This is a genomic window from Methylobacterium sp. J-072 (genome assembly GCF_022829425.1).
GTDB lineage: Bacteria > Pseudomonadota > Alphaproteobacteria > Rhizobiales > Beijerinckiaceae > Methylobacterium.
Genome location: NZ_JAKSYK010000038.1, coordinates 1 through 55,523 on the forward strand (window position 1 = coordinate 1; position 55,523 = coordinate 55,523).

Here is a 55,523-nt window from a genome sequence, read left to right on the forward strand (position 1 = left end):
CCACGCCTGGTTCAACCGCTTCCGCCGCCTGCCCGTCCGCTACGAGCGACGCGCCGACATCTACGAGGCCTTCACAAGCCTCGCGGCAAGCCTCATCACCCTCAACCAGATCAAACGGTTCTGTTAGGCGCTCTTAGACGCCCATCGCGGTCTTCAGGTTCTGATCGACCTTGTCGAGGAAGCCCGTGGTCGAGAGCCACTTCTGCTCGGGGCCGACGAGCAGCGCGAGGTCCTTGGTCATGTGCCCAGCCTCGACGGTGTCGACGCAGACCTTTTCGAGGGTGGCGGAGAACTTCGCCAGCTCGTCGTTGCCGTCGAGCTTGGCCCGGTGCGACAGGCCGCGGGTCCAGGCGAAGATCGAGGCGATCGAGTTGGTCGAGGTCTCGCGGCCCTTCTGGTGCTCGCGGTAGTGGCGGGTGACGGTGCCGTGGGCGGCCTCGGCCTCGACGGTCTGGCCGTCCGGGGTCATCAGCACCGAGGTCATCAGGCCGAGCGAGCCAAAACCCTGCGCGGCGGTGTCCGACTGCACGTCGCCGTCGTAGTTCTTGCAGGCCCAGACGTAGCCGCCCGACCATTTCAGGCAGGAGGCGACCATGTCGTCGATCAGGCGGTGCTCGTAGGTGATCCCGAGCGGCTTGAACTTGGCCTCGAACTCCTCCTCGTAGACCTTCTGGAACAGGTCCTTGAACCGGCCGTCATAGGCCTTGAGGATGGTGTTCTTGGTCGACAGGTAGACCGGGTACTTGCGCGCCAGGCCGTAGTTCAGCGAGGCGCGGGCGAAGTCGATGATCGACTGATCGAGATTGTACATCGACATCGCGACGCCGGCGTCCGGGAACTTGAACACCTCCTTCTCGATCACCGTGCCGTCGTCGCCCTCGAACTTGATGGTCAGGCGCCCCTTGCCGGGCACCTTGAAGTCGGTGGCGCGGTACTGGTCGCCGTAGGCGTGGCGGCCGATCACGAAGGGCTGGGTCCAGCCTGGCACGAGCCGCGGCACGTTCTTGCAGATGATCGGCTCGCGAAAGATGACGCCGCCCAGGATGTTGCGGATCGTGCCGTTGGGCGAGCGCCACATCTCCTTGAGGTTGAACTCCTGCACCCGCTGCTCGTCCGGGGTGATGGTGGCGCATTTCACGCCGACGCCGTGGCGCTTGATCGCCTCGGCGGCGTCCACTGTGACCTTGTCGCTGGTGGCGTCGCGGTGCTCGACGCCGAGGTCGTAATACTCGAGGTCGACGTCGAGATAGGGGTGGATGAGCTTGTTCTTGATCTCGGCCCAGATGATCCGGGTCATCTCGTCGCCGTCGAGTTCAACGACGGGGTTCGCTACCTTGATCTTCGCCATGGACCGATGCCTTCTCCCGTTGTCCCCGCGCACGGCATGCAAGGGCCGTGCGGTCGCCCGCCCGAATATCGACCGGGTCCGTATCGCCCCGGCGACATAGCGCGGCCTTTTCGGCAGCGGAAGGCGCGGGCTGTCATCCGGGCGGCTTCGTCACCCGGGCCTCGACGGGCGGTCGCCCCCTGTGCCAGAGGGCCGGCATGACGACGCCAGAGCAACAGAGCGAGAAACCGTCGACGATCACCGAGGTGCCGCCGGGGATCGCCCCGGTGGTGATCCTGGTGGAGCCGCAGCTCGCCGAGAATATCGGCATGACGGCCCGGGCCATGGCGAATTTCGGCCTGTCGGAGCTGCGCCTGGTCAACCCCAAGAACGGCTGGCCCAAGAAGGGCGTGCGCGAGGCGGCCTCGGGTGCCACCCATGTCCTCGACCGGGCGACGATCCACAGCAGCGTCGCCGAGGCGATCGGCGACCTGCACTACGTGCTCGCCACCACGGCGCGCGAGCGCGGGCAAATGAAGCGCGTCTTCGCCCCCGAGGCCGCCATGGGCGAGGTGGTCGCCCGGGAGGGGCAGCGCATTGGGGTGATGTTCGGCCGGGAGCGGGTCGGGCTGACGAACGAAGAAGTTTCGCTCGCCGATGCGATCATCACCTTCCCGGTCTCCCCGGATTTCCCGTCTCTGAACCTCGCGCAAGCGGTGCTGCTGGTGGGCTATGCCTGGCGCCAGGCCAGCGGGCGGGCGGTTCTGCCGTTCTCGGGGGAGCTGCTATCGCCGCCGGCCAGACGCGAGGCGCTGATGTCGCTGTTCGGCAGCCTGGAGACGGCCCTCGACGGCGCCGGCTTCTACCCGCCGGAGAAGCGGGAGATCATCGCCCGCAACATGCGCGACATGCTCCACCGCATGAGCCTGACCGAGCAGGATGTCCGCACCTTCCGCGGCGCGCTGCGGGCGCTGACGCGAAAGGGGACCTAATTAGTCGACAGTCTGCATGTCGGGTGGCTTGCCGCCGCCGAAGCAGCGTCCCACCGCCTCCCAGAACGCCGCCTGTTCCTCGGGCGTGCAGAGCGCTATTCGCGCCTCGACCAGCGCCCGGCCGGCCATCGCATCCGCCGTCGCGGCGGTTTCGGCTTCAGTCGGGTTGTGTGCCTCGTTCATCGGAGCCTCCGTAATCGGTGAAAAAGACGGAGCGTAGCGGCACGGTTCCGTTGCGAGCCGCAATCGGGCATGGAGGCGCCGCGCGTCGGCGGGAGAGGGCGGGGTATCGGGTGCGGCTCAGCGTGGACAATCTCGCCTGCCGCCGCTCTGGGCGCCGCATTTTTTCTGGCCTGGCCTTTGCCCTCGGGCCGCGGGATGCCCTGGCGGTGACCGGGCGAAACGGCGCCGGGAAGTCGAGCCTACTCGCCATCCTGTCGGGTCGCCTGCGGCCCGATGCCGGGCGCGTCGAGGTGGCCGAGGTCGGCGAGGCGAGCCTGCCGGAATGCCTCCACGTCGTCGGCCATCGCGACGGGCTCAAGAGTTCGCTGACCGCCGGCGAGAACCTGCTGTTCGCGCAAAAACTCCTCGGCGCGCCGCGGCTGTCGCCCCGGGATGCGCTGGAGCAGCTCGGCCTCGGCCATGCCCACGACCTGCCGGTGGGCTACCTGTCGGCCGGCCAGAGGCGGCGGGTGGCGTTGGCGCGGCTGCTGGTCTGCGAACGCCCGCTCTGGCTCCTCGACGAGCCGACCGCGGCCCTCGACACCGCCTCGCAGGCCTTGCTCGCCGGCTTGATGGCGGCGCATCGGGCCGGCGGCGGCCTCGTGATCGCCGCCACCCACCAGGCGCTCGGCCTCGACGGGGCGGCGGAGCTGCGCATCGAGGCGTCGATCGCTCCGGAGCCCGAGTCCATGGAGGATTGGGCGTGACCCGCGCGATCCTGGCCCTGATCGCCCGCGACCTGCGCCTGGCCGGCCGGGTCGGCGGCTCTGGCGCCCTGTCGCTGATGTTCTTCCTGATGATCGTCGCCCTGGTGCCGTTCGCGCTCGGGCCTGACCTCAACCTGCTGTCGCGGATCGGCCCTGCGATCCTCTGGCTCGCGGCGGTGCTCTCGACCCTGATCGGCCTCGACCGGCTGTTTCAGGCCGACGAGGAGGACGGCTCCCTCGACCTGATGACCGCCGCCCCGGTGCCCCTCGAAGGCGTCGTGCTCGCCAAGGTCACGGCGCATTGGCTGACCACCGGCCTTCCCCTGGCGCTCGCCTCGCCGCTCTTTGGCCTGCTCGTCGCCCTGGACGGCACCGCCATGGGCGCCACGGCGCTGACCCTGCTCGCCGGAACCCCGGCACTCAGCTTCATCGGCGCGGTCGGAGCGGCGCTGACGGCCTCGATTCGCCGGGGCGGCCTGATTCTCGCCGTGCTGGTCCTGCCGCTGATGATCCCGAGCCTGATCTTCGGCGTCTCGGCCGCCCAGGCGGCGACGGGGGGCACGGTGCCGTTCCTCGTGCCGCTGGCCGTGCTGGCCGCTCTGACCTTGATCGCCGCCGTGGTCGGGACGCTGGCGGCGGCGGCGGCTTTGCGCTGGCCGGAGTGACACGTGATCACCTGCCGCCATGCCTCAAATCATCATATCGAATTGTCTCGATCTAATCCATTGAGTTTTCGGACAAGATCTTCAGTAGGTAATCGTATTCTCCGTCGATATCTTCCGTGCCTCGGAATGTTGAAATTTCTATATGATTGTCATCGAAGCACTCTATTTCGAGTCGCAGACCATATAATGTCGCATCAACCCTAATTGTGTCTGGACGGTCACGGGCGAGACGAAATTTCACTTTCGATTTTTCGAGAAGATTCAAAATTCTAAAAATAGATACAGGTTCCATTCTTATGCCTCCTACTTTTTGAAGCGATTATCAAATAATAGTTTATGTGCTTTCTTGGCTCCGGGTTCATTAGCTCGCGCGGCAGCCTTCAAATCTGAGATATCCATTCCGAGGAATTGTCGAGGGAATTCGCGATAAATTTTTCCTACGCAGTTGGCCTCGATATACTCCTGGCATGTTTCGGCAATTTGCTGATAATTCGATCCAGGGCGCAAGTTTTCCGCTTCACGCGCCCACTGTCCGGCATTGGGTTGGCCGGCGGGTACACGAGGCTGTTCTGGCGAATACGCTCGTTGAAGAGCAAGTCGCAGCTTTAAAAGCTTAAATTCGAATGTGAGGCCAGCCACAAGGCTGCGTAGCAACGCCACTTCGAATGACGGATTTGAGCGTAACGCCATTCACGGACGGCCCTCTCTCCCGTATGGACTGAGAGACCTGGATCTGAATTAAAGCCTATTTACAAGGAAAAAATGACCACCCGAGAACCTGTGATGGCTTCGCCGAAGCTCGCCGTGTCGCTGGGCTTGCTCCGACCGATGCGTTGACGCGACATCGGACCGTGTCTATAGAGCGCGCTTCGCCGAGAGGCCGCGCTTTCGCGCGCGCTGCGTCTCGGCCATCGCCTGACAACCTGATGCGACGACCGATTCCCGGCTGAGCCGGCCCGTCGGCATCGCCCGACGAAGAGAACGAGGACTCCATGGCCAACACCGCTTCGGCCAAGAAAATGACCCGCAAGATCGAGAAGCGCACAGCGGTCAACCGCTCGCGCCGCTCGCGCATGCGCACCTTCGTCCGCAAGGTCGAGGAGGCGATCGCCGCCGGCAACCAGCAGGACGCGCTGACCGCCCTGCGGGCCGCCGAGCCCGAGATGATGCGCGCTGCCCAGCACGGCATCGTCCATAAGAACAACGCCTCGCGGAAGGTCTCGCGCCTGGCCGCCCGGGTGAAGGCGCTGGCCGCCTAAGCCGCCACCGCACCACTGGACGAGACAAAGCCCGGCCTTCGCGCCGGGCTTTTTCGTGTCCGCTGTCCGGATGCGCTTGGCTGCTCCGTGTCCCGGGCCGTCGCGAAGCGTTAACCCTAGACCAGAATTTGGCACGTTGCAGAGTCTAGGGGCGGCGTGTAGCTTAACAGAAACTGACTGCGTTCAAGCAAAAACTGCCGATATCGGGACGAGAGCGAATCAATCCGATTCGCCAAGACTCTAGCAAGCGGCTTGGTTGGGTCAGGAAACACTTGCGGTTGGGAATCTGGGCCATCCCCACAAGTCCCACTGTTAAAGGAACTGTAGGTAATTGTTGATAGGCTCTTCCAATCGGCAAAAGTTCCTTGGTGGGGAGTTGACTCCACCCAAGGAGTCTGTCCCGCCCGGTCATGCGGGACGCTGAGGGCGTAAATCGTGCGTACGCGCAGCCTGCGGGTTTCCGCCGGCGGCGTCGGGAGAGCCAGTGATGCGTGTCGACGGAACGGTGGCGAGCGACGACGAGGGTGGCCGCAGCGGCGGCACTACGGATTTCGGACCCGCCTGGGCGCGGGTGAAGCGGCGGCTGCGCGCCGAGCTGGGCGAGGACGTGTTCGCCAGCTGGTTCGCCCGTCTGGAACTCGAAGGCGTATCGGCCGGCACGGCACGGCTGACGGTGCCGACGCGCTTCCTCAAGAGCTGGATCGAATCGCACTACCTCGACCGGGTGCTCGGCACCTTCAAGGCCGAGGCCGAGGAGATCGCCCGGATCGAGGTCGGCGTGCGCGGCACCGGCGCCCCGGCGCGTCCCGCCGTCGTCGGCGCGCCTAAGGCCGGCCCGGCCAGCGGCCCGCTCGCCCGGCTCCACGCCACCAACACGCCGGCCCCCGTGGCTGCCACTGTCGCGACCGCCTCCGAGCAGCGCAACGCCGATGCCGGGGGCGACCTCAGCGGCACGCCGCTCGATGCGCGGCTGACCTTCTCCAGCTTCGTCATCGGCCGCTCGAACGCGCTCGCCCATGCCGCCGCCGAGCGGGTCGCCCGGCACCAGGGCGAGGGCGCGCTGTACAACCCGCTCTATCTCCATGCCGGCGTCGGCCTGGGCAAGACGCATCTGCTGCACGGGATCGGCCACGCCGCCCGCGAGGCCGGGCGCCGGGTGATCTACCTGACCGCCGACCGGTTCATGTACGGCTTCGTCAACGCCCTGAAGACCCAGTCGGCGCTCGCCTACAAGGAGCGCCTGCGCGGCATCGACCTGCTGATCCTGGACGACGTCCAGTTCATCCAAGGCAAGTCGATCCAGGCCGAGTTCGGCCACACGATCAACGCGCTGATCGACGCCGGCCGTCAGGTCGTGGTCGCGTCGGACCGGCCCCCGACCGAGCTGGAGGCTCTGGACGAGCGCGTCCGCTCGCGCCTGGGCGGCGGCCTGGTGGTCGAGATCACCGCCCTCGACGAGGCCCTGCGGGTCTCGATCCTGTCGGCGCGGCTCGCCGCCGTGCGGGCGGCGCATCCCGGCTTCGACGTGTCGCCGCAGGTCGCGACCTACGTGGCCCGGGCGATCACGGCCAATGGCCGCGACCTCGAAGGCGCGGTCAACCGCCTGCTCGCTCACGCCACGCTCACCGGCACCGCCGTCACGATGGAGACCGCCGAGAGCGCGATCCGCGACCTCGTAAAGAACCGCGAGCCGAAGCGGATCAAGATCGAGGACATCCAGAAGCTGGTCGCCTCGCGCTACAACGTCTCGCGCTCGGATATCCTGTCGGAGCGGCGCACCGCCGCCGTGGTCAAGCCGCGCCAGATTGCGATGTACCTGTCGAAGGTGCTGACCCTGCGCTCGCTGCCCGAGATCGGCCGTCGGTTCGGTGGACGCGACCATACGACCGTGCTGCACGCGGTGCGCAAGATCGAGAAGCTGATCGGCGAGGATACGATCCTCGGCGACGAGGTCGAACTCCTGAAGCGCATGCTCCAGGACTAGGATCCCGGACGGGATACAGGCCGCCACCGGCCATCGAGATCGCGAGCCGCGCCCGATCGAACCTCGATCGGGCGCGGCTCTGTTTCGAGCCCCCTTCGAAGCTCTACGTTTCACCGCGGCCCGGGATGGTGCGAGGCGCATGCGCCGTGGCAGACTGGCGTCCAGCGACTCGGCCCGGTATGGCCGCGTCGCCAACAGGCAAGAACACGCTGGGGAACGCCGATGCCCGAAGCCTTCATCTACGATCACGTCCGCACGCCGCGCGGCCGTGGCAAGGCGGATGGCGCGCTGCACGAGGTGACGGCCCTGCGCCTCGCCGAGACGACCCTGCGGGCGCTCAAGGACCGCACCGGCCTCGACACGGCTTTGGTCGACGACGTGATCCTCGGCTGTGTCGACCCGGTGGGCGAGGCGGGGGGCGACATCGCCCGCGCCGCGGCCCTGGTCTCCGATTACGGCGACCATGTCCCGGGCATCCAGATCAACCGCTTCTGCGCGTCGGGCCTCGATGCCGTGAATTTCGCTGCCGCGCAGGTGATGTGCGGCCAGCACGCGATGGCGGTGGGCGGCGGCGTCGAATCGATGAGCCGCATCGGCATCGGCGCCTCGGGGGGCGCGTGGCCGGTCGATCCGGCGATCGCCATCAAGTCGTATTTCATGCCGCAGGGCGTCTCGGCCGACCTGATCGCCACCAAGTACGGCTTCTCGCGGGACGATTGCGACGCCTACGCGGTCCGCTCGCAGGCGCGCTCGGCCAAGTCCTGGGCGGACGGGCTGTTCGGCGGCTCGGTGGTGCCGGTGCGCGACGTGAACGGCATCACGCTGCTCGACCGCGACGAGCATATGCGGCCGGGCACCGACATGCAGTCGCTGGCCGCGCTGAAGGCCTCCTTCGTCCAGATGGGACAGATGGGCGGGTTCGACGCGGTGGCGACGGATGCGCATCCAGATGTCGAGACGGTCAACCACGTCCACCATGCCGGCAACTCGTCGGGCATCGTTGACGGCGCCGCTGCCGTGCTGATCGGCTCGAAGGCGGCCGGCGACGCCGCCGGGCTGCGCCCGCGGGCGCGGATCCGGGCGTTCGCCAATATCGGCTCGGACCCGGCCCTGATGCTCACCGGTCCGGTCGACGTCACCCGGAAGGTCCTGGCCCGCTCCGGTCTGAGCCTGTCCGATATCGACCTGTTCGAGGTGAACGAGGCCTTCGCGGCGGTGGTGCTGCGCTTCTGCCAGGCGTTCGATCTCGATCCCGAGATCGTCAACGTCACCGGCGGCGCGATCGCGCTCGGCCATCCGCTGGGCGCCACCGGCGCGATGATCCTCGGAACGGCGCTCGACGAGCTGGAGCGCACCGGCAAGGAGCGCGCGCTGGTCACCCTCTGCATCGGCGCCGGCATGGGCACCGCCACGATCATCGAGCGGGTCTGAGCGGTCCTGCGGCGCGGGAGCCGGCGGGGGCCGCTCCCCAAAGCCCGGGAACGCTGATAGAGGCGCGGATGACGTGCGGCGCGAATCCGGGCCGAACGATAACAAATTGGGAGTCGAGCCCTTGAACCGCCTGATCGCGACGCTCTGCCTGGGCGTCTCCATGAGCCTGCCGCTTGCTGCACGCGCCGACGAAGCGTCGGACCGCGTCGCCGAGGCGACCTCGCTCGTGAACAAGACCCTGATCAAGAACCTCCAGACCGGCTTCAACGTCGCCCTGGAGAAGACCGTGGCGGCGATGCCGGAATCGCGCGCCGAGGCCGTGCGCAAGGAACTCACCGACGAGTTCGAGAAGCAGCGCGGCATCATGATCGAGGGGCTGTCGAAGGAATACGCCCAGAAGTTCACGCTCGCCGAGCTGAAGCATCTCGACGAGATCTATGCCGACCCGACCTATCTCAAGTTCCAGACGATGAACGCCGATCCCAACTCCGCGGTGACGGCGATCTCGCAGAATTCGGTGACCAAGCTCCTCAACATGCTGGCGGTGGCCGCCGCCACCGACAACACGCCCAAGGCCGGCGCGCCGCCGGTCCCGCCGCCGGCGGCGCCCCCCGCCCCGGCGCCGAAGTAGCCGATGCCGTCCCCCGCGCGCGATCGGCTGGCCTCAGGCCGCGCGCGCGGCCGCCCGGTGGGCGAAGCCGTCCACCCGGGGCAGGGCCTCGAGCGCGGGCTTGGCGAAGTGATAGCCCTGCACCAGCGTGATCCCGAGACCGCGCAGGGCGTCGAGTTCCCCCGCGGTCTCGACGCCCTCGGCCAGAACCGTGACCCCGAGCGCGCGGGCGATGGCGATGATGCCGGACACGATGGCGTGGCGGCCGGAATCGGTGTCGATGCCGCGCACGAGCTCCATGTCGATCTTGATCAGGTCGGGGCGGAAATTCGCCAGCAGGTTCAGCCCCGCGAAGCCGGCGCCGAAATCGTCGAGCGCCGTCAGGAAGCCCTGCTTGCGGTAGGCGGCCACGATGCGCTTCACGTGCTCGATGTCTTGGAACCGCTCCTGTTCGGTGAATTCGAACATGATCCGCCGATACGAGAAGTCGACGCGCCGCGCGGCCTCGAGCGAGGCACGGATGCAGGCGTTCGGTTCGTAGACCGCGTTCGGCATGAAGTTGATCGACAATCGGGTGTCGCTGTCCCGCGGGAACAGGCGCCCGGCCAGTTCGATCGCCTTGACGCGCGCGGCCTGGTCGAACTGGTAGCGCGTCGTATCGGTCACCCGGTCGAGGATCGTGCCGGCCGGTTCGCCGTTGGGCCCGCGCACCAGGGCCTCGTAGGCCCAGACGTGTCCGGATCCGAGGTCGAGGATCGGCTGGAAGGCCATCGTGAAGTCGAAATCGAGGGCGGCCCCGTCGCGGCATGCGCGGCAGCCAATGTCCTTCGTCATGTGCCGAATCCGTCGGTACCCCCCGACCGGCGGATCATGCGCTCCAGCACTCAATGCAACCTTAACGTACAACCACCGGCTTTTAGACGGCGTGACTTTGGGAGGACGGCACCATGACGCTGACCGATTTCCGTTTTGAGACCGATTTAGATGGCGTTGCGGTGGCGACCTGGGACATGCCGGGCCGGTCGATGAACGTGATCACCGAAGCGGTGATGGATCAGTTGGAGCAGATCATCGAGACGGTCGCCTCGGACGCTGCGATCAAGGGTTGCGTGATCGCCACCGGCAAGGACAATTTTTCCGCGGGCGCCGACCTCACGATGCTGCAAGCTCACCGCCGGGACTACGAGCAGTTGAAGGCCGAGCAGGGCGAGGAGGTGGCGATGCGCTATTTCTTCGAGGCGTCGCGCCGCCTGTCGCTGCTGTTCCGCCGGTTGGAGACCAGCGGCAAGCCGTTCGCCGCGGCGATCCAGGGCCTGTGCCTGGGCGGCGCCTTCGAGCTGGCCTTGTCGTGCCACCACCGCGTCGCCTCGGATGACGCGAAGACGCGGGTCGGGCTGCCGGAGATCAAGGTCGGGCTGTTCCCGGGCGGCGGCGGCACCCAGCGGGTCGCCCGGCTGATGCAGACCGGCGACGCGCTCCAGATGCTGTTCAAGGGCGAGCAGATCCGCGCGCCCATGGCCAAGGGCATGGGCCTGATCCACGCGGTGGCGCCGCAGGCCGAGATCGTCGAGCGCGCCAAGGCCTGGATCCGCGAGGGCGGCTCCGCGGTGGCGCCCTGGGACGTGCCAAAATTCAAGGCGCCCTCCGGCAAGGTCTATTCGCCCGCCGGCATGATGATCTGGCCGCCGGCCAACGCGATCTACCGCCGCGAGACCCACGACAATTACCCGGCCGCCAAGGCGATCCTGGCCTCGGTCTACGAGGGCCTCCAGCTGCCCATGGACCTCGCCCTGCGGGTCGAGAGCCGGTACTTCGCCCATATCCTGCGCTCGAAGGAGGCGGCGGCGATGATCCGCACGCTGTTCATCTCCATGGGCGAGTTGAACAAGGGCGCCCGCCGGCCGAAGGACGTGCCGGCCACCAACTTGCGGCGGGTCGGGGTGATCGGCGCCGGCTTCATGGGCGCCGGCGTCGCCTACGTCACCGCGCAAGCCGGCCTCGAAGTCGTGCTGGTCGACCAGTCGATCGAGGCCGCCGAGAAGGGCAAGGCCTACGCCCACACGCTGATCACCGGCCAGATCAACAAGGGCCGCGCCAAGACCGCCGATCGCGACGCGCTGCTCGGCCGGATCACCACCACGGCCGATTACGCCACGCTCAGCGGCTGCGACCTCGTGATCGAGGCGGTGTTCGAGGATCCCAAGGTTAAGGCCGAGGTGATCCAGAAGGTCGAGGCGGTGATCGGCCCCGACACGATCTTCGCCTCCAACACCTCGACGCTGCCGATCACCGGCCTGGCGAAGAATTCGCAGCGGCCGGACCGGTTCGTGGGCATCCATTTCTTCTCGCCCGTCGAGAAGATGATGCTGGTTGAGATCATCAAGGGCGAGGCCACCGGCGACGCGGCGCTCGCGACCGCCCTCGATTACGTGCGGCTAATCAAGAAGACGCCGATCGTCGTGAACGACGCCCGCGGGTTCTTCGCCAACCGCTGCGTCGGCGCCTACATCCTGGAAGGGCACAAGATGCTCTCCGAGGGCGTGCCGCCCGCCATGATCGAGAGCGCAGGGCGCCAGGCCGGCATGCCGGTGGGTCCGCTCTCGCTCAACGACGAGGTCGCCCTCGACCTCGTGCTCAAGATCGCCAAGGCCACCGAGGCGCAGGTGGGCGAGGGGGCGGTCGACCCGGCCCAGAAGTCGATCCTCACCGCTATGGTCGAAGGCCAGGGCCGGCTCGGGCGCAAGAACCGCAAGGGCTTCTACGATTACCCCGAGGGCGCGCCCAAGCGTCTCTGGCCGGGCCTGGCGGAGCTGCAGCCCAACCGGCTCGACCCGGAGGCGGTGGACTTCAACGAGCTGAAGCAGCGGCTCCTGGTGGTGCAGGCGCTGGAAGCCGCCCGTACCGTCGGCGAGGGCGTGGTCACCGATCCCCGGGAGGCCGATGTCGGCTCGATCCTCGGCTTCGGCTTCGCGCCCTTCACGGGCGGCACCCTGTCCTACATCGACTTCATGGGCGCGGCGTCCTTCGTGGCGCTCGCCCGCGGCCTGGAGGCCAAGCACGGCCCCCGCTTCCGGGTGCCCGACACCCTGGCGGCCATGGCCGAGCAGGGCAGGACTTTTTATGGGGAGCAGAAGCGCGCCGCCTGATTTTGGCGGAAGCCTGTCAGACTAGGGCCAGAGAGCCGTTCCCGATCGCCTCGGGAACGGCTCGGCTCGCGGCGTCGACGGCTGATCACGCACCGGTATATTGGCGCGATCAATATCGAGCGCGTCGCCGTGTTACGAACGCCTTCAGCCAGGAAAACCGCCGTCAGGCGACGCGGGCCTTCGCGCCGAGCATGCGGGCGAGCAGTTCGACATCGTTGGCGTTGTCGGAGAGGAGGTCGGTGATGTCTCCGACTTCCAGCGCCTTCACGTGGCGGCAGCGCATCCCGTAGCGGCCGGCCGTGCAGGTGCACCGCAGCTGCGGGCCGCCGGCCCGCTCTTCCAGCACGACGCTGTATTGGTTGCCGGTCGAGCCCCGGATCGTGAAGCTCAGCGCCGAAGGGGCCATTGGAAAGGCGGCCATCGCGCGGTTGCTGATCGCCCCCGGAGCCCGGCGGGGGAGGGAGGGGCCGCCCGTCACCCGGGTGACCGGCACGCCGATCGCCGCGGCGAGGCCGTGCACGTCCGGCGTCTCGGTCTCGCGCATGGCAGCCAGTGCGATCGCCGCGCAGGCATAGGCATCCTCGCCGGCATCGTGGTGCTCGAAGCGGATGCCGAGGCGCCGGGCAACCTTGCCGAGGCCGCATCCCTCCGGCGCGGGAAACACCCGTCGGGAAATCTGGACGGTGCAGAGATAGGACAGGGCCGGCACCGGCAGGCCGGCGCGGGCCAAGCCGGCCCGCAGCACGCCGATATCGAAGCTCGCATTGTGGGCGAGGATCAGACCGCTGGTCAGGTCGCCCAGATAAGGCGCCATCACCCCGGCGAAGTCCGGCTGATCGGCGACGTTGGCCGGCAAGATGCCGTGGACCCGGATGTTGCCCGGCGAGAACCGCATCTCCGGCGGCCGGATCAGGTGGCTTTCCCGCCGCACGATCCGCCCGTCCGCGATCCAGGCGAGCCCCACCGCGCAGGCGCTGTCGCGCCGCTCGTTGGCCGTCTCGAAGTCGAGGGCCAGGACCGTCATCGCGGGTGGACCATGCCGGGGAACGTTCTCGGGGTGTTCCCAAGCGGTCTAAAGCCCCACGACTCGCGCTTCAACCCTCGGCCACCATCCCCAGCCAATCGTCCTCCGACACGACCCGGACGCCGTGCTTCTCGGCATCCTTGAGCTTCGAGCCGGCTCCCGGGCCCGCGACCACGAGATCGGTCTTGGCCGAGACCGATCCGGAGACCTTCGCGCCCAGCCGCTCGGCCACCGCCTTGGCCTCGTTGCGGGTCATTTTTTCCAGAGTGCCGGTGAAGACCACGGTCTTGCCGGCAAACGTTGAAGCGGCGGTCGGCCGCTCCATCGGCTCGACCGTCACCTGTTCGAGCAGGGCCGCGACCGCGTCGGCATTGTGCGGCTCGGAGAAGAACAGGATCAGCGCGTCGGTCGCCACCGGGCCGATCTCGCCGTCGTCGGCGAACAGCCGGTAGGCATCGCCGGGCTTCTGCGCGGCGGCCCGGGCGAGGGCGGCTCGCACGCTATCGGCATCGCCGTAATGCTGCAGGAGGTTTTCCCGCTGGGGCGCGCTGAGGCGGGCGCGCGGCGCATCGGAGGGCGCGTCCTCCGGGAAGCCGAGATCGAGCAGCCGGTCGCGGGTCGTGTCGCCGATTCTGTCCACGGACCGCAGCTCGACCCAGTCCGGGCCCGGCTGCACGGCGGCCGCCTCCCGGATCGCCGCGATCAGCGACGGCATCTCAGAAAAACGTTTGGCCAGGGCCTTGGCGGTGGCCTCGCCGATCTGCGGAATGCCGAGGGCGAAGAGCAGGCGGTTCATCGGAACCTGGCGGCGCGCCTCGACGCCGGCGAGCAGGTTCTTGATCGCCTTGTCTTCGTCCTCGCCCTTCTTCTTGGCGGCTTTCTTGGGCGGCTCGGTCGCCCCGGCCTCGGCGCGCCGCTCGGCCGAGAGCGCCTCGCGCCGCGCCACGACGGCGGCCTTCAGGGTCTCGAAATCGAGCCGGAACAGGTCGGCCGGCTGGCGCACCAACCCGGCCTCGAACAGCACCTCGATATAGGTCTCGCCGAAGCCCTCGATGTCGAAGCCGTTGCGCGACACGAAATGCTTCAGCCGCTCAACGCCCTGCGCCGGGCAGATCAGGCCGCCGGTGCAGCGCCGGATCGCGTCGGGGCGGCCGGTGCGCGGGTTGATCGCCCGCACGGCGCGGCTGCCGCAGGCCGGGCAGGTCTCCGGGAAGGCGAAGGGCTGCGAATCCGGCGGGCGCTTGGTGAGGTCGACATCCATCACCTTGGGGATCACGTCGCCGGCCCGCACCACCGTGACGGTGTCGCCGACGCGGATGTCCCGGCCATCGCGGATCGGCTCGCCGTCGCCGCCGACGCCCTTCACGTAACCCTCGTTGTGCAGCGTCGCGTTGGAGACGACCACGCCGCCCACCGTCACGGGCCGCAGCTTCGCCAGGGGGTTGAGCGAGCCGGTGCGGCCGACATTGATGACGATGTCCTCCACCACCGTCGTCGCCTCCTGGGCGGCGAACTTGTGGGCCAGCGCCCAGCGGGGCGAGCGCGAGACGAAGCCGAGCCGCTTCTGCAGCGCGAGATCGTCGACCTTGTAGACGACGCCGTCGATGTCGTAGCCGAGCCCGGACCGGTCCGCCTCGATCCAGCGATAATGGCCGAGCATCGACTCGATATCGGTGAAGGTCTGGGTGAGCGGGTTCACCGGCAGACCCCAGGCGGCGAAGCGCTCCAGGACGCCGGATTGCGTCTCGGCGATCGGCCCTGAGAGCTCGCCCCAGGCATAGGCGAAGAATTTCAGCGGCCGGGAGGCGGTGATGCCCGGGTCGAGTTGGCGCAGGCTCCCGGCGGCGGCGTTGCGCGGGTTGGCGAAGAGCGGCTTGCCGGCCGCCTCCTGGCGCGCATTGATAGCGGCGAAATCCGCGTGCGACAGGTAGACCTCGCCGCGCACCTCGCAGATCTCCGGCCAGCCGCTGCCCGCGAGCGTGGCCGGGATGTCCTGCACGGTGCGTGCATTGGCTGTGACGTTCTCGCCGACCTCGCCGTCGCCGCGGGTCGCCGCGGTCTCCAACTTGCCGTTCACGTAGCGCAGCGACAGGGACAGGCCGTCGATCTTCGGCTCGGCCGTGAAGGCGAGCGGCGCGTCTTCGGCAAGCCCGAGGAAGCGGCGGACCCGAGCCACGAACTCGGCGACCTCCTCCGGGTCGAAGGCGTTGCCCAGCGACAGCATCGGCACGGCGTGCCGGACCTTGGCGAATTTTTCCGAGGGCTTAGCGCCCACCGAGGTGCTGACCGCCCCGGTCCCGGCGAGATCGGGGAAGCGGGTCTCGATCTCCTCGAGCCGGCGGCGCAGGCGGTCGTATTCCGCATCCGAAATCTCGGGTGCGTCCTCCTGATGGTAGAGCCGGTCCGCCTCCTGGATCGCCTCCGAGAGCCGCGCGTGCTCGGTGCGCGCCTCCTCGGCGGTCAGGTCGAGCTCGGGCGTATCTGACTTCGCGGCTGGCATGGGGGCGTTCTAGCGCATCGCGCGCCGCGCGGGAGTCGGTTGGGGCGCGGCATCCCCATGTCCCTCAGCGCCGGGGGGCGAGCAGATCGCCGCGGCCGACCGACAGGTAGGCCCCCAAGAACACGGCGGCGACCACGGCGCTGAGGACGGCCAGCGGCATCACAGGGGCGAGCCAGCCCGCCAGCATCGTGCCAGTGACCGAGCCAAGATTCATCGCCGCCATGTAGACCTCGAACTGCGTCGCCGCGCCGGCGCGCCCGCGGCTGGCCTGGAGCAGAGCCGGCATCAGCGCGACGATTAGCAGCCCCGGCAGCGCGTTGGTGAGCGCCAGGATCAGCGGCGCCGCCGGCCCCAGGAGACCGGCGGCGATCAGGACGCCCGCCAGCACGAAGGTCATCGCGCTCGCCAGCAGCAGGATTCGGAGCGGCCTTACCGGCCCAGCCCGGTCCGACCAGAGGCCGATCGCGAAGGCGCCCGCGGTCCCGCTCACCAGGGCCAGACCGGCCTGAAAGCGCGACAGGGCAGCTGCGTCCCAGCCGCGGCTCTGGAGCAGGTCGACCGAGAAGGGCAGCTCGAACAGCCCGAGGGCGCCGTCGAGGCCGAAGCACAGGGCGAGGAGCTGCAGCGCCCGCTTCCGCCGCAGGGCGAGGCCGAGGCGGCGCAGGAAGCGCAGAAACGGAATGCGCCGCGGCGCCGGGCCGCGCCGGCCGAAATCCACCAGCGCGTCACCGGGCGCTTCGCGCACGATCAGCATCGGCAGGCTTGCCAGGATGCCGGCCGCGAGCAGCCCGGCGAGGCTGACATCCAGCCCATAGGCGGCGAGCGTCCAGCCGAAGATCGCGGCACTGAGGCTGGTGCCGGCGACGAACCCGGCCCGCGTGCAGGCGCTGACCCGGCCGAGCTCGTCTGCCGGAACGTGATCCATGATCATCCGGTCGCAGGCAGTGTCGAGCAGGGACGCGAACACACTGTGGACCAGGAAGGCGAGTCCGAGCAGGCCGACCTGATCGGCACCAAGCAGCAGCATCAGGGCGAGCGCCGCGTGGCATCCGAGGATCGCCGCCACCGCGAAGGGCCGGCGCCGGCCCATGCGAAGATGCGCCGATCGATCGATCAGCGGTCCCCACAGGATCGGCTGGACCGTCCAGGGTAACCCGGCCAGGGCGAAATGGAAGCCGACCTCGGTCGCCGGGACGCCGCGCGCCGCGAGGTGATTGGCCAGGGCGGTCAGGGAGAATCCCGCGATCAGGCCCTGATAGAGGTAGGTCGCGAAGAACACGCCGTAGCGGGCGCGTCGCCCGGCGAGATTCGGGGTTCGCAGCCATCCGTCACGCGACGGCGCGCTCAAGCCGGGATGCACTTGCCGGTCCGGTGCCGCACGACGATGCTCCTCATCCCGCCGTCACCGGATCCGAACCCGTGCCGCCTCGTCCCGAGCAGACTACGTCGTGCGCCCAGAAGCCGCGAGGCGTCGCGTGAGCGCGGCCGACATCTGGATCGTCGATCTCGCCCTGTCGCCGGACCAGCTCGATCTGTGCGAGGCGGTTCTCGACGCCGATGAGCGCGACCGCGCCGGGCGCTTCCTGCGTCCGGCCGACCGCATGCGCTACCGGGCCGGCCATGCGGCGCTCCGGCTGATCCTCGGAGAGGCCTTGGGCCTCGCCCCTGCCGAGATCTGCTTGGAGGCCGGCGCCGGCGGCAAGCCCGAACTCGTCGGATCCGCGCGCGGCGCCTTCGACTTCAACCTGTCCCATTCCGGTGGCCGCGCGCTCATCGGTCTAACGCGCGGCGCGGCCATCGGCGTCGATGTCGAGGAAATCCGGCCCATCACGGACGCCCTGCGCATCGCCCGCGCGCATTTCTCGCCCGATGAGGCTGCTGCGCTGGCGGCGTTGTCGCCGAACGCTGTCGATCACGCATTCTTCGGCCTCTGGACACGCAAGGAGGCGGTGGTGAAGGCGCTGGGCACCGGCCTGTCGCTGCCGCTCGACCGCTTCAGCGTCAGCGTGCCGCCGGAGCCGCCACGTCTCCTGCGTATGGCAGAGGGCGGCGCGTGGACCCTCGCCGGCATCGATTGCGGACTGGGCTACGCCGCGACGATCGCAGTGCCATCCGCGGAGGCCGGGATCGCGGTTCGGCATCTCCGGGGCGATTGGCCGAGCCGCCTTTGCTGATCGCCCAAAACCGGCCTTGCGGTCCGGGAAAGGCGCGGCTATAAGCCCGCTGCCGGCAGTTGCGGACACGCAAGCCGGCCTTCGGAGTGTAGCGCAGTCTGGTAGCGCACCACGTTCGGGACGTGGGGGTCGCAGGTTCAAATCCTGCCACTCCGACCAAGCTCCTTCAGGGAGTACAGGTCTTCCCGCTTTTGCTGATCGCCGCGACTGAGATCTATCAGTCATGCTCGGCGCATGCTTGCAGCCAATTCTGTCGGCATCCCTGCATCACATCCATTTTCAGGCCGATCGTTCGGTCTGGACGCTTTCCGTCACCTGCATCATCGCGACGGCGTGAAGCCGATCGGCGACACAGATTTCGATCGTAGCCACGGTCGTGGCGTGACCGAAGGAGCCTCGGGTCCCCTCTCCCGTGCGGGTTACGATGTTCACACATCGGCTCGCGAAAGCCGCCACGCGCCCCCTCTCCCGTGCGGGAGAGGGTTGGGGTGAGGGATCAGGTCTGTCCGGAAAGCGCGCATCCCTCACCCTGTCCCTCTCCCGCACGGGAGAGGGGACCCGCGCCACATCCGGGGATGTGTGAAGCCGATAACCCGTGCGGGAGAGGGACAGGGTGAGGGGACAGGTTCGTCCGGATAGGGCATATCCCTCACCCCAGCCCTCTCCCACACGGGAGAGGGAGACGCGGCGCGGGCTGCAAGGACGCCTGCGCCTCAAACCTCTGTAGCCTGTCGGCGTGGATCGAAGCGGGTATACGGCCTGCCCATGGCCCCGAAATCGCCAGCCTGTCCCGCCGTTGTCGAGACCCAGCCCGCCACATGGGCCGGCTTCACCCGGGTGTTCCTGACCGCCGCCGTTCTGCTCGGCCTCGCCATCATCGGCGCTGTGGCGCTTCTCGACCCCTACGGCCTGCGCGCGGGTCCCGGCCATCCGCCGGGCCCGATCATGGACACCAACCAGCGGCTTTCCTACCCGCAGATCGCCCGCGGCGGTCCGTTCGATGCGGCCGTGTTCGGCACCTCGACAGCACGGCTCCTCGATCCGGCCGCGCTTGATGCCGCCTTCGATGCGCGCTTCGCCAACCTGGCGGTGAACGCCGCGACGCCGGACGAGCAGATCCGCCTAGCCGAACTCTTCCTCGCGCACCGGCCGGTGAAGGCAATCCTGTTCGGCCTCGACACGACGTGGTGCGCCGCCGATCCGCCGGCCCGCACCGCCAACGCCTTCCCGGACTGGCTCTATGAAGCGGGCGCGCCCTGGGGCGTGCTGCGGCAGGCCAGCCTGCGCTCGGTCACGATCGCCGCGCAGACCGGGCTGGCGCGTCTCGGCTTGGCACGGCCGCGGATCCGCCCCGACGGCTACGCGGTCTTCACGCCGCCCGAGGCGCTGTACGATCCCGTACGCGCCCGCGCCCATATCCGGGCCGGCGCCGTCGATCCGGCGGCGCCCGCCGACCGGCCGGACGCCCCCATGCCGGCGCTGGCACGGCTCGATGCGCTCCTCGGGCACGTCCCAGCGGGCGCCCTGAAGCTCGTTGCCTTCATGCCGATGCACGCGGCGGCGCAAGGCGCCCCCGGCACACCGGCCGGCCGCCGGGAGACGGCCTGCAAGGCCCGCGTCGCGGAGATCGGCACCCGGCACGGTGCCGTCGTGGTGGATTTCCGCATGCCTTCACCCGTGACCACGCAGGACGCGAATTACTGGGACGCGCTGCATTACCGCCTGCCGGTGGCTGCGCGCATCGTGGCGGATCTGAAGGCCGTGGTCGGCACCGGCGCCGACGACCCGGACGGCACCTATCGGGTGCTCGCGCACCCGTGACGCCGGTTCATCCAGCGGCGGCGCGTTCGGCCCGCGCCCAGCCCTCGCGGGTGACGCTGCAGTAATCCGCGAACCGCCCGTCCCGGATCGCGGCCCGGGCGCCCGCCATCAGGTCCTGATAGTAGGCGAGGTTGTTCCAGGTCAGCAGCATCATCCCTAGGATCTCGTTCGACCGGACGAGGTGATGCAGGTAGGCCCGGGAATAGTCCCGCGCCGCCGGGCAGGTCGAAGCCTCGTCCAGCGGCGCCGTATCCTCGGCGTGGCGGGCGTTGCGCAGGTTGACCCGGCCGTTGCGGGTATAGGCGAGACCGTGGCGGCCGGCCCGGGTCGGCATCACGCAATCGAACATGTCGATGCCGCGGGCGACGGCGCCCAGGATGTCGTCCGGCGTGCCGACGCCCATCAGGTAGCGCGGCTTGGCCTGCGGCAGGTGCGGCTCGACGGTCTCGATCATGGCGAACATCACGGCCTGCGGCTCGCCGACCGCGAGCCCGCCGACCGCGTAGCCCTTCAGGTCGAGGTCGGTCAGGGCGCGGGCACTCTCGACGCGGAGCGCCGGGACGTCGCCGCCCTGAACGATGCCGAACATCGCCTTGCCCGGCTGTTCCCCGAACGCGACCCGGCAGCGCTCGGCCCAGCGCAGGGACAGGTGCATGGCCTTCTCGATCGCCGCATGCTCGGCCGGCAGGCGCACGCATTCGTCGAGCTGCATCTGGATGTCGGAGCCGAGCAGGCCCTGGATCTCGATGGAGCGCTCCGGGCTCATGTGGTGGGCGGTGCCGTCGATATGCGAGCGGAACGTCACCCCCTGCTCGTCGATCTTTCGGAGGGCCGAGAGCGACATCACCTGGAAGCCACCGGAATCGGTGAGGATCGGCCGGTCCCAGTTCATGAACTTATGAAGGCCGCCGAGCCGCGCCATCCGCTCGGGGCCGGGGCGCAGCATCAGGTGGTAGGTGTTGCCCAACACCACGTCGGCGCCCAGCTCCCGGACCTGACCGGGGTACATCGCCTTGACGGTGGCGGCGGTCCCTACAGGCATGAAGGCCGGCGTGCGGATGTTTCCCCGCGGCGTCGCGATTTCGCCGGTCCGGGCGGTCCCGTCCTGCCCGTGCAGGGTGAAGCCGAAGGGCACGGTCTCGGTCATGGCATGTCCGCGCGCGGGCCCGGGAACAGCAGGCTGGCGTCGCCGTAGGAGTAGAAGCGGTAGCCGCTCCGGATCGCGTGCGCGTAGGCCGCCCGCATCGTGTCGAGGCCCGAGAAGGCCGAGACCAGCATGAACAGGGTCGAGCGCGGCAGGTGGAAGTTGGTCACCAGCGCGTCGACCGCGCGGAACCGGTAGCCGGGCGTGATGAAGATGTCGGTCGGCCCCGAGAAAGCCGCGAGCGTGCCGTCGGGGCTCGCGGCACTCTCTAGCAGGCGCAATGCCGTCGTACCCACCGCAACGATCCGGCCGCCGGCCGCCCGGACGGCGTTGAGCGCGGCGGCCGTGTCGGCATCGAGGATGCCGATCTCCGCATGCATCCGGTGGCCCTCGGTGTCGTCCGCCTTGACCGGCAGGAACGTCCCGGCGCCGACATGCAGGGTGACGTGGTGCCGGTGCAGGCCGGCGGCGTCGAGCGCCGCCAGCAGAGCATCCGAAAAATGTAGCCCCGCGGTGGGCGCCGCCACGGCGCCCGGATGGCGCGCATAGATCGTCTGGTAGTCGGTGGCGTCGCGGGCGTCGGTGGCGCGCTTGCCGGCGATGTAGGGCGGCAGGGGGAGGGCGCCATCGAGGGCGATCTGGGCGTCGAGCGCGGCCCCCGCCCGGTCGAAATCGAGGGTGATCTCGCCAGCCTCGCCCTTCGCGACCACGGTGGCCCGAAGCTCGCCGAACTGAAGCGCGTCGCCCACAGTCAGCCGCTTGGCCGGCCGGGCGAAGGCGCGCCAGCGCGCGGGCGCCTCGCGCAGGTGCAGCATGACCTCGGTGCGCTGGCCGGGCGCGCCGGGGCGGGTGCGGATGCCGTTGAGCCGCGCCGGAATCACCTTCGTGTCGTTGAAGACCAGGGCATCGCCGGGCCGGAGCGCCCCGGGCAGGTCGCGGACGGTACGGTCCGCCAGCGCCTCGCCCGGGCGCACGACGAGAAGCCGCCCGGCATCGCGCGGCTCGGCCGGGCGCAGGGCGATGCAGCTCTCCGGCAACTCGAAATCGAACAGGTCCACGCGCATCGCCGGCTGCCTGCACCGAACGGCACGCGGATTCAACCTCGGAACTGGTTCGCGACCCTGCCTGTTCTCGCCTCACCGAAGCAGGAGACGCTAACTCGATGCCCTGGTACGCCGTGCGACCCCGCGATGCCGCCGACCCGCGCTGGCCTCTGCCCGGCACCGAACAGATCGTGCTCAAGGCCGACGATCATGCCGCCGCCCGGTCGAAGTTCGAGGAGGCCTATCCGAGCGAGCCCTTCGGCAGCCCGGCCGTGCCAGTGCCCAATACCGGGGTCGGCAGCTTCCGCGGCGATGCGGACGGGCTGATCGTGGCCGAGACCGGCGAACCGGCATCCCCGCAGGACTGAACAGCATGCTCAGGCCCAGCCGCACCCCGCGCATCACCCTCGACGGCCAACTCGTCGGCTACTGGGACCGGGAGGCGGCGCGCCTCGATGCTATCGCGGCCACCACGCGCTTTGCCTGGCAAAAGCGCCGCCTGTTGCGGAAAGCCGCCGAGGCGCGGGTCAAGGCCGAGCGGAGCCGGCGGCGCGAAACCGAACGCGGCCAGGAGACTCCGCCGGCCGAGGCATAGCCGAAGCTAAGACTCTTTCGGCAGCGTCGAAGCTTTGCCGTGGCCTGAGGCAAGCTGCATCCCGTATGGGCACGTCGACTCGTGATCGGCGTATCCCATGGACCGGACCCAGAAAGCAGCCCTCCTCAGCGCCGGCATCGGCCTCGTGGTGACCGTGCTCAAATTTTATGCGGCGTGGCTCACCGGCAGCCTGGCGCTGTACTCCGACGCGCTCGAGAGCATCATCAACGTGGTCGCGGCAATTGGGGCCTTCGTGGCCCTGCGGGTGGCGGCGCGCCCCGCCGATGCGGAGCATCCCTACGGCCACCACAAGGCCGAGTTCTTCTCCGCGGTGATCGAGGGCGCGCTCATCGTCGTGGCGGCAGTCCTGATCCTGCGGGAAGCGTATTTCGGCCTGCTCGCGCCGAAACCTCTGGACGCGCCGGCCCTGGGCCTGGCCATCAACCTCGGGGCCGGGGCCATCAACGCTGCCTGGGCCTGGGCGCTGATGCGCTGGGGCCGGGCCTGGCGCTCGCCGGCCCTGATCGCGGATGCCCGCCACGTCTTCGCCGACGTGGTGACCTCGTGCGGCGTGCTCCTGGGCGTCGCCGCGGTCTGGCTGACGGGCTATCCGACCCTCGACCCGGCGGTGGCCGGGCTCGTGGCGCTCAACATCCTCTGGTCCGGCTTCCGCATGGTACGCGAATCGGTCGACGGCCTGATGGATCGGGCGGCCTCGCCCGACATGGTCTGCGAGATCCGGGCGCTGATCTCCCGCCACGGAGAAGGCGCCCTGGAAGCCCACGACGTCCGGACCCGGTCGGCGGGCCAAGCGACGTTCATCGACTTCCACCTCGTGGTCCCGGGCAGCATGACCGTCGAGGCCTCGCACGCCATCTGCGACCGGCTGGAAAGCGCCCTGGAGACGACGATCCCCGGGGCGGTCGTCACGATCCACGTCGAGCCCGGCGAGGAAGCCAAGGCTCGCGGCCTGCCGGTTCTCTGAACGTCCGGCGCCCTGGAAGCGGTATCGAGGGCGCCGGCTGTCACTCTTCGAGACGCGCGTTTAGCTCCAGGCGTGGAACGGCGGCGCGACGCCGTTCAGCGCGTGGTTGCCGATGATGGCGACTTTCCAGCGCACCGGATCGTGCAGCGTGTGGGTCCGGGCGTTGCGCCAATGCCGGTCGAGGTTCTCGGCGGCGAGCGTCGAGCGGGTGCCGGATAATTCGAACAGCTTGTTGGAAGCCGCCAGGGCGATGTCGGTGGTCAGCACCTTCGCTTCGGCGACGGCGAGTTGCGCCGCGGCGACGCTCTCGGCATCCGGCTGCGCGACCGCCGCGTCGAGGGCGAGCCCGGCTTTGTCGAGGAGGGCTTCGGCCGCATGCTGGCGGATGGTGAGGTCGCCGATCGCCTGGATCGTGTAGGGATCGTCGGAGGCCCGCTCCTGCCCGCTATCGATCCAGGGCCGCGCCTTCTCGCGCACGAACCGGATCGTGTCGTCCAGGGCTTCGCGACCGATGCCGGCATCGACCGCCGCCTGGATGATCTGGAAGATCGCCCCGTCCGCGCTCGGCGCCTCGTAGCCCTTCCAGGCCGGCACTAGATGGCTCTTCTCCACCCGGACATCCTCGATCAGCACCGTGCCGCTCGCCGTGCCGCGCTGGCCGAAGCTGGACCAGTCGTCGATCACCGTGAGCCCCGGCGCGTCGCGCTCTGCGATGGCGTACCAGGCCCGGCCCTCGGCATCGAGGGCGACGATCGGCACGAGATGCGCCAGCAGCGCCCCGGTCGCGTAGAATTTCTGGCCGCGCACGATCACGTGGTCGCCGTGATCGGTGAACCGCGTATCGAAATCGGCCGCCCGCTTGGTCCCCCGCTCGGAGAAGGCGTTGCCGAACCGGGTGCTTCGCAGGACCTCCCCGAACAGCCGTTGCTTCTGCGGCTCGTCCGAGACCGTCCGGATCGCCGCCACGATGCCCAAATGGTTCTGCGCGATCTGCCCGATCGCCGGATCGGCCGCCGAGATGAGCGCGATGACCTGCGCCAGGGTCTTGTAGGAGACCTCCGGGCCGCCATAGGCCTTGGGCACGTTGATCGACCACAGGCCGCTCTGGGAGAAGGCATCGAGCTCCGCCAGGGGCCGGGTATGGTTCCGGTCGCGGTCGGAGGCGCCGAGCCGGAACTCCGCGGCGAGGCGGTGGGCCACCGCCAGCGCCTCGGCATCGTCACGGATCACGTGGGCGGGGGAGGACGGCCGCGCCGGGCCTGGAACGCCCTGGCGCGGCTGGGTGTCGAGCGTGCGCGCATCGACCGCGATGTTCATGGCTCACTCCGGAAGGGTAGGGGATCGTTTCGAGGTTTGGGGCAGCTCGTCAGGCCGCTTCGGCGCGCTTCTCGCGCGCGGCTTCGAGGGCGCGGACCCGCGGGATCACATGGGTGCCGAAATACGCGACGTCCTCCTGGAAATGCAGGAAGGCCAGCAGCGCGAGGTCGGCCCCGGCATCCTTGAGGGCCAGGATGCGCTCGGCGATCTGGTCCGGCGTGCCGATCAGGTTGGTCTTGAACCCGTCGTTGTACTGGACGAGGTCGGTGAAGCTGGATTTCGCCCAATTGCCTTCGCCCTCGGGCGACGCCTTGCCGGCGTTCTTCACCTCGTGGCCGAACGCCTTCACGGCGTCGGGATCGGCCTGGTCGATGATCTCCTGAAGGACGGCGCGGGCTTCCTCCTCGGTGTCCCGGGCGATCACGAAGGCGTTCACGCCGATGCGCGGACGGTTGCCGCTCTCGGCGGCCTTCGCGCGGATATCGTCGACCTGAGCGCGGATGTTCTCGGGCGTGTTGCCGTTGGTGAAGTACCAATCGGAAACGCGGGCGGCCATGTCGCGCGCCGCCCGGGACGAGCCGCCCTGGAAGATTTCCGGCAGCGGATCGGCCGGCTTCGGCTTCAGGGTGTAGTCGGTATAGCGGTAGAAATCGCCCCGGAAGGTGAAGTTGTCCTGCGTCCAGATCCCCCGGAGGCTGCGGATGAACTCCTCCGAGCGGCGATAGCGCTCGTCGTGGTCGAGCCAGGGCTCGCCGATCGCCCGGAACTCGCCCGAGAACCAGCCGGAGACGATGTTGACGGCGATCCGGCCGCCGGTGAGCTGCGAGATGGTCGCGACCTGCTTGGCCGCGAGCGTCGGGTGCCAAGGCCCGGGCAGGAGCGCCGCGATCACCTTGAGCCGGGTGGTCGCGGCCAGCAGCGCGTGGCTGAACGCCACCGATTCATGCTGGTACTCGGCACCGTAGCCGGCGGTGAAGCGGATCTGGGTCAGGGCGTAGTCGAAGCCGGATTCCTCGGCGATCTGCGCCAAGCGACGGTTGTAATCGGCATCCCAGCTCGTGCGTTGCGGGATCTTGCTGATCACCAGGCCGCCCGAGACGTTGGGCACCCAATAGGCGAACCGGATCGGATCAGGCGGCGTGTCGTCGACGAAACGGTTGGTCATGGCGCGCTACCTCGTTCGCGTGGGGTCGTTGCCCCGCCGCGTCTTCAAGGGATCGCAGCAAACTGAATACAAGATGCAGAGTTGCGCGACCGCTCAGGAACACGCAAAGTATTCCGGCTTGGCCGCGACAGGTCAAAGGAACGGGATGCCGTTTTAATCGCGGCTTGGGCGGCATTCTTCTGCGCATCCCGGCGTTGAATGCGAGTTTATTCTTTCCCTTTTGGCGTGGTGTCCGAATCGTGCAGGCGGCGATAGGCGAACACGCCGAAGACGCCGATCAGGCAGGCGGCCAGGGCGAACCACGTGAAGGCGTATTGCAGGTGGTTGTTGGGGATATCGACCTTCAGCTGGCCGCCGCGCGGCCACGTGGCCTGGCCGGGCACGGCATCGGCCTCGATCAGGTAGGGCGCCGCCTCCGCGATCCCGCGCGCGGCGGCGATGCCGGCGACATCGCGGTTGAACCACTCGCCGCGCGTCGGATCCGCCTCCGGCACGAACATCGCGCGCGGTTCGCTGGCCCGGAGGATCCCGGTCACGGTTATCGGGCCTTCGATCAGGCCGTCCTTGCGGTCGGCCTGGGCCTTCAGCTCGGTCGGCACGAAACCGCGGTTGATCAGGACCGTGCCACCCTCCGCCCGCAAGAGCGGGGTGATCACGTAATAGCCCTGCAGCGCCCGGCCGGGCGTCTCGCCGGCGGCGAGGCCGTGGACCAGGGTCTCGCGATCGTTGGCGAAGCGGCCGGAGACGCGCACGTGGCGGAACTCGTCACGGCCGGGATCCCAGGCATCGGGCGCGGGCGGCGCCACCGGCTCGGCCCGGGTCTGCCGGACGATGCGGTCGATCAGGTCTTCCTTCCAGGTCTTGCGCTCGATCTGCCAGATCCCGAGGCTCACCAGAATCGCCAACGCGATCAGAGAGGCGAGACCGGGCGCGATGAGCTCGCGCCAGGCGGCCGCGCGCGGCGTGGTTCGGCTCACTGCTCGAAGCGTCCCTGCTCGGCCTTGTTGCTGTACTGGAGGGCGATCAGCATGCCCTTGAGCGGCCGGACCAGCATCAGGCTCAAGCCGATCGACAGGGTGCCGGCGACGAGCGCGTGCACCCAGATCGGCGGTTCGTAGGTGATCTCCAGCCAAAGGGCCAAGCCGACGACCAGCAGGCCGACGATCGACATCACGAAGAAGGCCGGCCCGTCGGCGGAATCGAAGCTCGAATAGTCGAGCCCGCAGGCCTCGCACGATGGGCGTAGGGTCAGGTAGCCCTTGAACAGGTGGCCCTCGCCGCAGCGCGGACACCGGCCGCGCAGGCCCGTGGGGACGGGCGGCGGCTGCGGATAGGTTCGTTGGTCCACGTGAACACTCCAGACCGGCCCGGGAGGCCGCATATGCGCCACCGCCCAGCCGTCCTTACCGATATGGGGATCGCGCCGAGTCGGACACGAAAAAGGGCGGCCTGAGCCGCCCTTTCACAGACCCGCCATGCGGTGACGGGGTAGCTGCGCTCAGTGCGCGGCGCCGTGGAAGACGCCCGAACCCCAGACGTAGATCGCGGCGAACAGGAACAGCCAGACCACGTCCACGAAGTGCCAGTACCAGGCGGCGAATTCGAAGCCGAGATGCTGGCGCGGGGTGAACTGGCCCGCATAGGCGCGGAACAGGCACACCGCCAGGAAGATCGTGCCGATGATGACGTGGGCGCCGTGGAAGCCCGTCGCCATATAGAAGGTCGACGAGTAGATGCTGCCCGAGAAGCCGAACTCGGCGTGGCTGTACTCGTAGGCCTGGCAGGCCGTGAACAGCACGCCCAGGATGATCGTCAGCCACAGGCCGTATTTCAGGCCCTTGCGGTCATTGTGCAGCAGCGCATGGTGCGCCCAGGTCACGGTCGTGCCGGAGGTCAGCAGGATCAGCGTGTTGAGCAACGGCAGGTGCCAGGGGTCGAACGCCTCGATGCCCTTGGGCGGCCAGACACCGCCGGTGAACTCGACCCGGGAGGCCTGGATCGGATCGGCGGTGTAGAGCGCCGCCTCGAAATAGGCCCAGAACCATGCGACGAAGAACATCACCTCGGAGGCGATGAACATCATCATGCCGTAGCGGTGATGCAGCTGGACGACGCGGGTGTGGTCGCCCGAATTGGCCTCGTGCGCCACGTCCTTCCACCAGGAGAACATGGTGTAGAGCACGCCGATGGCGCCGACGCCGAAGATGTACGGGCCCGGGGTCAGGGTGCCGATCTGGAGGCTCTTCATCCAGAACACGGCGCCGAAGGCCATCAGGAAACCCGAGAAGGCCCCGAGCAGCGGCCATGGACTCGGGCTCAGAATATGGAAATCGTGATTCTTGGCGTGCGCCTCGGCCATCGTCCCGTCGCTCCTCACCCTGACGCCCCGCGCCGTTCCCGGCATCCGGCCTAATCGCTCTTGGCCGGGCGCCGCATACAGGACGCCCAAGCTTGTCCGCACACTTAGTCGGTGCCGACCTCTGTTGTCACGCGTTCGCGATCAGAAATCGCGCTTCGTGCCCGAAGCCCCTGTGGTCGCGACCGCCGCAGTGACCGGCTGGCCGTTCTTCGAGGCGAAATAGGTGTAGGACAGCGTCATCTCCGAGAGATGCGCGGTGTTCGAATCGTCCCGCACCGCCGGGTCGACGTAGAAGACCACCGGCACGTCCAGGGTCTCGCCCGGCTGCAGCGTCTGCTCGTTGAAGCAGAAGCAGGCGACCTTGACGAAGTAGCCGCCCATCAAGCCGGGCTGGACGTTGAAGGTCGCCACGCCGGTGGACGGCTTGCTGCTGGTGTTCTGGACCCGGAAGAAGACCGTCTTGGTTTCACCGAGCTTGGCTTCGACGTTGTTCGACTCGGGGACGAACTTCCAGGGCAGGCCCGGGGCGACGTTGGTGTCGAAATGCACCACCATGCTGTCATTGGCGCGGGCCGACGACGTCGCCAGGGCCGGACCCTGGCGCGGCGTGCCGTCGTAGCCGGTCGCCTTGCAGAAGGCGTCGTAGAGCGGCACCGACGCGAAGGCGAGGCCGATCATGCCGACTGCGAGGCCGGCGCAGGCGATCGCCGTCCGTCTGGCACCGCGGCTGGGATCGGGGCGGGATGCGCTCATCGGGTCCTCGTCAGAGCGGACGGCTGAGGATCTGCGGGCCGAGCTTGACGATGGTCAGCACGAAGAACAGCAGCACCCACGCGCCCAACGCGAGGGCGATCGCGATCGAACGCTTCCGGCGACGCGCCTCTTCCGCGGGGGTGAGCTGACGATACGGAGTCTCGGGATCCGGCATGGCGCTCAGACCAACGGCCGGAACAGGCCAAAACTCTGCTCGGCGAGCAGTGCCGAGAACAGCGCGAACAGGTAGAGGATCGAGAAGCCGAACATACCCATGGCGGCGCGCTTCTCGGCCTCGCCCTCCCGGTTCCTCAGGACGCGGACGCTGAAGGCCAGCATGCCGAGGCCGCCGACCACGCCGATCACCGCGTAGAGCAGGCCGCCGAAGCCGAGGGCCACGGGTACGAGACCGAGGGGCGCCAGGAGCACCGTGTACCAGACGATCTGACGGCGCGTAGAGGCGGGGCCGGCGACGTTGGGCATCATCGGGATGCCGGCGCGGGCATATTCCTCGGCCTTGATCAGGGCCAGCGCCCAGAAGTGGGGCGGCGTCCAAATGAAAATGATGGCGAACAGGACCAGCGACTCGATCCCGACCGAGCCGGAGACCACCGCCTGGCCGATCACCGGCGGCAGGGCGCCGGCGGCGCCGCCGATGACGATGTTCTGCGCGGTCGCCCGCTTCAGCCACATCGAGTAGATCACCGCGTAGAACACGATGGTGAAGGCGAGCAGCCCGGCGGCGAGCCAATTCGCCGCCAAGCCCAGCACCAGCACGGACGCCACCGACAGGAACAGGCCGAAGCCGAGCGCTTCCTCGGAGGAGATCCGGCCGGCCGGGATCGGACGCTGGGCGGTCCGGGTCATCACGGCGTCGATATCCGCGTCCCACCACATGTTGAGGCAGCCGGAGGCGCCGGCCCCGACCGCGATGGCGAGCAGCGAGATCACGCCGATCGCCGGCGGGACGTGCCCCTGCGAGACGACCATGCCGACGAGGGCCGTGAAGATGACGAGGACCATCACCCGCGGCTTGAGCAGGGCGAAATAGTCCGGCACGTCGCCGCCGACGGCGGTGAAGGCCGGGGCCGGAGCGTCCGGGCCGATCGTGTTGGTCAGGCTCGTCATCGCGTCTGCTGCTGTTGTATCGGCGCCCGGCCACGCGCGTCACGGCCGGGTCATGTTTCGAAATCGATTAGTTCCAAGGGAAGGCGCGAGCGGAACACGCAGCCCGTGCGGTTCGCCCGTTTTCATCGCCCTTGCCGGGAAGTCGCGGTCGCGGCCTCCGGGGAAGGGCGAGGGCCGCCGATGCGGCCCTCGCGAGGTTGGTCAGTGCGCGCCCGGCTCGTCGACGATGCGGGGCAGCGTCTCGAACTGGTGGAAGGGCGGCGGGGAGGGCAGCGTCCACTCGAGGGTGGTGGCGCCTTCGCCCCAGGGATTGTCGGCAGCCCGCTCCTTGGAGCGGAAGGCCAGCACGACGCCGATCACGAAGACGAACATGCTGAGGCCGAAGATGTGGCCGCCGTAGGTCGAGACCTTGTGCCAGGCCGCGAAGGCGTCCGGGTAGTCGGCGTAACGACGCGGCATGCCGGCCAGCCCGAGGAAGTGCATCGGGAAGAACAGGACGTTGGCGCCGATGAAGGCCAGCCAGAAGTGCAGCTTGCCGGCCCATTCCGGGATGATGTGCCCGGTCATCTTCGGGAACCAGTAGTAGACACCGGCGAAGATGATGAACACCGCGCCCAGCGACAGCACGTAGTGGAAGTGCGCCACGACGTAGTAGGTGTCGTGCAGGTACTTATCGACCGCCGAGTTGGCGAGCACGACGCCGGTGACGCCGCCGACGGTGAACAGGAAGATGAAGCCCACCGCCCAGTGCATCGCGGCGGTGAAGCGGATGGAGCCGCCCCACATGGTGGCGATCCACGAGAAGATCTTCACGCCCGTGGGGACCGCGATCACCATGGTGGCGAACACGAAATAGGACTGCGTCTGCAGGGACAGGCCGACCGTGTACATGTGGTGGGCCCACACCACGAAGCCGACGACGCCGATCGCCACCATCGCGTAGGCCATCGCGAGGTAGCCGAAGACGGGCTTGCGCGAGAAGGTCGAGATGATGTGCGAGACGATGCCGAAGGCCGGCAGGATCATGATGTACACTTCGGGGTGACCGAAGAACCAGAACAGGTGCTGGTACAGGATCGGGTCACCGCCGCCGGCCGGGTCGAAGAAGGTCGTGCCGAAGTTGCGGTCGGTGAGCAGCATCGTGATGGCGCCCGCGAGCACCGGCAGCGACAGCAGCAGCAGGAAGGCGGTGACCAGCTCGGCCCAGGCGAAGAGCGGCATCTTGTGCAGCGTCATGCCCGGAGCGCGCATGTTCAGGATCGTGGTGATGAAGTTGATCGCCCCAAGGATCGAGCCCGCGCCCGACAGGTGCAGGGCGAAGATCGCGAAGTCGACGGCCGGGCCGGGATGGCCGGCGGTGGAGAGCGGCGGATAGACCGTCCAGCCGGTGCCGGCGCCGGACGCGCCCGGGGCGCCCTCGACGAACAGCGAGCACAGCAGGGAGCAGAAGCCCGCCACGGTCAGCCAGAACGAGATGTTGTTCATGCGCGGGAACGCCATGTCGGGTGCGCCGATCATGAGGGGCACGAACCAGTTGCCGAAGCCGCCGATCAGCGCCGGCATCACCATGAAGAACACCATGATGAGGCCGTGTCCGGTGACGAACACGTTGTAGGTCGCCGGGTTCGAGAAGTACTGCAGCCCCGGCTGCTCCATCTCCATCCGGATGCCGAAGGAGAGGAACGCGCCGATCATGCCGGCGCAGAAGGCGAAGAGCAGGTAGAGGGTGCCGATGTCCTTGTGGTTCGTCGAGAGGAACCACCGGGCGAAGAACGACGGCTTGTGGTCGTGGACCTCGTGGGCCTCGGCATGGGCTGCGGCTGTAGCCATGGATTCGGGTGCCTTGTGGATCTGACGGGTTCTGTTCGGTCAGCCGGGGCTCAGCGCGCCTCGGCGAGGCTCGTGCCGGTGTCGATGCGGGCGTACTTGGTCTTCGCTTCCTTCAGCCAGTCGGCATAGGCCTGCTCGCTGACCACGCGGACGACGATCGGCATGTAGGCGTGGCGCTGGCCGCAGAGTTCCGAGCACTGGCCGTGGAAGGTGCCTTCCTTGTCGGCCCGGAACCACATCTGGTTCAGGCGGCCCGGCACGGCGTCGATCTTGAAGCCGAAGGCCGGCATCGCCCAGGAATGCAGCACGTCGGCCGCGGTGACCTGGATCTTCACGATCTTGCCCAGCGGCACGACCATCTCGTTGTCGGTCTGGAGCAGGCGGGGCTGCTTATCCTCGTCGATGTTGGCATCGAAGGTGAACCCGCCGCCGGCCTCGGTCTGCGGGTACTCGTAGGACCAGTACCAGGCATGGCCGATGACCTTCACGATCATGTCGGCCTTCGGATCTGCGAGCTGCGTGCGCAGCAGACGGAAGGACGGGATCGCGACGGCGACCAGGATCAGCACCGGAACGATGGTCCAAGCGATCTCGATGGCGGTGTTGTGCGTGGTGCGCGAGGGGGTCGGGTTGGTCTTCTCGTTGAAGCGGAAGACGCACCACAGGATCAGCCCGAGCACGAAGACCGAGATGGCGAGCGAGAGCCAGTGGAGGCCGATCTCGAAGCCCAGGATGTCGCGGGCATTCTCGGTGACCGGGATCTGCCGGCTCATTTCCCACGGCACCGGCTGTCCGAAGCCGCCGGCGAGCGCACCGGATGTCGAAGTGAGCAATGCGCCGAGGGCGGCGAGGCTCCAGGGTGATCGGGTGATCGTCCGCACCGTCCGCATCTGCCTCTCGTTGCTCCCCGTGCGATTTGCTTGCCCGTCGGCCTTTCCCGTCTTGACTGAGCGCGGGATGGTGCCGACGTGACGGACCGCCAGTTGTGTTACCCGGCATGTATCCGATCGCGGCTTCAGATCACAAGGACGTTCGAGGTGCAACCGCACAAGCGTCGCAGCGGGTTGATTCAGGCTGATTCAGGTGTCGATGCGACCTTGCCTCGACCTTTCGTCGCCTTCGATTCTGTTCCGCTGCTCCGGAGACGTCGCGGCGGCACGATTGGACGCTGTCGGAGCATGGGATGTTGATGAAACCCGAGGATCGACCGGCCGGGCTCCCGCCTCGCTCAGTCCGAGCCCCGATGCAGGTCGTGGCCTATACGGGCTCGGAACCGCAGCCGGGCACGCGGGCTCTGGCCGTCGAGTCGCCGGTCAATCTGGTCTACGGCAGCGTCCCGCACGCCGTGATGATGGCGACGCCCGCCGATCTCGAGGATTTCGCCTACGGTTTCAGCCTCACGGAAGGGATCATCGAATCCCCCGACGAGATCCGCGCGACGCGGGTCGAGGCTGGCGCGGATGGCTTGCGCCTCCATGTCGAGCTGGCCCCGGGGCGCCTGCGGGAGCACCTGGCGCGCAAGCGCGCGATCAGCGGTCGCACCGGCTGCGGCGTCTGCGGCATCGAGGATCTGGCGGAACTGCCCCGGGCCGAGATGCGGGACGCGCCGGACGTCCGGGTCGCCCTCCCGGCCATTGCCAGGGCGCTGGAGGGCCTCGACGCCGCGCAGGTGTTGGGCGCCGAAACGCGGGCCGTTCACGCCGCCGCCTGGGCCCGGCTCGACGGCACGCTGGTCGCGGCGCGCGAGGATGTCGGCCGGCACAATGCCCTGGACAAGCTGATCGGCGCGCTGATGCGGGTGGGCACCGACACGGCAGACGGGTTCCTAGTGATCACCAGCCGCTGCTCGTTCGAGATGGTCGAGAAGGCTGCGCGGCTCGGCGCCGCCGTGATCGTGGCGATCTCGGCTCCGACCTCCCTCGCTTTGGAGCGCGCCAGGGCACACGGGATCACGCTTTGCGCCATCGCGCGCTCGGACACGCTGACCGTCTTCACCGGGGCCGAACGGCTGGTCCCCGGCGTCTGACGTTACTACTGCGCCGCCGGCTCCTTCTCGGAGGGACCGGGGACGATGGTGGCCCCGCCGATGATTCGCACCGGCTTCTTGTCCGGCGGCGGATCCTTCCAATCCTGCGCCGCAGGCTTGGCCGCCTCGGCGACGCCGCCCGTCGCGGGCTTGGCCGGCGTGGGATTCGCGGGCGCAGGGCTGGCCGCCGGAGTCTTGTCGATGGCGGCCGACTTGGTGTCCGGCTTAGGCTCGGCGGCGGGATCCGCCTTGGCAGCCTCGGCGGGGGCGACCTTCGGGGCAGGGGCCTCGGGGACCGTGCGAAGCGCCGGCTTCAGCTCCGGCTGGCGGCCGGGCTGGGCCGCGCGGGCGACCTTGCGCGGCGCTTCGGGGCGGGGACGGATATCGGGATTGACGCCGTCGGGATTGATACCCGGGCGCAGGGCCTCGGGAGCCGGACGGCGTTGCGGCCGCATCGCCGGGCCTGGCACGTCGTCGGGCGTCGCCGGCCGCAGGATGCGACGCGGCGCGGCATCCTCCTCGGTCCAGCCGAAGCCGGGGCCGGGTCGCTCCAGCCGGGCATAGGTCTCCGGCGCGCCGATCCGCTGGCGCCCGACGATCGCGCCCGCGGCCGGATCGACGAAGAGCCGGACCGGGACGCCGGTCGGGCTGACGGCGTCCACCACGTAGACGCGCCCGTCGAAGCGCGGGCGGCTCAAGCCGCTGAAGCCGCGATCGGCCAGACGCCACGCGATGATCCGCGGCGGCAGGATGTCGTCCTCGAAGGCGAATTGCGCGCTGGCGCCGCGGCAGAGACCCAGCATCGCTCCACCGGACAGCAGCACGGCGCAGAGCGCACGCGTGGTCGCGCGCCGTGCCCGGCCGGCCATTCTGTTCTCGATCATCACTCTGGTGCGTTCCCGTCTTGGAGACCCGGCAGAGTATCCGGTTCCGGCATGGTCCGGGCCGGTTTGCCCAGACCTCGACCATGCCGGCGAGGTCGTTGCCCCGCATGCCGCTTGTGCTCGGCGAGAACCCGTAGACTGGGTGATTCGGGCGAGATTGCGGAAGAGACTGGTGAACGGCGGTTTAAGCCAAGTCGCCGATGCCGCGCCCGCGTCCTCGCGCGATCCCTTGCTGAAACGGTTTCAATCTGCCAATTTCGCAACTTAGGACAGTAGAACTGTCCCATCGGCCGTGCATGCCGACCGTCTCCGTCTCGCGCACAAGCGGGAAATCCGGCAGACGGTCTCGAGCGCGCCAGCGCGCCGCTCCCCGGAGCGGTCCGGGTTCTCGATGAACGCAGGTCGACGGACGTGCCCTCCCGGGGACCGGCCGGACCGCCTGCGGCATCGGGTCGGGGCGCCGGGCGGCGACGGCTCGCGGGCATGAAACATGCTGGCGGGTTGATCGGCAGCGGACGGGATCGAGGGAAGGACGAGACGAAGCATGGCCCAGCGCGGACCCGCCGACGAGTTTGCTGCTTCCGAGTTCCAGGCTGTCGCTCCGCGCGGCGGCGCGATGCCGCTCACGGTGCGCGACCCCGCCCTGCCCAAAGCCCAGGGCGCCTACGATCCGGCCAACGAGCGCGATGCCTGCGGCGTCGGCTTCATCGCCGACATGCATGACCGCCGCACCCATGCCATCGTCCAGCAGGGCCTGAAGATCCTCGAGAATCTCGACCATCGCGGGGCGGTGGGCGCGGATCCGAAGATGGGCGACGGCTGCGGCATCCTCACACAGATCCCGCACGGCTTCTTCGCGGATGAATGCTCGCGCCTCGGCTTCGAGCTGCCGCCGGCCGGCCAATACGCGATCGGTCAGTTCTTCATGCCCAAGGCCGAGGAGCCCCGGGCGATCATCCAGGGAATCATCGAGGCGGCCCTGGCCGACGAGGGCCTGCCGCTGCTCGGCTGGCGCGACGTGCCGGTCGATCCCGAGGATCTCGGCGTGGCCGTGAAGGCCACCGAGCCGCATCACCGCCAGGTGTTCATCGGCCGTCCCGGCTCGGTCTCCGACCAGGACGTGTTCGAGCGGCGCGTCTTCGTCGCCCGCAAGGTGATCTCCAACAAGGTCTATGCCCTCGACGACCCGCGGGTGAAGGAGTTCTACCCGGTCTCCGTCTCGACCCGGACCATCGTCTACAAGGGCATGGTTCTGGTCACGCAGATCGGCGACTACTTCCTCGACCTGAAGGACGAGCGATTCGTCTCGGCGATCGCCCTGGTTCACCAGCGCTTCGCCACCAACACGTTCCCGACCTGGCGGCTGTCGCACCCCTACCGGATGGTCGCGCATAACGGCGAGATCAACACGCTGCGCGGCAACGTCAACTGGATGGCGGCCCGCCAGGCCAGCGTCGACTCGGACCTGTTCGGCAACGACATCTCGAAGCTCTGGCCGATCTCCTACGAGGGCCAGTCCGACACCGCCTGCTTCGACAACGCCCTCGAATTCCTCGTGCAGGGCGGCTACCCGCTCGCGCATGCCATGATGATGCTGATCCCGGAGGCCTGGGCCGGCAATCCGCTCATGAGCGAGGAGCGGCGCGCCTTCTACGAGTACCATGCCGCCCTGATGGAGCCGTGGGACGGCCCGGCCGCCGTGGCCTTCACGGATGGCCGCCAGATCGGCGCTACCCTCGACCGCAACGGCCTGCGCCCGGCCCGCTACATCGTCACCGATGACGGGCTCGTCGTGCTCGCCTCCGAGATGGGCACGCTGCCGATCCCGGACGAGAAGATCGTCCAGTCCTGGCGCCTGCAGCCCGGCCGGATGCTGCTGATCGACCTTCAGAAGGGCCGGATCGTCTCCGACGAGGAGATCAAGGGCGAGCTCGCGGCCGCGCACCCCTATGCCGACTGGGTCAAGAACACCCAGATCGTGCTGGAGGACCTGAAGCCCGTCGTGGCGCGGGAATCGCGCTCGGACGTGAGCCTGCTCGATCGCCAGCAGGCCTTCGGCTACACCCAGGAAGACCTGAAGCTGCTGATGCAGCCCATGGCCGTGACCGGCCAGGAGGCGGTCGGCTCGATGGGGACGGATACGCCGCTCTCGGCGCTCTCCGAGAAGTCGAAGCTGCTCTACACCTACTTCAAGCAGAACTTCGCGCAGGTCACCAACCCGCCGATCGACCCGATCCGGGAAGAGGCGGTGATGAGCCTCGTCTCGTTCATCGGGCCGCGGCCGAACCTGCTCGACATGGAGGGCGCGTCCCGGCGCAAGCGCCTGGAGGTCCGCCAGCCGATCCTGACTAACGGCGACCTGGAGAAGATCCGCTCGATCGGCCATTTCGAGGACCGGTTCGACACCAAGACCCTGGACATGACCTACCCGGCCGAGATGGGCGCGCAGGCCATGGACGGCGCGCTCGACAGGCTCTGCGACCGGGCCGAGGCGGCGGTGCGCGGCGGCTACAACATCATCGTGCTGACCGACCGCGCGGTCGGGCCGGACCGGATCCCGATCCCGGCGCTGCTGGCCACGGCGTCCGTGCACAACTACCTGATCCGCAAGGGCCTTCGCACCTCGGTCGGCCTCGTGGCCGAATCCGGTGAACCGCGCGAGGTGCACCATTTCGCGTGCCTGGCCGGCTACGGCGCCGAGGCGATCAATCCCTATCTCGCCTTCGAGACCCTGCTGGCGATGAAGGACGAGTTCCCGCCGGACCTCGCCGACGACGAGATCATCTACCGCTACATCAAGGCGATCGATAAGGGCCTGCTCAAGGTCATGTCGAAGATGGGCATCTCGACCTACCAGTCCTATTGCGGCGCGCAGATCTTCGACGCGGTCGGCCTGAACTCGACCTTCGTGGGCCGGGACTTCTTCGGCACGGCGACCACCATCGAGGGCGTCGGCATGGCCGAGGTCGCCGAGGAGACCGTCAGCCGTCACCGCGACGCCTTCGGCGACGCGCCGATCTACCGCAACGCCCTCGATGTCGGCGGCGAATACGCCTACCGGCTGCGCGGCGAGGCCCATACCTGGACGCCCGACACGGTCGCGACGCTCCAGCACGCGGTGCGCCTCAACGTGCCCGAGCGCTATCGCGAATACGCCGCGCTGGTGAACCGGCAGGAGAACCAGCTCAAGACTCTGCGCGGCCTGTTCCGCCTGAGGTCGGCGGCCGAGCTCGGCCGCGAGCCGGTGCCGCTGGACTCGGTCGAGCCGGCTTCCGAGATCGTCAAGCGCTTCGCCACGGGCGCGATGTCGTACGGATCCATTTCGAAGGAAGCGCACGAGACGCTCGCCATCGCGCTGAATTCCTTCGGCGGACGCTCGAATTCCGGCGAAGGCGGCGAAGAGGTCGAGCGGTTCAAGCCGCTCCCGGACGGGCGCTCGCGCCGGTCCGCGATCAAGCAGGTCGCCTCGGGCCGCTTCGGCGTCACGACGGAATACCTCGTCAATTCCGACATGATGCAGATCAAGGTCGCGCAGGGCGCCAAGCCCGGCGAGGGCGGCCAGCTGCCCGGCCACAAGGTCGACGCCAAGATCGCCAAGGTCCGCTACGCCACCCCGGGCGTCGGCCTGATCTCGCCGCCGCCGCATCACGACATCTACTCGATCGAGGATCTGGCCCAGCTGATCTTCGACCTGAAGAACGTGAACCCGTCCGCGGACGTGTCGGTAAAGCTCGTCTCCGAAGTCGGCGTCGGCACGGTGGCGGCCGGCGTCGCCAAGGCGCGGGCCGATCACATCACGATCTCGGGCTATGACGGCGGCACCGGCGCCGCCCCGCTCACCTCGCTCAAGCACGCGGGCGGCCCCTGGGAGACCGGCTTGGCCGAAACCCAGCAAACGCTGGTGCTCAATGGCCTGCGCGGCCGCGTCGCCCTACAGGCCGATGGCGGCATCCGCACCGGGCGGGACGTGATCATCGCGGCCCTGCTCGGCGCCGACCAGATGGGCTTCTCGACCGCGCCGCTGATCGCGGCCGGCTGCATCATGATGCGCAAGTGCCACCTGAACACCTGCCCGGTGGGGGTCGCCACGCAGGATCCGGTCCTGCGCAAGCGCTTCAAGGGCACGCCCGAGCACGTGGTGAACTACTTCTTCTTCGTGGCGGAGGAAGTGCGCGAGATCCTGGCGTCCCTCGGCTTCACCAAGCTGGAGGAGGCTGTCGGCCGCTCCGACGTGCTCGACAAGGTCGAGGCCATCGCCCACTGGAAGGCGCGCGGGCTCGACTTCACCAAGCTGTTCCACCGCCCGAAGGTCGCCGACGGCATCGCCATCCGGCACGTGGAGAAGCAGCACCACCCGATCGACACGGTCCTTGACCGGCGCCTGATCGAGCGGGCCAAGCACGCCATCGAGACTGGCGAGCCGGTGGTCGTCACCGACACGATCCGCAACTCGGACCGGGCCGCCGGTGCGATGCTGTCCGGCATGGTCGCCAAGGCCCACGGCCACGAGGGGCTGCCCGACGACACCATCGTGGTGAAGCTGGCAGGCACCGCCGGCCAGAGCTTCGGCGCCTGGGTCGCCGCCGGCGTCACCATCGAGCTGACCGGCCACGGCAACGACTATGTCGGCAAGGGCTTGTCGGGCGGCAAGCTGATCATCCGGCCGAGCGACGCCCTGCGATCGCTGCCTGACCGGACCATCATGGTCGGCAACACCGTGCTGTACGGGGCCATCGCCGGCGAGTGCTACATCCGCGGCTCCGCGGGCGAGCGCTTCGCGGTGCGCAATTCCGGCGCGATCACCGTGGTCGAGGGCATGGGCGACCATGGCTGCGAGTACATGACCGGCGGCGTCGTGGTCTCGATCGGCGAGACCGGCCGCAACTTCGCGGCCGGTATGTCGGGCGGCATCGCCTATGTGCTGGACGAGGACGGCTCGTTCTCGGCCCGGTGCAACCTCTCGATGGTCGATCTCGAACCCGTCGAGGAGGAGGACGACCTGATGCGCCGCTTCCACCAGGACGGTGACCTGGAGACCAAGGGGCGCGTCGACATCCTGGCCGACATGTCCGGCCACGATGAGGAGCGCCTCAGTCAGCTCATCACCAACCATCTCAAATATACGGGCAGCCCGCGGGCCAAGCAGATCCTCGACGACTGGGCGAGCTTCCGCACCAAGTTCGTTAAGGTGATGCCGGTGGAATACCGCCGGGCGCTGCGCGAGATGGAGATGGCGCGGATGCCCGTGGCGGCGGAGTAAGCCTCTAATGATCGGCGCCCGCGCGATACGGGCGCCGATGGCGGAATGAAGGTCTTATAGGCGGCAGCATCGGTCGATCTGCGGGCCTCAAGGGTTGATCGATGGGCAAGATCACGGGTTTCCTCGAGTTCGACCGGCAGGAGCAGAAGTATCAGCTCGCGGCCGATCGCGTGCGGCACTTCCGCGAGTTCACCCTGCCGCTCGACGAGCACGACCTGACCAAGCAGGCGGCGCGCTGCATGGATTGCGGCATCCCGTTCTGCCACGGCCCGACCGGCTGCCCGGTCCACAACCAGATTCCGGACTGGAACGATCTGGTGTTCCAGTCGGACTGGGAGGAAGCCTCGCGCAATCTCCACTCGACCAACAATTTTCCGGAGTTTACCGGCCGCGTCTGCCCGGCGCCCTGCGAGGAGGCGTGCACGCTCAACCTCGAGAACCAGCCGGTCGCGATCAAGACGATCGAGCAGGCCATCGCTGACCGCGCCTGGAACATGGGCTGGATCAAGCCCGAAGCGGCCTCCGTGCGTACCGGCAAGCGCGTGGCGATCGTCGGTTCCGGGCCGGCCGGCCTCGCGGCGGCCCAGCAGCTCGCCCGGGTCGGCCACGACGTGCACGTGTTCGAGCGCGAGCCGAAGGCCGGCGGCCTGCTCCGCTACGGCATCCCCGACTTCAAGATGGAGAAGCGCCACATCGACCGCCGCGTGCGGCAGATGGAGGCCGAGGGCGTAGTGTTCCACTACAACCAGAACATCGGCGTGACGAAGCCGGTCGAAGAGCTGAAGGCCGAGTTCGACGCGGTGATGTTCTGCGGCGGCGCTGAGGATCCGCGCAACCCGCAGCTCCCCGGGCAGGAGCTGGAGGGCGTCCATTACGCGATGCCCTACCTGATCCAATCGAACCGCCGCGTCGCGGCCGAGCCGATGCGCGGCAACGGCGAGGTGCCGATCCTGGCCTCGGGCAAGAATGTCGTGGTGATCGGCGGAGGCGATACCGCCTCCGATTGCGTCGGCACCGCGTTCCGCCAGGGCGCCTTGTCGGTGACGCAGCTCGACATCCGCCCCCGCCCGCCCGAGCGCGAGGACAAGCTGACGGTGTGGCCGTACTGGCCGACCAAGATGCGCACCTCCTCCAGTCAGGCCGAAGGCGCCGAGCGCGAGTTCCAGGCGGCGACCCTGCGGCTCGACGGCAACAAGAAGGGCCGCCTGACCGGCGTGGTCTGCGCCCGGGTCGATGCCAAGCGGCAGCCGATCCCCGGCAGCGAGTTCATCCTTCCGGCCGATCTGGTGTTCATGGCGATCGGCTTCGCAGGGTCGGTCCAGAAGGGCCTCCTCGAGCAATCCGGCATCAGCGTGAGCAAGCGCGGAAACGTCGAGGCGAACGAGGAGGATTACCGCACCTCGGACGAGAAGATCTGGAGCGCGGGCGACATGCGCCGGGGCCAGTCCCTGGTGGTCTGGGCGATCCGCGAGGGCCGTCAGGCCGCCCGCGCCATCGACGAGACCCTGATGGGCGCCAGCGTCCTGCCGCGGTAGTTTTTTGCGAGGTCATCGGCGCGGGATCACGAGGCCCACGCCGGTCTTCTGCTTCAGCCGGGCGGCCAGCGGAAATCGTCGGCGCGGCCGGGCTGCGGCAGCGGTGCGGCCCCGCGGACCAGCGTCCGCTCGACGGTGCCGAGGTTGTCGCTGTCGCGCGGACGGCCGGTCAGCAACGTTCCACCGGGAGACACCTCGGTTCGACCGAGGGGCACCACGGGACCCGCCGCCGGCTTGACCGGCAGCGCCGGGACGCCCGGGGGCTCCGGCAGGCTCGGCAGCATCGCGGTGATCTGGCGATCGATCGTCGCGGTATCGGTGGGCTGCCCCGAACCGTCGAGGCTCGGTCCCGTCGTCGAGGGCGGCCCGGCCGGCGCGATGGTTGCGGTCGGCGGCTGATCGGTCAGCGCCGGCGTCGCCGTGCCCATCAGCCGCTTCAGCTCGACATCGGCGAAATGCGCCAGCTTACGATCGCCGGCCTTGGTGAAGTGCACGCCGTCCGCGGTGCGGAGCTTGGCGATCTGCCCTTCGGGATCCGGGCCCGAGGCCGCGTAGCGGTCGCGGTCATCGACGAAGCCGGGCCAGATATCGACATAGGTCGCGCCGGCCTTGGTCACGCTGTCTCGGACGATGTCGTTGAGGCTCGCGAGATCCCGGCTCAGGCTCTCGCTCTGCATCGGCGGGAGCCCGACCCAGACCAGCGGCACCTTGTGGTCGGCGAACACCTTCACCAGGGCGTCGATCCGCGCGCGGTACAGCGCCTTCCAGCGATCGGTGAGCGGATCGACGGTCTCGTCGCCTTCACGGATCGGCTGCCGATCGTTAGCCCCCAGCATGACCAGCGCGTAACGGACCTTCGGGTTCGCGCGGAGATAATCCTCGGCGCTCTTGGGCCAGTCGACCACGTCCTTGCGCACGAGGCCGCTGTCGCCCTTCGCGCGATCGACGACCGCGATGTCGGCATTGTCCTCGAAGATGTCCTCGAGCCCATGGGCGAGATGGTCGGCCAGCGAATCGCCGAACACCGCGATCTGCACGTTCGGCGCAGTCTTGGCGATGGTGGGCTTCGGCGGTGTCGGCGTTCGGGCTGGCCGCTCCCGACGCTTGATCGCGGGCGGGGGCCGCTGCGCATCGGCGGTTCCGTAATTGCTGCGCGGCCGGGGCGCCCGATAGGTGCGCTCCTGCGGGGGGGCGACCGGCTGCTGGGGCCGGTCCTCCCAGGGCCAGTAGAACTGGCGCGGTGCTTCCTGGGGCGGCGCGTAGCGGGGCTGGCGGGCGTAGGCGCCGTCGTCGCGATAATAGGCATCGCGCGGGCGTCGCCGCATCGGCGCTTCGGAATAGCCCCCGTTCCCGGGCGGTTGATAGCTGTCGCCCCATTGCGCCTGGACGGGCGTATTGCCGAGCATCGACAGGGCCGCCTGGCCCAGCAGGATGGCCAGCCCGAGGAGGGCCGGACGGGTCGTGCGACGCCAGACGGCGACTCTCATGCGTATCCCGCGACTTCAGGGCGACCGGAATGCCGGCCGGCAGGCGACACTATACGGGAGACCGGCTTGCACGTCTAAACCGGACTTCGGAGCTGGATTATCGTGCCGGGCCGTGCCCGTCCCGGACCTTGGCGAGCAGGGCCGGCGAGGCGTAGCCATCCGCCGGTAGCCCGGCGCCGATCTGGTAGCGCCGCACAGCTTCACGCAGCTTCGGGCCGGCCCGGCCGTCGGTCGGGCCATCGTAGAGGCCGGCTGCCGCGAGGCCGGATTGAAGCGCGCGCAGTCCCGCGCCGTCGAGGCGTGGGCCCGTGGGCCAGGGCGCTGCGAGGGCGGGTCCGCCGTCGAGACGGTCGGCGAGATGGCCCACGGCGAGGGCGTAGGAATCCGAGGTGTTGTACTGGCGGATCACCTCGAAATTGCCGGTGATCAGGAAGGCCGGCGCGCCCATGCCTCCGGGCAGGAACAGCGCGGCGTTTCCGCTTCCGGGCAATGGCTTTCCATCCGCCCGCCGGACACCCCGAGCCGCGAAACCGCTGAGGGGCCCCGAATAGGCGGCCAAGTCGAAATCTTCCGGCAGCCGCACCTCATAGCCCCAGGACAAAGCCGGATCCCAGCCCAGATCCTTGAGATAGGCCGCGATGGACGCGAGCGAGTCGGCGTCGCTGGTCCAGATGTCCCGGCGGCCGTCGCCGTCGAAATCGACTGCGTGGGCGAGGTAAGTGGAGGGCAAAAACTGCACCTGTCCCATGGCACCCGCCCAGCTTCCGCTCATCCGTTCGGGCGTGATGTCGCCGCGCTGGAGGATCGTCAGGGCGGACAGGAGTTCGTCGCGAAACAGCGTGCCGCGGTGCTTGGCCTCCGCCAGCGTCGCGAGCGCCCGGACGGTCGAGATGTTGCCGGCGCTCGCGCCGAAATCGGATTCGATTCCCCAGAACGCCAGCACGATCGGGGCCGGGACGCCGTACGTGTCCTCGATCGCCTTGAGCGTGGACGCCAGGGTGGCTGACCGGGCGCGTCCCCGGGTGATGCGACCCGCCGAGACGGCACCGACAAGATAGTCCCAGACCGGCCGCACGAATTCGCCCTGCTGGCGGATCCGGGCCAGGATTGTGGCATCGGGCGCCGTAATGCCACGGAAGGCCGCCGCGAAGGTCTGGACGGACACGCCGCGGGCTTCCGCCTCGGGGCGCAGGGACGCGATGAAGGCTTGAAAGGCATCGTTCGAGGCCGGCGCCTTTGCGGCCCGGGACATGCCCGGGACCAGAGACAGGGCGGCGGCAAGCAGCGCGCGGCGGGACGGCATCCCGTCAGATCCGATTGCGCGTACTGAGTTTATCCTCCCAGGCCAGTGCCTGGGCGACGATGGCGTCGAGGTCGTCGTGGCGCGGCTGCCAGCCCAGAAGCGACCGGATCCGCCCCGCCTCCGCCACGATCCGCGCCGGATCGCCCGCCCGGCGCGGGCACAGCCGCACGGCGAAGTCCCGCCCCGAGATCCGCTTGACCACCTCGATCACCTCCAGGACCGCGTAGCCCCGGCCGTAGCCGCAGTTCAGCGTCAGGCTCTCGCCGCCCCCGCGAAGGTGGTCCAGCGCTACCCGGTGCGCATCGGCCAGGTCCGAGACCTGGATGTAGTCGCGCAGGCACGAACCGTCCGGGGTCGGGTAATCCGTGCCGTAGACGTCGAGCCGGTCGCGCTGCCCCAGCGCGGCTTGGGTCGCGACCTTGATCAAATGCGTGGCGTCCGGGGTCGACTGCCCGGAGCGTCCGGTCGGATCGGCGCCGGCGACGTTGAAGTAGCGCAGCACCACGTAAGTGAAGCCGTGCGCGGCGGCCGCGTCGGCGATCATCCACTCGCTCATCAGCTTGGAGCGGCCGTAGGGGTTGATCGGGTTGAGCGGCAAGTCCTCGGGCACCGGCACCACCTCGGGCTCGCCGTAGACGGCGGCCGTCGACGAGAAGATCACGTGACGCACGCCAGCACGCGTGGCGGCCTCGATCAGGGCGCGGGTTTTGACCGTATTAGCCAGGTAGTAGCCGAGCGGGTCGGCGACCGAGTCCGGCACGACGATCCGGGCGGCGAAATGGGCGAGCGCGTCGATGCGGTGCTGCAGGATGGTCTGGGTGACCAGCGCCTGGTCGGCGACGTCGCCGACGACGAGCTTGACGCCCTCGGGCACGGCCCAGTCGAAGCCGGTGGAGAGATCGTCCAGCACCACGATCTCGTCGTGGCCGGCATCCAGCAGCGCCAGAACCATGTGGCTGCCGATATACCCCGCCCCGCCCGTCACCAGAACCGCCATGTCATCCGCTCCGAAGCCGTTCCGATGATATCCGCCGGGGGTCTTGCCCGAACCGAATGCGGCCGGGCAAGGGGCCTGCCCGCCGCTTCATCGTGCGTTCAAACGCCGGGTGGGATTCCACTTGGTAACGGCCACTTCAGGTGGTCGGAGACGGTATATTTACGGTGCTCTGCCTCATACTAACGACGTAGAGGCCTTGCAAAGCATCGTGCTAAGCTATCTCACGGCTCGAACCATTGCCCATGCCGTTCCTTTCTGTTCCCGGGGTTGCCGCTTGATGAAACCGATCCGCAAGGCTGTCCTGCCCGTCGCGGGCCTGGGCACGCGATTCCTGCCCGCCACCAAGGCGGTCCCGAAGGAAATGCTCACGGTCGTGGACCGGCCGGTGGTGCAGCACGTCGTCGACGAGGCGCGTGAGGCCGGCATCGAGCACTTCATCTTCGTCACGGGTCGCGGCAAGGCGGTGATCGAGGACCATTTCGATATTGCGTACGAACTCGAACACACCCTTCAGGAGCGCGGGAAGACTGCCGCCTACGAGGAGCTGAAGCGCGATCTGCCGAAGGCCGGCCAGACCAGCTTCACCCGCCAGCAGGCCCCCCTCGGCCTCGGCCACGCGGTCTGGTGCGCCCGGGAGATCGTCGGCGACGAGCCGTTCGCGGTGCTGCTGCCGGACATGCTGAGCCGGGGCTGCATGCAGCAGATGCTCGCGACCTACGAGCGGCACGGCGGCAACATCATCGCGGTCGAAGAGGTCGCCCCGGAGGAGACGCACCAATACGGCATCGTCAGCGTCGGCGAGACCTATGGCCAGTCCTTCGAAATCACCGGCATGGTCGAGAAGCCCAAGCAGGGCACCGCGCCGTCGAACTTCATCATCTCCGGCCGCTACATCCTCCAGCCCGAGATCTTCGGGATCCTGGAGCACGGGAAGAAGGGCGCCGGCGGCGAGATCCAACTCACCGACGCCATGATCGACCTGATGGAAACGCAGGATTTCTTCGGCCTGCACTACGAAGGCCGGACCTACGACACCGGCTCGAAGATCGGCTTCCTCACGGCCAACCTCGCCTACGCGCTGGAGCGGCCGGACCTGGCGGGTCCGCTCAAGGCTGAGATCGCCAAGCTGCTGGCGCAGAGCTAGACCCTGTGCGCATGGCGCGGCCGAGCCATGCAATCATTGCGGAGGCCGACGCGATTTTGCCCTTGCTTCTTGTGCGGCGCACTTTAATTTGTGCGTTGCGAGATCGCGATGGCGTCGCGGTCCCGTAGCCCTTCTTGGGCGTTTCCTCCCTAGACTTCGGGCCGCTCCTTCGGGAGTGGCCTTTTTTCTTTCCGGGCTGTCGACAAGCGATGTCGAACGCTTGCGGTGCGAATCCTATTCGGCCGCCATCCGGCTGGGGGCGAGATCGCCGAGATCGGCCGCCACAGTGGCGATGACCGTCCGCAGCGCCTTCACGAGGGTCGGGAAATCCGCCGTCATCGCGAGGCTGGTTTCGTTCATGTAGAGCGCCCGGTTGACCTCGATCTGCAGGGCATGACGCCCGAGATTCGGTTCGCCGTAATGCTCGGTGATGAAGCCGCCCGCGTAAGGCTTGTTGCGCACCACGCGGAAACCCTGGGCGCGGAACGTGGCCTCGAACGCCTCGATCAGGCCGGGCGCGCAGGCCGTCCCGTAGCGGTCGCCCAGGACCATGTCGGCCTTGATCTCAGAATCACGCCCGAGGCTTGAGGACGGCATCGAGTGGCAATCGATCAGCACGCAATGGCCGTGCGTGCGCGCGGTGCGCTGAATCAGCCCGCGCAGCACCCGGTGGTAGGGCTTGTACAGGGCCTCGATCCGGGCAGTCGCCTCGCTGACCGGCAGGCGCTTGGCGTAGATCTCCTGGCCGTCGGCCACGACCCGCGGAACTGTGCCAAGCCCGCCTGCGACGCGCATCGACCTCGTGTTGGCGAAGGGCGGCAGCCGCCCGTCGAACATGCGCGGGTCGAGCTCGAACGGCTCGCGGTTCACGTCGAGGAAGGCCCGGGGAAAGTTGGCCCGGAGCAGCGGTGCGCCGAGCTCGACCACCGGGGCGAACAGGCGATCGACATGGGCGTCCTCGGACCGGCGCAGCGTCAGGGCATCCAGGCGCGAGGCCGCGATGAAATCCGGGGGGTAGACGGCGCCGGAATGGCCGGTATTGAAGACGAAGGGCAGGGTGTGCGTCGCCGGCTCGTCGACCGCGAAGGCCGGGGCAAAACCGAAGGCGTCGGGCTGTACCGTTTCGGGCGCGATCATTGGATGTGTGCAGGCCCCGGCGGTTGGGAAAACGCAGCGGACGCGCACTGTGGTATGCGAATGATCGCCTGTCCACTCTGGTGCCGACGGCCCACACGGCCGTTCATGAGACGCGCGGCGCCGGCCGCGGGCTCCAATCCTAACACCTTGTTTACCATCGCCTCCCTTTATGGGATCAACATTTCGACTCGAGGGCTCGGAAACGGCCGATGAAAATCCTGCTGGCGGAAGACGACAACGACATGCGCCGGTTCCTGGCCAAGGCGTTGCAGAACGCGGGCTACGACGTCCTGTCCTTCGACAACGGCCTCTCCGCCTACAACCGGCTGCGCGAAGAACCGTTCGAGCTGCTGCTGACCGATATCGTGATGCCCGAGATGGACGGGATCGAGCTGGCGCGGCGCGCCACCGAGCTCGACCCGGACATCAAGGTGATGTTCATCACCGGTTTCGCCGCGGTCGCGCTCAACCCGGATTCGAAGGCCCCGAAGGACGCCAAGGTCCTGTCGAAGCCGTTCCACCTGCGCGACCTCGTCAACGAGGTCGAGAAGCTGATGGCCGCCTGACAGGCCATCCGGCTGATCGGTTCTGTATTCGACATCGGCCCCGCCCCATGCGGGCCGGTGCGTCTGTGACCACGCGGGCATAGGTGTTTCGACGGGCGTGCTCCTATATGGTCGGAGTTCACGCGCGAGACGACGCCCGCCATGCAGCCGGTCACGATCTACACCACGGCCTGGTGCCCCTACTGCTCGGCGGCCAAGAGTCTGCTGAAGGAGAAGGGCGTCGCCTTCCAGGAGATCGACGTGGAGCGTGCGCAGGGCACGCGGGCCACGATGGTCGAGCGCGCCGGGGGGCGCACCAGCGTCCCGCAGATCTTCATCGGGGCGACCCATGTCGGCGGCTGCGACGATCTGTACGCCCTCGACCGTGCCGGCAAGCTCGATCCGCTGCTGACGGACAAGGCCGATGCCTGAGAGGCGCTTCACCGCCGCCTGCGTGCAGATGCGCTCGGGCCGCGACCCGGCGGCCAATTGCGACGCGGCGATTGCCGGCGTGCGCGAGGCTGCGAGCCGCGGCGCGCATTACGTCCAGACCCCTGAGATGACCTCCCTGGTCGAGCGCAGTCGCGAGCGGCTGTTCGCGCACGTCACCGTGGAAGACCAGGATGCGACCCTGGCCGGCCTGCGGCAGACCGCCCGGGATACCGGGGTGATGGTGCATATCGGCTCGATCGCGGTGCGGTCGGGCGATAAGATCGCCAACCGGGCCTACCTGATCGGGGTGGACGGCGCGATTCTCGGCTCCTACGACAAGCTGCACCTGTTCGATGTCGATCTGCCGAGCGGCGAGCGTTGGCGCGAATCGGCGACCTATACCGGCGGCGCCTGCGCGGTTGTGGCATCCACACCCTGGGCGATGCTCGGCCTGACGATCTGCTACGACATCCGCTTCCCGGCCCTGTACCGGGCCCTGGCCGAGGCGGGCGCCGAGATCCTCACCGCGCCGGCCTGCTTCACCCGCCAGACCGGCGAGGCGCATTGGCACATCCTCCAGCGGGCGCGGGCGATCGAGACCGGCGCCTTCGTGATCTCGGCGGCGCAGGGCGGCACCCACGAGGATGGGCGCGAGACCTACGGCCACTCGCTGATCGTCGATCCCTGGGGCCGGGTGCTCGCCGATGCCGGCGGGGCCGAGCCGGGGGTGATCCTGGCCGAGATCGACCTCGCCCAGGTCGCGGATGCGCGGGCGCGGATCCCGGCGCTGCAACATACGCGCGCGTTCACGGTCGAGCGCATCGGGCCTGAGGTTCAGGCCGCACAGTAAGCGACAGAATGATCCGGTACAGTCTCGTCTGCGAAGCCGCCCACGGCTTCGACAGCTGGTTTCCCTCTTCCGAATCCTACGATGCGCAGGCCGCGCGCGGTCTGGTGACCTGCCCGATCTGCGACAGCGCCAAAGTGACGAAGGCGCTCATGGCCCCGAGCGTCGCCCGCACCGATCGCAGGCAGCTTCCGGCGCCGGTGGCGCCCCAGGCCGACGCTCCGATGCCGATGATCGCCGAGCCCGAGCGGCAGGTACGCGCCATGCTGCGGGCGCTCCGCGAGCAGGTCATCGCCAATTCCGAGCATGTCGGGGCGCGCTTCCCCGAGGAGGCGCGCAAGATCCATTACGGCGAGGCCGAGGGTCGTCCGATCTACGGCGAGGCGAGCCCCGCCGAGGCCCGCGCCCTGATCGATGAGGGGATCGACGTCGCGCCGATCCCGATCATGCCCGACGACCGCAACTGATCGGGTTTTGCTTAGGGACGCACGGCGGCCGTGCCGGCGAGAGAGGCCAGCACGAACGCCACGACGGCGTTCCATCCGGCCAGCGAGATCCCCAGGACCCGCATCGCCGCCACCGAGCAATCGACCACCTTCGTGGTCTGAAGCTGGTTCAGGAAATCGCCGACCTGGCCCGGATTGGCGCCGGTCCCGCCGCCGCAATCGCTCGGCCCGGGCCAGAAACCCCATTCCGCACCCGCGTGGTAGACGCCGATCCCGGCACCATACAGCAGCCCCAGGGCCGCGAGACCCAGCGCCAGGCGCGCGAGCCGCTCCGGCGCGAACAGGGCCGCGAGCCCGAGCGGGACCGCGGCGTAGTAGGGCAGGCGCTCGGTGAGGCAGAGCTTACACGGCGCGTAGCCGTAGCCGTACTGGAGCACCAGGACGGCGCCCAGGATCAGGGCGGAAGCGAGGGCGAGCCAGAGGCCCGCTCTCTTGAGACGCAGCGCGGCCGCCATGTTCATCGCTACAGGATCACCTTGAACAGCAGGAAGCCGAGGACGACCACGGCGACCGAGATCGCCACGACCGCGTTGAGATGCCGGTCGAGCACGCCGCGGATCTGGACACCGTAGCGCCCGAGCAGCCCGGCCAGGATGAAGAACCGGGCCCCGCGGGTGACGATCGACAGAACCGTGAACCAGAACAGGCTGTAATGGGCGAAGCCCGACGTGATCGTGACAAGCTTGTAGGGGATGGGCGTCAGCCCCTTCAACAGGATCACCCAATGGCCGTAGCGGGCGTAGGAATCCTGGAAGGTCGCGGCCGAGTTCTGCAGCCCGTAGAGACGGATCAGCCATTCGCCGACGGAATCGAACAGCAGCGCCCCGATCGCGTAGCCGACCAGGCCCCCCAGCACCGACGCCACCGTGGCGATGGTCGCGTAGAGCCAGACCCGGTCCGGGCGGCTCACCGCCATCGGCACCAGCATCGCGTCCGGCGGGACCGGGAAGAACGAGCTCTCCGCGAAGGCGACGGCCCCGAGCACGTAGGGCGCGGAGGGCCTGCCGCTGAGCGCGAGGATCCACGCGTAGAGCCGCCGAAGCATACAACTTCCAGATCGTGAGGAAACAGCCGCCCTTTGAGCATAGGCGCTGCGCCCTGGCCAGTTCGACGGCGCCGGCAAAAAAACCTGCACGCACACCCTTGGCCTGGACGCCACACCTATGCGAAGAGCGCGACGCGCGCGGGTATGGCGGAATTGGTAGACGCGGGCGACTCAAAATCGCCAGCCGCAAGGCGTGGGGGTTCGATTCCCTCTACCCGCACCATCGTCTCAAATCAGCGAATTGCGGTTCGGCCTCATCGCGCCGGATCGCCGGCCCTGACCGGAGAGGCCCGGCCGATCGCCTGGAGCAGACGGTCACGCACGTGGACGACGCGGGGGTGACGCAGCGCGGCCTTGTTCCAGACGAGGTAGAGCCTGTTGTCCGGTCCCGGCTTCACGGTCGGCAACTCGACCAGGCGCCCCGTCGCCAGGGCATCGGCACAGAGATAATCCGGCAGGACGGTCCAGCCGGTCCCGGCTTCCGCCAGGCCGAGCAGGATGCGCAGATCCGGTGCGGTCGCGGCCGCCTGCATGTCGGGCCGCGTGCCGAAGACGTGCGCGAAATACGGTCGAATGAGCGGCTGGGTCTCGTCGTAGGCCAGGCTCGGTAGGGCGGAGAGGAAGTCCGCGGTCACACTTCGTCCCTTCGCCCGGGCTGCGAGGTCGGGCGCGGCCACCAGCATCTGCCGCTCGGTCTCGAGGTCTGCGAAGCCGTAACGCTGCGGATCCGGCGTGGAGGCGGTAACGGCGAGGTCGGCGTGGCCCCCGTCCAGCCCGGCATAGATCCGCTCGCGGTTGCCCGTCTGGATACGGAACCGCAGACCCTCCGCCACGAGCGGCATCAGCAGCGGCGCGAGGCGGGCGGAGAGATATTCGGCCGGCCCGATCAGATGCACCGTGCCGGTGATCCTATCCGAGCGGGCGCGCGCCGCGCCCATCGTCGCCTCGATGTGGTCGAGGCTTGCGGCAATGGCGTGGGCGAGGTCATCGGCCGCCGGGGTCGGCTTCACGCCCCGGGCCTGCCGCAGGAACAGCGGCTTTCCGAGCATCGCCTCCAGGGCGGACAGATGTCCGGAGGCGGCCGGCTGCGTCATGCCTAGGCGTTCGGCCGCCCGGGTCAACGAGCCGGCACGATAGATCTCCAGGAACGTGCGCAGGTGGAGGAAGTGGCTCATCAGGCCTACAGCCATAAGATTTCTGATGGCTGCCCACAAAAGGAACCATTTTAACCGCGGCGCAACGATCGACACGGTGTTCCTGGACTTGAGGACCCGCCGCATGACAGCCTTTACCTCCACCGCCACCCGAATGCCGCTCGTCGTCTACGTCTTCGCGCTGTCGGCCTTCGCACTCGGCTTCACCGAATTCGTCACCATCGGCCTGGTCTCCGCCATCGCGGCGGATTTGAAGGTCGATGTCAGCGCGATCGGGGCGGCCGTGGCCGCCTACGCGATCGGCGCGACCATCGGTGCGCCGATCCTGACGGCCCTGGCCGCGCCGCTCAGCCGCAAGCACCTGCTCGTCGCCGCGATGCTGGTCTTCACGCTGGGAAACGCCCTCGTCGGGCTATCGGCCGATCTGCCGTCCTTGCTCGCAGCCCGATTCGGATCGGGGCTGGGACACGGCGTCTTCCTCGCCGTCGCCTCCAGCGCCGCGACCCGACTGGTCGAGCCCGAGCGGGCCGGGAGCGCCGTCGCAGTGGTGTTCGGCGGCCTGACCGTGGCTCTGGCCTTCGGCGTACCGATCGGCACCTGGCTCGGAGGCCTCTGGACCTGGCAGGCGATCTTCATGGCGGTCGCGGCCTGCGGCGCGATCGGTCTCGTCGGTCTGCTGGCCCTGATGCCCGATGGCCGCGACGGCGGCCGTGCACGCGACGCCATCCACAACCTGACGGCGCTCCTCGATCACCGGCTGCTCGGCGCCGCGCTGATCACGGTACTGGCCTATACCGGCTCGTTCTGCCTGTTCTCCTACATCGCGCCGCTGCTCATTCAGGTCACGGGCATGGACGCATCGTGGGTCGGCGCGATGATGCTGGTCTATGGGGTCGCCGCCGCGATCGGCAACGTCGCCGGAGGACGGATGACCGACCGGCTCGGTCCCGACCGGGCGGTGCTGATCGTCCTGGTCGGCCTCACATTCATCCTCGCCGCCATGGGGTTCGCCGCGCGCTCGACGCCCGCCATGACCGTGCTGGTCGCGGCGCTCGGCGCCCTGACCTACGCCGCCGTCCCGGCTCTGCAGGCGCGGGTGATCGGCCTCGCCGAGCGCCGCGCCCCGGCCGCGTTGGCCTCGGCCGCCGGCCTCAACATCGCGGGGTTCAATGCGGGGATCGCGCTCGGCTCCCTGCTGGGAGGGGGTGTCGTCGACGCGTTCGGACTGACCGCGACGGCGATCGTCGGTGCGGGGGCCGCCGGGGTCGGCATCGCAGCCCTGATCATCCAGAACGGCGGCGAACGGCCGCGTATCCGACGGCCGGATTCCGCATGATGCGGGAGGCGTCGCCCGATCGAGATATCGGCTGCGTGATCCCGGTATCCGTACGATCTGCGAGCCGTCCCGGTTGAGGGCGGGCTCAAGCGCCGCAGTCGGGCTTCCCTGCCATCCGTCCGCCTGCCGCACTATGTCCACGCGATGCGCGACGCCACACGCCCGAGACGTTTCGACGATGCCGTGAATCGGCGCCACAGCGTCTCGATCCTCGACGCGGGTGCTTGGGCCTTGTCGCGGGGTTCGGCTGGCCGGACGCTCATGACCGAGCGATGAGGCGGCCGGCGTGATCCCGCCCATCGCCTTTCATCCGGCCTACGAATCGAGCCTGCCGGCCGGGCACCGCTTTCCGATGCGCAAATACGGCCTGCTCGCGGAGACCTTGGTCGCCAAGGGTCTGGCGCCCCTCGGCTTCGTCAAACCGGAGCTGGCGACCGCCGAAATCCTGACCCACGCGCACGATCCCGCCTATGTGGCGGCGGTGCTCGGCGTCGCTGTGCCCCGGGAGATCGAGCGGGCGATCGGCCTGCCGGTGGACGCCGCCCTAGTCCGCCGCTCGCGCGCCTCCGTCGGTGGGACGCTCCTCGCTGCCCGGCTCGCCCTGACCGAGGGACTGGCGGGCAGCGCAGCCGGGGGCAGCCACCACGCGCGGAGGCAGCAGGGCGCCGGCTTCTGCGTGCTGAACGACGTGGCCGTCGCCGCCCGCACTCTTCAGGCGGAGGGGGCGGTCCGGCGGGTGCTGGTGGTCGATTGCGACGTGCACCAGGGCGACGGCACGGCGGATTGCCTGGCCTTCGACCCGGATCTGTTCACGCTCTCGATCCATTGCGAGAACAACTATCCCGCCCAAAAGATCGCCGGGGATCTCGATATCGGCCTGCCGGACCGGCTCGACGATGCCGGCTATCTGGAGGTGCTGCGCGCCCGCCTGCCGCCGCTGCTCGACGTACTGGCTCCCGATCTCGTCTTCTACAATGCCGGTGTCGATCCGCACCGTGACGACCGGCTCGGCCGGCTCTGCCTCAGCGATGCCGGCCTGCTGGCCCGGGATCGGTTCGTCGTGGCCCAGGCGCGCGCGCGCCTCATCCCGCTCGTGGCGGTAATCGGCGGCGGCTACACGTCCGACGTGGAGGCCCTGGCGCTCCGGCACGCGCTGGTCTTCGAGGCTCTGGCTGCCGAGGCAGCGGAGGCCGCGCCGAGGTGAGGCGTGGATGCATCACGGTCCCGCGCATGGTTTCTGGAGACCGACACTGAAAGGTTTTGGGAAGGGTCGCGGCTGAAGATCGTGAGGTCACGGATCGATCAGCCGGCGCGCTGCACCTTGTCTGAACAGCTTCGCCCCAGGCTGATCTGCTCAAGATGCTGTGACGCCATTGGGAATCAGTCATGCTTGCGCGGACCTGGGAGGTTGTGAAGGCAACGATGGCGGTGGCGGCCTTGATTGCGGCCGCTCTCGTCTCGGCGGACAAGCTCGACCGGCAGAAAGCGCCGGCCCACGCCGCCGCGGCTCTGGCCGAGCCCGCCGCCACCGGGGCGATCACGCCCGGTTCGAGACCCTGACCGCGCCGCCCGCCATCGGCCGCCGATCCCATCGAAGCGCCGCCGCACATCGCGGCGCACCCGGTGTTGCGACAGAATAGGGCACTGGCCGAAGGGAAATTTCGGCCTGTCCCAACGTTCTCGCCCCACTTCGAGCCTTGGCCG

The 55,523-nt window shown here is 68.6% G+C and carries 51 protein-coding genes, 2 tRNA genes and 1 pseudogene; 27 read left to right on the forward strand and 27 right to left on the reverse strand.

What is annotated here, in order from left to right:
• A pseudogene (locus MKK67_RS03190) lies at positions 1-127 on the forward strand (IS5/IS1182 family transposase); the annotation flags it as partial.
• A 6-nt stretch (positions 128-133) separates the two neighbouring features.
• Here MKK67_RS03190 and MKK67_RS03195 read toward each other — a convergent pair.
• On the reverse strand, positions 134-1,348 hold the full coding sequence (locus MKK67_RS03195) for an NADP-dependent isocitrate dehydrogenase (RefSeq protein ID WP_243962195.1): 1,215 nt from the start codon (positions 1,346-1,348) through the stop codon (positions 134-136).
• 197 nt (positions 1,349-1,545) lie between these two features.
• Between MKK67_RS03195 and MKK67_RS03200 the strand changes: the two genes are divergently transcribed.
• Entirely contained in the window at positions 1,546-2,319 is a 774-nt protein-coding gene (locus MKK67_RS03200) for an RNA methyltransferase (protein ID WP_243962196.1), read from the forward strand.
• Here the strand turns inward: MKK67_RS03200 and MKK67_RS03205 are convergent, their stop codons facing one another.
• Positions 2,320-2,502 carry a hypothetical protein gene (locus MKK67_RS03205; RefSeq protein ID WP_243962197.1) on the reverse strand — a complete coding sequence of 61 codons (183 nt, stop codon included), beginning with the start codon at positions 2,500-2,502 and terminating at the stop codon, positions 2,320-2,322.
• A gap of 110 nt (positions 2,503-2,612) precedes the next feature.
• Here MKK67_RS03205 and ccmA point away from each other — a divergent pair, with 110 nt between their 5' ends.
• Together ccmA and ccmB are read left to right on the forward strand one after the other, a co-directional pair.
• Positions 2,613-3,248, forward strand: a complete 636-nt coding sequence (gene ccmA, locus MKK67_RS03210) for a heme ABC exporter ATP-binding protein CcmA (protein ID WP_243962198.1) — start codon at positions 2,613-2,615, stop codon at positions 3,246-3,248.
• On the forward strand, positions 3,245-3,913 hold the full coding sequence (gene ccmB / locus MKK67_RS03215; RefSeq protein WP_243962199.1) for a heme exporter protein CcmB: 669 nt from the start codon (positions 3,245-3,247) through the stop codon (positions 3,911-3,913). Before ccmA ends, ccmB begins: the two co-directional genes overlap by 4 nt.
• Positions 3,914-4,216: 303 nt before the next feature.
• Here ccmB and MKK67_RS03220 read toward each other — a convergent pair whose 3' ends face one another.
• On the reverse strand, positions 4,217-4,603 hold the full coding sequence (locus tag MKK67_RS03220; protein ID WP_243962200.1) for a hypothetical protein: 387 nt from the start codon (positions 4,601-4,603) through the stop codon (positions 4,217-4,219).
• A 302-nt stretch (positions 4,604-4,905) separates the two neighbouring features.
• Here MKK67_RS03220 and rpsT point away from each other — a divergent pair, with 302 nt between their 5' ends.
• The 4 genes from rpsT (at position 4,906) to MKK67_RS03240 (ending at position 9,218) form a co-directional block, all read left to right on the forward strand.
• On the forward strand, positions 4,906-5,172 hold the full coding sequence (rpsT, locus tag MKK67_RS03225; protein WP_147856441.1) for a 30S ribosomal protein S20: 267 nt from the start codon (positions 4,906-4,908) through the stop codon (positions 5,170-5,172).
• Between the two features lie 487 nt (positions 5,173-5,659).
• Positions 5,660-7,156 (forward strand): chromosomal replication initiator protein DnaA, encoded by a 1,497-nt coding sequence (dnaA, locus tag MKK67_RS03230; protein WP_243962201.1) that lies wholly within the window; start codon positions 5,660-5,662, stop codon positions 7,154-7,156.
• Between the two features lie 222 nt (positions 7,157-7,378).
• A complete protein-coding gene (locus tag MKK67_RS03235) occupies positions 7,379-8,587 on the forward strand; it encodes an acetyl-CoA C-acetyltransferase (protein ID WP_243962202.1) in 1,209 nt (402 codons plus the stop codon).
• A 121-nt stretch (positions 8,588-8,708) separates the two neighbouring features.
• Positions 8,709-9,218: a hypothetical protein gene (locus MKK67_RS03240; protein ID WP_243962203.1), complete on the forward strand. Its 510-nt coding sequence runs from the start codon at positions 8,709-8,711 to the stop codon at positions 9,216-9,218.
• Positions 9,219-9,251: 33 nt separating this feature from the next.
• On the opposite strand, the gene MKK67_RS03245 is transcribed toward MKK67_RS03240, so the two are convergent.
• Complete coding sequence (locus MKK67_RS03245) at positions 9,252-10,031, reverse strand: EAL domain-containing protein (RefSeq protein ID WP_243962204.1); 780 nt, start codon at positions 10,029-10,031, stop codon at positions 9,252-9,254.
• 113 nt (positions 10,032-10,144) lie between these two features.
• Between MKK67_RS03245 and MKK67_RS03250 the strand changes: the two genes are divergently transcribed.
• Positions 10,145-12,343 carry a 3-hydroxyacyl-CoA dehydrogenase NAD-binding domain-containing protein gene (locus MKK67_RS03250; RefSeq protein ID WP_243962205.1) on the forward strand — a complete coding sequence of 733 codons (2,199 nt, stop codon included), beginning with the start codon at positions 10,145-10,147 and terminating at the stop codon, positions 12,341-12,343.
• 163 nt (positions 12,344-12,506) lie between these two features.
• Here MKK67_RS03250 and MKK67_RS03255 read toward each other — a convergent pair whose 3' ends face one another.
• The 3 genes from MKK67_RS03255 to MKK67_RS03265 form a co-directional block, all read right to left on the reverse strand.
• Positions 12,507-13,367: a 3'-5' exonuclease gene (locus tag MKK67_RS03255; RefSeq protein ID WP_243962206.1), complete on the reverse strand. Its 861-nt coding sequence runs from the start codon at positions 13,365-13,367 to the stop codon at positions 12,507-12,509.
• A gap of 70 nt (positions 13,368-13,437) precedes the next feature.
• Complete coding sequence (gene ligA, locus MKK67_RS03260) at positions 13,438-15,867, reverse strand: NAD-dependent DNA ligase LigA (protein WP_243962207.1); 2,430 nt, start codon at positions 15,865-15,867, stop codon at positions 13,438-13,440.
• Positions 15,868-15,931: 64 nt separating this feature from the next.
• Positions 15,932-17,215, reverse strand: a complete 1,284-nt coding sequence (locus MKK67_RS03265) for an MFS transporter (protein WP_243962208.1) — start codon at positions 17,213-17,215, stop codon at positions 15,932-15,934.
• A 127-nt stretch (positions 17,216-17,342) separates the two neighbouring features.
• On the opposite strand from MKK67_RS03265, the gene MKK67_RS03270 reads away from it, so the two are divergent.
• The 3 genes from MKK67_RS03270 to MKK67_RS03280 all read left to right on the forward strand — a co-directional run bounded on the left by MKK67_RS03270 (position 17,343) and on the right by MKK67_RS03280 (position 19,862).
• Positions 17,343-18,041 (forward strand): 4'-phosphopantetheinyl transferase family protein, encoded by a 699-nt coding sequence (locus MKK67_RS03270; RefSeq protein ID WP_243962209.1) that lies wholly within the window; start codon positions 17,343-17,345, stop codon positions 18,039-18,041.
• 82 nt (positions 18,042-18,123) lie between these two features.
• Positions 18,124-18,200: transfer RNA gene (locus MKK67_RS03275), tRNA-Pro, on the forward strand.
• Between the two features lie 606 nt (positions 18,201-18,806).
• Positions 18,807-19,862 (forward strand): hypothetical protein, encoded by a 1,056-nt coding sequence (locus MKK67_RS03280; RefSeq protein ID WP_243962210.1) that lies wholly within the window; start codon positions 18,807-18,809, stop codon positions 19,860-19,862.
• A 7-nt stretch (positions 19,863-19,869) separates the two neighbouring features.
• Here MKK67_RS03280 and tgt read toward each other — a convergent pair whose 3' ends face one another.
• Together tgt and queA are read right to left on the reverse strand one after the other, a co-directional pair.
• The gene (tgt, locus tag MKK67_RS03285) at positions 19,870-21,009 is read right to left on the reverse strand and encodes a tRNA guanosine(34) transglycosylase Tgt (protein ID WP_243962211.1); all 1,140 of its coding nucleotides are present in this window, start codon (positions 21,007-21,009) and stop codon (positions 19,870-19,872) included.
• A complete protein-coding gene (gene queA, locus MKK67_RS03290) occupies positions 21,006-22,070 on the reverse strand; it encodes a tRNA preQ1(34) S-adenosylmethionine ribosyltransferase-isomerase QueA (RefSeq protein ID WP_243962212.1) in 1,065 nt (354 codons plus the stop codon). Before queA ends, tgt begins: the two co-directional genes overlap by 4 nt.
• 98 nt (positions 22,071-22,168) lie before the next feature.
• Here queA and MKK67_RS03295 point away from each other — a divergent pair, with 98 nt between their 5' ends.
• From MKK67_RS03295 to MKK67_RS03305, 3 genes are all read left to right on the forward strand, one after another.
• A complete protein-coding gene (locus MKK67_RS03295) occupies positions 22,169-22,417 on the forward strand; it encodes a hypothetical protein (RefSeq protein WP_243962213.1) in 249 nt (82 codons plus the stop codon).
• A 5-nt stretch (positions 22,418-22,422) separates the two neighbouring features.
• Positions 22,423-22,644, forward strand: coding sequence for a hypothetical protein (locus tag MKK67_RS03300; protein WP_243962214.1), 222 nt, complete (start codon positions 22,423-22,425; stop codon positions 22,642-22,644).
• A 97-nt stretch (positions 22,645-22,741) separates the two neighbouring features.
• Entirely contained in the window at positions 22,742-23,629 is an 888-nt protein-coding gene (locus MKK67_RS03305) for a cation diffusion facilitator family transporter (protein WP_243962215.1), read from the forward strand.
• 60 nt (positions 23,630-23,689) lie between these two features.
• On the opposite strand, the gene MKK67_RS03310 is transcribed toward MKK67_RS03305, so the two are convergent.
• The 10 genes from MKK67_RS03310 to coxB all read right to left on the reverse strand — a co-directional run bounded on the left by MKK67_RS03310 (position 23,690) and on the right by coxB (position 33,071).
• Positions 23,690-24,946 (reverse strand): SfnB family sulfur acquisition oxidoreductase, encoded by a 1,257-nt coding sequence (locus tag MKK67_RS03310; protein WP_243962216.1) that lies wholly within the window; start codon positions 24,944-24,946, stop codon positions 23,690-23,692.
• 49 nt (positions 24,947-24,995) lie between these two features.
• Complete coding sequence (gene sfnG / locus MKK67_RS03315) at positions 24,996-26,111, reverse strand: dimethylsulfone monooxygenase SfnG (RefSeq protein WP_243962217.1); 1,116 nt, start codon at positions 26,109-26,111, stop codon at positions 24,996-24,998.
• Between the two features lie 206 nt (positions 26,112-26,317).
• Complete coding sequence (locus MKK67_RS03320) at positions 26,318-27,088, reverse strand: SURF1 family protein (protein WP_243962218.1); 771 nt, start codon at positions 27,086-27,088, stop codon at positions 26,318-26,320.
• Positions 27,085-27,459: a DUF983 domain-containing protein gene (locus tag MKK67_RS03325; protein WP_243962219.1), complete on the reverse strand. Its 375-nt coding sequence runs from the start codon at positions 27,457-27,459 to the stop codon at positions 27,085-27,087. Before MKK67_RS03325 ends, MKK67_RS03320 begins: the two co-directional genes overlap by 4 nt.
• A gap of 150 nt (positions 27,460-27,609) precedes the next feature.
• Positions 27,610-28,470 carry a cytochrome c oxidase subunit 3 gene (locus tag MKK67_RS03330; RefSeq protein ID WP_243962220.1) on the reverse strand — a complete coding sequence of 287 codons (861 nt, stop codon included), beginning with the start codon at positions 28,468-28,470 and terminating at the stop codon, positions 27,610-27,612.
• Between the two features lie 141 nt (positions 28,471-28,611).
• Positions 28,612-29,223 (reverse strand): cytochrome c oxidase assembly protein, encoded by a 612-nt coding sequence (locus MKK67_RS03335; RefSeq protein ID WP_243962221.1) that lies wholly within the window; start codon positions 29,221-29,223, stop codon positions 28,612-28,614.
• A gap of 10 nt (positions 29,224-29,233) precedes the next feature.
• Positions 29,234-29,398 (reverse strand): hypothetical protein, encoded by a 165-nt coding sequence (locus MKK67_RS03340; RefSeq protein WP_243962222.1) that lies wholly within the window; start codon positions 29,396-29,398, stop codon positions 29,234-29,236.
• 5 nt (positions 29,399-29,403) lie between these two features.
• Positions 29,404-30,351: a heme o synthase gene (locus MKK67_RS03345; RefSeq protein ID WP_243962223.1), complete on the reverse strand. Its 948-nt coding sequence runs from the start codon at positions 30,349-30,351 to the stop codon at positions 29,404-29,406.
• Positions 30,352-30,552: 201 nt separating this feature from the next.
• Complete coding sequence (gene ctaD, locus MKK67_RS03350; protein WP_243962224.1) at positions 30,553-32,181, reverse strand: cytochrome c oxidase subunit I; 1,629 nt, start codon at positions 32,179-32,181, stop codon at positions 30,553-30,555.
• A 50-nt stretch (positions 32,182-32,231) separates the two neighbouring features.
• A complete protein-coding gene (coxB, locus tag MKK67_RS03355; RefSeq protein ID WP_243962225.1) occupies positions 32,232-33,071 on the reverse strand; it encodes a cytochrome c oxidase subunit II in 840 nt (279 codons plus the stop codon).
• Between the two features lie 353 nt (positions 33,072-33,424).
• On the opposite strand from coxB, the gene fdhD reads away from it, so the two are divergent.
• Positions 33,425-34,207: a formate dehydrogenase accessory sulfurtransferase FdhD gene (gene fdhD, locus MKK67_RS03360; protein WP_243962226.1), complete on the forward strand. Its 783-nt coding sequence runs from the start codon at positions 33,425-33,427 to the stop codon at positions 34,205-34,207.
• A gap of 5 nt (positions 34,208-34,212) precedes the next feature.
• Here fdhD and MKK67_RS03365 read toward each other — a convergent pair whose 3' ends face one another.
• On the reverse strand, positions 34,213-35,091 hold the full coding sequence (locus tag MKK67_RS03365) for a hypothetical protein (protein WP_243962227.1): 879 nt from the start codon (positions 35,089-35,091) through the stop codon (positions 34,213-34,215).
• A 544-nt stretch (positions 35,092-35,635) separates the two neighbouring features.
• On the opposite strand from MKK67_RS03365, the gene gltB reads away from it, so the two are divergent.
• A complete protein-coding gene (gltB, locus tag MKK67_RS03370) occupies positions 35,636-40,351 on the forward strand; it encodes a glutamate synthase large subunit (RefSeq protein WP_409568362.1) in 4,716 nt (1,571 codons plus the stop codon).
• 101 nt (positions 40,352-40,452) lie between these two features.
• Positions 40,453-41,886: a glutamate synthase subunit beta gene (locus tag MKK67_RS03375; protein ID WP_243962228.1), complete on the forward strand. Its 1,434-nt coding sequence runs from the start codon at positions 40,453-40,455 to the stop codon at positions 41,884-41,886.
• Between the two features lie 53 nt (positions 41,887-41,939).
• Here MKK67_RS03375 and MKK67_RS03380 read toward each other — a convergent pair whose 3' ends face one another.
• The 3 genes from MKK67_RS03380 to galE form a co-directional block, all read right to left on the reverse strand.
• Entirely contained in the window at positions 41,940-43,373 is a 1,434-nt protein-coding gene (locus tag MKK67_RS03380) for a DUF459 domain-containing protein (protein ID WP_279601411.1), read from the reverse strand.
• A 97-nt stretch (positions 43,374-43,470) separates the two neighbouring features.
• Positions 43,471-44,676, reverse strand: coding sequence for a lytic murein transglycosylase (locus MKK67_RS03385; protein ID WP_243962229.1), 1,206 nt, complete (start codon positions 44,674-44,676; stop codon positions 43,471-43,473).
• A 4-nt stretch (positions 44,677-44,680) separates the two neighbouring features.
• Positions 44,681-45,673: a UDP-glucose 4-epimerase GalE gene (galE, locus tag MKK67_RS03390; protein ID WP_243962230.1), complete on the reverse strand. Its 993-nt coding sequence runs from the start codon at positions 45,671-45,673 to the stop codon at positions 44,681-44,683.
• Between the two features lie 277 nt (positions 45,674-45,950).
• On the opposite strand from galE, the gene galU reads away from it, so the two are divergent.
• The gene (gene galU, locus MKK67_RS03395; protein WP_243962231.1) at positions 45,951-46,817 is read left to right on the forward strand and encodes a UTP--glucose-1-phosphate uridylyltransferase GalU; all 867 of its coding nucleotides are present in this window, start codon (positions 45,951-45,953) and stop codon (positions 46,815-46,817) included.
• Positions 46,818-47,051: 234 nt separating this feature from the next.
• Here the strand turns inward: galU and MKK67_RS03400 are convergent, their stop codons facing one another.
• Entirely contained in the window at positions 47,052-47,954 is a 903-nt protein-coding gene (locus MKK67_RS03400) for an N-formylglutamate amidohydrolase (protein WP_243962232.1), read from the reverse strand.
• 209 nt (positions 47,955-48,163) lie between these two features.
• On the opposite strand from MKK67_RS03400, the gene cpdR reads away from it, so the two are divergent.
• The 4 genes from cpdR to MKK67_RS03420 all read left to right on the forward strand — a co-directional run bounded on the left by cpdR (position 48,164) and on the right by MKK67_RS03420 (position 50,245).
• Positions 48,164-48,520 (forward strand): cell cycle two-component system response regulator CpdR, encoded by a 357-nt coding sequence (gene cpdR / locus MKK67_RS03405; RefSeq protein WP_007558883.1) that lies wholly within the window; start codon positions 48,164-48,166, stop codon positions 48,518-48,520.
• A gap of 141 nt (positions 48,521-48,661) precedes the next feature.
• A complete protein-coding gene (grxC, locus tag MKK67_RS03410; protein ID WP_243962233.1) occupies positions 48,662-48,931 on the forward strand; it encodes a glutaredoxin 3 in 270 nt (89 codons plus the stop codon).
• Positions 48,924-49,781, forward strand: a complete 858-nt coding sequence (locus MKK67_RS03415; protein WP_243962234.1) for a carbon-nitrogen hydrolase family protein — start codon at positions 48,924-48,926, stop codon at positions 49,779-49,781. Before grxC ends, MKK67_RS03415 begins: the two co-directional genes overlap by 8 nt.
• Positions 49,782-49,789: 8 nt before the next feature.
• Complete coding sequence (locus tag MKK67_RS03420; protein ID WP_243962235.1) at positions 49,790-50,245, forward strand: DUF1178 family protein; 456 nt, start codon at positions 49,790-49,792, stop codon at positions 50,243-50,245.
• Between the two features lie 11 nt (positions 50,246-50,256).
• Here the strand turns inward: MKK67_RS03420 and MKK67_RS03425 are convergent, their stop codons facing one another.
• Complete coding sequence (locus tag MKK67_RS03425; RefSeq protein WP_243962236.1) at positions 50,257-50,745, reverse strand: disulfide bond formation protein B; 489 nt, start codon at positions 50,743-50,745, stop codon at positions 50,257-50,259.
• 2 nt (positions 50,746-50,747) lie between these two features.
• A complete protein-coding gene (locus tag MKK67_RS03430) occupies positions 50,748-51,329 on the reverse strand; it encodes a YqaA family protein (protein ID WP_243962237.1) in 582 nt (193 codons plus the stop codon).
• A gap of 138 nt (positions 51,330-51,467) precedes the next feature.
• Between MKK67_RS03430 and MKK67_RS03435 the strand changes: the two genes are divergently transcribed.
• Positions 51,468-51,552: transfer RNA gene (locus MKK67_RS03435), tRNA-Leu, on the forward strand.
• Between the two features lie 31 nt (positions 51,553-51,583).
• Here the strand turns inward: MKK67_RS03435 and MKK67_RS03440 are convergent.
• A complete protein-coding gene (locus MKK67_RS03440) occupies positions 51,584-52,519 on the reverse strand; it encodes a LysR family transcriptional regulator (RefSeq protein ID WP_243962238.1) in 936 nt (311 codons plus the stop codon).
• An 88-nt stretch (positions 52,520-52,607) separates the two neighbouring features.
• Here MKK67_RS03440 and MKK67_RS03445 point away from each other — a divergent pair, with 88 nt between their 5' ends.
• The 3 genes from MKK67_RS03445 (at position 52,608) to MKK67_RS03455 (ending at position 55,379) form a co-directional block, all read left to right on the forward strand.
• On the forward strand, positions 52,608-53,819 hold the full coding sequence (locus tag MKK67_RS03445) for an MFS transporter (protein WP_243962239.1): 1,212 nt from the start codon (positions 52,608-52,610) through the stop codon (positions 53,817-53,819).
• Positions 53,820-54,105: 286 nt separating this feature from the next.
• On the forward strand, positions 54,106-55,023 hold the full coding sequence (locus tag MKK67_RS03450; RefSeq protein WP_243962240.1) for a histone deacetylase: 918 nt from the start codon (positions 54,106-54,108) through the stop codon (positions 55,021-55,023).
• A 182-nt stretch (positions 55,024-55,205) separates the two neighbouring features.
• A complete protein-coding gene (locus MKK67_RS03455) occupies positions 55,206-55,379 on the forward strand; it encodes a hypothetical protein (protein WP_243962241.1) in 174 nt (57 codons plus the stop codon).
• Positions 55,380-55,523 lie beyond the last annotated feature (144 nt).

What these genes read in the sequence shown, in the direction of transcription:
- MKK67_RS03195 (WP_243962195.1), bottom strand. Translation starts at nt 1,348, where the DNA reads ATGGCGAAGATCAAGGTAGCGAACCCCGTCGTTGAACTCGACGGCGAC.
- MKK67_RS03200 (WP_243962196.1), top strand. Translation starts at nt 1,546, where the DNA reads ATGACGACGCCAGAGCAACAGAGCGAGAAACCGTCGACGATCACCGAG.
- MKK67_RS03205 (WP_243962197.1), bottom strand. Translation starts at nt 2,502, where the DNA reads ATGAACGAGGCACACAACCCGACTGAAGCCGAAACCGCCGCGACGGCG.
- MKK67_RS03220 (WP_243962200.1), bottom strand. Translation starts at nt 4,603, where the DNA reads ATGGCGTTACGCTCAAATCCGTCATTCGAAGTGGCGTTGCTACGCAGC.
- rpsT (WP_147856441.1), top strand. Translation starts at nt 4,906, where the DNA reads ATGGCCAACACCGCTTCGGCCAAGAAAATGACCCGCAAGATCGAGAAG.
- dnaA (WP_243962201.1), top strand. Translation starts at nt 5,660, where the DNA reads ATGCGTGTCGACGGAACGGTGGCGAGCGACGACGAGGGTGGCCGCAGC.
- MKK67_RS03235 (WP_243962202.1), top strand. Translation starts at nt 7,379, where the DNA reads ATGCCCGAAGCCTTCATCTACGATCACGTCCGCACGCCGCGCGGCCGT.
- MKK67_RS03245 (WP_243962204.1), bottom strand. Translation starts at nt 10,031, where the DNA reads ATGACGAAGGACATTGGCTGCCGCGCATGCCGCGACGGGGCCGCCCTC.
- MKK67_RS03250 (WP_243962205.1), top strand. Translation starts at nt 10,145, where the DNA reads ATGACGCTGACCGATTTCCGTTTTGAGACCGATTTAGATGGCGTTGCG.
- MKK67_RS03255 (WP_243962206.1), bottom strand. Translation starts at nt 13,367, where the DNA reads ATGACGGTCCTGGCCCTCGACTTCGAGACGGCCAACGAGCGGCGCGAC.
- ligA (WP_243962207.1), bottom strand. Translation starts at nt 15,867, where the DNA reads ATGCCAGCCGCGAAGTCAGATACGCCCGAGCTCGACCTGACCGCCGAG.
- MKK67_RS03280 (WP_243962210.1), top strand. Translation starts at nt 18,807, where the DNA reads ATGGCCCCGAAATCGCCAGCCTGTCCCGCCGTTGTCGAGACCCAGCCC.
- tgt (WP_243962211.1), bottom strand. Translation starts at nt 21,009, where the DNA reads ATGACCGAGACCGTGCCCTTCGGCTTCACCCTGCACGGGCAGGACGGG.
- queA (WP_243962212.1), bottom strand. Translation starts at nt 22,070, where the DNA reads ATGCGCGTGGACCTGTTCGATTTCGAGTTGCCGGAGAGCTGCATCGCC.
- MKK67_RS03295 (WP_243962213.1), top strand. Translation starts at nt 22,169, where the DNA reads ATGCCCTGGTACGCCGTGCGACCCCGCGATGCCGCCGACCCGCGCTGG.
- MKK67_RS03300 (WP_243962214.1), top strand. Translation starts at nt 22,423, where the DNA reads ATGCTCAGGCCCAGCCGCACCCCGCGCATCACCCTCGACGGCCAACTC.
- MKK67_RS03305 (WP_243962215.1), top strand. Translation starts at nt 22,742, where the DNA reads ATGGACCGGACCCAGAAAGCAGCCCTCCTCAGCGCCGGCATCGGCCTC.
- MKK67_RS03310 (WP_243962216.1), bottom strand. Translation starts at nt 24,946, where the DNA reads ATGAACATCGCGGTCGATGCGCGCACGCTCGACACCCAGCCGCGCCAG.
- sfnG (WP_243962217.1), bottom strand. Translation starts at nt 26,111, where the DNA reads ATGACCAACCGTTTCGTCGACGACACGCCGCCTGATCCGATCCGGTTC.
- MKK67_RS03330 (WP_243962220.1), bottom strand. Translation starts at nt 28,470, where the DNA reads ATGGCCGAGGCGCACGCCAAGAATCACGATTTCCATATTCTGAGCCCG.
- MKK67_RS03335 (WP_243962221.1), bottom strand. Translation starts at nt 29,223, where the DNA reads ATGAGCGCATCCCGCCCCGATCCCAGCCGCGGTGCCAGACGGACGGCG.
- MKK67_RS03340 (WP_243962222.1), bottom strand. Translation starts at nt 29,398, where the DNA reads ATGCCGGATCCCGAGACTCCGTATCGTCAGCTCACCCCCGCGGAAGAG.
- MKK67_RS03345 (WP_243962223.1), bottom strand. Translation starts at nt 30,351, where the DNA reads ATGACGAGCCTGACCAACACGATCGGCCCGGACGCTCCGGCCCCGGCC.
- ctaD (WP_243962224.1), bottom strand. Translation starts at nt 32,181, where the DNA reads ATGGCTACAGCCGCAGCCCATGCCGAGGCCCACGAGGTCCACGACCAC.
- coxB (WP_243962225.1), bottom strand. Translation starts at nt 33,071, where the DNA reads ATGCGGACGGTGCGGACGATCACCCGATCACCCTGGAGCCTCGCCGCC.
- fdhD (WP_243962226.1), top strand. Translation starts at nt 33,425, where the DNA reads ATGCAGGTCGTGGCCTATACGGGCTCGGAACCGCAGCCGGGCACGCGG.
- MKK67_RS03365 (WP_243962227.1), bottom strand. Translation starts at nt 35,091, where the DNA reads ATGATCGAGAACAGAATGGCCGGCCGGGCACGGCGCGCGACCACGCGT.
- gltB (WP_409568362.1), top strand. Translation starts at nt 35,636, where the DNA reads ATGGCCCAGCGCGGACCCGCCGACGAGTTTGCTGCTTCCGAGTTCCAG.
- MKK67_RS03375 (WP_243962228.1), top strand. Translation starts at nt 40,453, where the DNA reads ATGGGCAAGATCACGGGTTTCCTCGAGTTCGACCGGCAGGAGCAGAAG.
- MKK67_RS03380 (WP_279601411.1), bottom strand. Translation starts at nt 43,373, where the DNA reads ATGAGAGTCGCCGTCTGGCGTCGCACGACCCGTCCGGCCCTCCTCGGG.
- MKK67_RS03385 (WP_243962229.1), bottom strand. Translation starts at nt 44,676, where the DNA reads ATGCCGTCCCGCCGCGCGCTGCTTGCCGCCGCCCTGTCTCTGGTCCCG.
- galE (WP_243962230.1), bottom strand. Translation starts at nt 45,673, where the DNA reads ATGGCGGTTCTGGTGACGGGCGGGGCGGGGTATATCGGCAGCCACATG.
- galU (WP_243962231.1), top strand. Translation starts at nt 45,951, where the DNA reads ATGAAACCGATCCGCAAGGCTGTCCTGCCCGTCGCGGGCCTGGGCACG.
- MKK67_RS03400 (WP_243962232.1), bottom strand. Translation starts at nt 47,954, where the DNA reads ATGATCGCGCCCGAAACGGTACAGCCCGACGCCTTCGGTTTTGCCCCG.
- cpdR (WP_007558883.1), top strand. Translation starts at nt 48,164, where the DNA reads ATGAAAATCCTGCTGGCGGAAGACGACAACGACATGCGCCGGTTCCTG.
- grxC (WP_243962233.1), top strand. Translation starts at nt 48,662, where the DNA reads ATGCAGCCGGTCACGATCTACACCACGGCCTGGTGCCCCTACTGCTCG.
- MKK67_RS03415 (WP_243962234.1), top strand. Translation starts at nt 48,924, where the DNA reads ATGCCTGAGAGGCGCTTCACCGCCGCCTGCGTGCAGATGCGCTCGGGC.
- MKK67_RS03420 (WP_243962235.1), top strand. Translation starts at nt 49,790, where the DNA reads ATGATCCGGTACAGTCTCGTCTGCGAAGCCGCCCACGGCTTCGACAGC.
- MKK67_RS03425 (WP_243962236.1), bottom strand. Translation starts at nt 50,745, where the DNA reads ATGAACATGGCGGCCGCGCTGCGTCTCAAGAGAGCGGGCCTCTGGCTC.
- MKK67_RS03430 (WP_243962237.1), bottom strand. Translation starts at nt 51,329, where the DNA reads ATGCTTCGGCGGCTCTACGCGTGGATCCTCGCGCTCAGCGGCAGGCCC.
- MKK67_RS03440 (WP_243962238.1), bottom strand. Translation starts at nt 52,519, where the DNA reads ATGGCTGTAGGCCTGATGAGCCACTTCCTCCACCTGCGCACGTTCCTG.
- MKK67_RS03445 (WP_243962239.1), top strand. Translation starts at nt 52,608, where the DNA reads ATGACAGCCTTTACCTCCACCGCCACCCGAATGCCGCTCGTCGTCTAC.
- MKK67_RS03455 (WP_243962241.1), top strand. Translation starts at nt 55,206, where the DNA reads ATGCTTGCGCGGACCTGGGAGGTTGTGAAGGCAACGATGGCGGTGGCG.